Source organism: Actinocrispum wychmicini, assembly GCF_004345645.1.
Classification (GTDB): Bacteria; Actinomycetota; Actinomycetes; order Mycobacteriales; family Pseudonocardiaceae; genus Kibdelosporangium; species Kibdelosporangium wychmicini.
In genome coordinates this window covers 56,520-113,274 of the sequence record NZ_SLWS01000015.1, presented here as the reverse complement: position 1 = coordinate 113,274, position 56,755 = coordinate 56,520, and the positions used below count along the sequence as shown (strand labels likewise).

General features: G+C 68.6%; 53 protein-coding genes (1 of these 53 running past the window's edge). 30 read left to right on the top strand and 23 right to left on the bottom strand.

Annotated features, from left to right (window positions below; all coding sequences use genetic code 11):
* Positions 1–148: 148 nt before the first annotated feature.
* Positions 149–1,024 (bottom strand): NAD(P)-dependent oxidoreductase, encoded by an 876-nt coding sequence (locus tag EV192_RS46820; protein WP_132125241.1) that lies wholly within the window; start codon positions 1,022–1,024, stop codon positions 149–151.
* 78 nt (positions 1,025–1,102) lie between these two features.
* A complete protein-coding gene (locus EV192_RS46815; protein ID WP_243727517.1) occupies positions 1,103–2,074 on the bottom strand; it encodes a magnesium transporter CorA family protein in 972 nt (323 codons plus the stop codon).
* 99 nt (positions 2,075–2,173) lie between these two features.
* Here EV192_RS46815 and EV192_RS46810 point away from each other — a divergent pair, with 99 nt between their 5' ends.
* A complete protein-coding gene (locus EV192_RS46810; RefSeq protein WP_132125240.1) occupies positions 2,174–2,806 on the top strand; it encodes a lipoprotein in 633 nt (210 codons plus the stop codon).
* Here EV192_RS46810 and EV192_RS46805 read toward each other — a convergent pair.
* On the bottom strand, positions 2,803–3,726 hold the full coding sequence (locus EV192_RS46805; RefSeq protein ID WP_132125239.1) for a DUF4037 domain-containing protein: 924 nt from the start codon (positions 3,724–3,726) through the stop codon (positions 2,803–2,805). The genes EV192_RS46810 and EV192_RS46805 overlap by 4 nt on opposite strands.
* 48 nt (positions 3,727–3,774) lie before the next feature.
* On the opposite strand from EV192_RS46805, the gene EV192_RS46800 reads away from it, so the two are divergent.
* The 6 genes from EV192_RS46800 (at position 3,775) to EV192_RS46775 (ending at position 9,604) form a co-directional block, all read left to right on the top strand.
* The gene (locus tag EV192_RS46800; RefSeq protein WP_132125238.1) at positions 3,775–4,797 is read left to right on the top strand and encodes a sensor histidine kinase; all 1,023 of its coding nucleotides are present in this window, start codon (positions 3,775–3,777) and stop codon (positions 4,795–4,797) included.
* Entirely contained in the window at positions 4,794–5,525 is a 732-nt protein-coding gene (locus tag EV192_RS46795) for a LytR/AlgR family response regulator transcription factor (protein ID WP_279495727.1), read from the top strand. The genes EV192_RS46800 and EV192_RS46795 overlap by 4 nt, the downstream gene beginning before the upstream one ends.
* A complete protein-coding gene (locus EV192_RS46790) occupies positions 5,525–5,872 on the top strand; it encodes a hypothetical protein (protein WP_424923442.1) in 348 nt (115 codons plus the stop codon). The genes EV192_RS46795 and EV192_RS46790 overlap by 1 nt, the downstream gene beginning before the upstream one ends.
* A complete protein-coding gene (locus tag EV192_RS46785) occupies positions 5,869–7,608 on the top strand; it encodes a sodium/solute symporter (protein WP_132125237.1) in 1,740 nt (579 codons plus the stop codon). Before EV192_RS46790 ends, EV192_RS46785 begins: the two co-directional genes overlap by 4 nt.
* Before the next feature lie 62 nt (positions 7,609–7,670).
* Entirely contained in the window at positions 7,671–8,015 is a 345-nt protein-coding gene (locus EV192_RS46780) for a DUF485 domain-containing protein (protein ID WP_132125236.1), read from the top strand.
* Positions 8,012–9,604 (top strand): solute symporter family protein, encoded by a 1,593-nt coding sequence (locus EV192_RS46775; protein WP_132125235.1) that lies wholly within the window; start codon positions 8,012–8,014, stop codon positions 9,602–9,604. Before EV192_RS46780 ends, EV192_RS46775 begins: the two co-directional genes overlap by 4 nt.
* A gap of 57 nt (positions 9,605–9,661) precedes the next feature.
* Here the strand turns inward: EV192_RS46775 and EV192_RS46770 are convergent, their stop codons facing one another.
* The gene (locus EV192_RS46770; RefSeq protein ID WP_132125234.1) at positions 9,662–10,510 is read right to left on the bottom strand and encodes a sigma-70 family RNA polymerase sigma factor; all 849 of its coding nucleotides are present in this window, start codon (positions 10,508–10,510) and stop codon (positions 9,662–9,664) included.
* Between the two features lie 84 nt (positions 10,511–10,594).
* On the opposite strand from EV192_RS46770, the gene EV192_RS46765 reads away from it, so the two are divergent.
* The gene (locus EV192_RS46765; RefSeq protein ID WP_132125233.1) at positions 10,595–11,044 is read left to right on the top strand and encodes a carboxymuconolactone decarboxylase family protein; all 450 of its coding nucleotides are present in this window, start codon (positions 10,595–10,597) and stop codon (positions 11,042–11,044) included.
* A 4-nt stretch (positions 11,045–11,048) separates the two neighbouring features.
* Here the strand turns inward: EV192_RS46765 and EV192_RS46760 are convergent, their stop codons facing one another.
* Positions 11,049–11,891 (bottom strand): LysR family transcriptional regulator, encoded by an 843-nt coding sequence (locus EV192_RS46760; protein WP_132125232.1) that lies wholly within the window; start codon positions 11,889–11,891, stop codon positions 11,049–11,051.
* A gap of 70 nt (positions 11,892–11,961) precedes the next feature.
* Here EV192_RS46760 and EV192_RS46755 point away from each other — a divergent pair, with 70 nt between their 5' ends.
* Positions 11,962–12,921, top strand: a complete 960-nt coding sequence (locus tag EV192_RS46755; protein WP_207926813.1) for a nitrilase family protein — start codon at positions 11,962–11,964, stop codon at positions 12,919–12,921.
* A 7-nt stretch (positions 12,922–12,928) separates the two neighbouring features.
* Here EV192_RS46755 and EV192_RS46750 read toward each other — a convergent pair whose 3' ends face one another.
* Complete coding sequence (locus EV192_RS46750; protein ID WP_132125230.1) at positions 12,929–13,648, bottom strand: hypothetical protein; 720 nt, start codon at positions 13,646–13,648, stop codon at positions 12,929–12,931.
* 316 nt (positions 13,649–13,964) lie between these two features.
* Here EV192_RS46750 and EV192_RS46745 point away from each other — a divergent pair, with 316 nt between their 5' ends.
* Positions 13,965–14,642 carry an ABC transporter ATP-binding protein gene (locus EV192_RS46745; protein WP_243727516.1) on the top strand — a complete coding sequence of 226 codons (678 nt, stop codon included), beginning with the start codon at positions 13,965–13,967 and terminating at the stop codon, positions 14,640–14,642.
* Entirely contained in the window at positions 14,639–16,861 is a 2,223-nt protein-coding gene (locus EV192_RS46740) for an FtsX-like permease family protein (protein WP_132125229.1), read from the top strand. Before EV192_RS46745 ends, EV192_RS46740 begins: the two co-directional genes overlap by 4 nt.
* A gap of 142 nt (positions 16,862–17,003) precedes the next feature.
* Here EV192_RS46740 and EV192_RS46735 read toward each other — a convergent pair whose 3' ends face one another.
* Positions 17,004–19,754 carry an AfsR/SARP family transcriptional regulator gene (locus EV192_RS46735; protein ID WP_132125228.1) on the bottom strand — a complete coding sequence of 917 codons (2,751 nt, stop codon included), beginning with the start codon at positions 19,752–19,754 and terminating at the stop codon, positions 17,004–17,006.
* Positions 19,755–19,989: 235 nt separating this feature from the next.
* On the opposite strand from EV192_RS46735, the gene EV192_RS46730 reads away from it, so the two are divergent.
* Both EV192_RS46730 and EV192_RS46725 read left to right on the top strand, forming a co-directional pair.
* On the top strand, positions 19,990–22,938 hold the full coding sequence (locus tag EV192_RS46730; RefSeq protein WP_132125227.1) for a DEAD/DEAH box helicase: 2,949 nt from the start codon (positions 19,990–19,992) through the stop codon (positions 22,936–22,938).
* Positions 22,938–23,720, top strand: coding sequence for an SWIM zinc finger family protein (locus tag EV192_RS46725; RefSeq protein ID WP_132125226.1), 783 nt, complete (start codon positions 22,938–22,940; stop codon positions 23,718–23,720). The genes EV192_RS46730 and EV192_RS46725 overlap by 1 nt, the downstream gene beginning before the upstream one ends.
* 21 nt (positions 23,721–23,741) lie before the next feature.
* Here EV192_RS46725 and EV192_RS46720 read toward each other — a convergent pair whose 3' ends face one another.
* The 3 genes from EV192_RS46720 to EV192_RS46710 all read right to left on the bottom strand — a co-directional run bounded on the left by EV192_RS46720 (position 23,742) and on the right by EV192_RS46710 (position 28,890).
* On the bottom strand, positions 23,742–27,536 hold the full coding sequence (locus EV192_RS46720) for an NACHT domain-containing protein (RefSeq protein ID WP_132125225.1): 3,795 nt from the start codon (positions 27,534–27,536) through the stop codon (positions 23,742–23,744).
* Positions 27,537–27,599: 63 nt separating this feature from the next.
* Positions 27,600–28,433, bottom strand: a complete 834-nt coding sequence (locus tag EV192_RS46715) for an ADP-ribosylglycohydrolase family protein (RefSeq protein ID WP_132125224.1) — start codon at positions 28,431–28,433, stop codon at positions 27,600–27,602.
* The gene (locus EV192_RS46710) at positions 28,423–28,890 is read right to left on the bottom strand and encodes a peroxiredoxin (RefSeq protein WP_132125223.1); all 468 of its coding nucleotides are present in this window, start codon (positions 28,888–28,890) and stop codon (positions 28,423–28,425) included. The genes EV192_RS46715 and EV192_RS46710 overlap by 11 nt, the downstream gene beginning before the upstream one ends.
* A gap of 28 nt (positions 28,891–28,918) precedes the next feature.
* Between EV192_RS46710 and EV192_RS46705 the strand changes: the two genes are divergently transcribed.
* The 5 genes from EV192_RS46705 to EV192_RS46685 all read left to right on the top strand — a co-directional run bounded on the left by EV192_RS46705 (position 28,919) and on the right by EV192_RS46685 (position 35,393).
* The gene (locus EV192_RS46705; protein ID WP_132125222.1) at positions 28,919–29,539 is read left to right on the top strand and encodes a hypothetical protein; all 621 of its coding nucleotides are present in this window, start codon (positions 28,919–28,921) and stop codon (positions 29,537–29,539) included.
* An 80-nt stretch (positions 29,540–29,619) separates the two neighbouring features.
* A complete protein-coding gene (gene icmF / locus EV192_RS46700; RefSeq protein ID WP_132125221.1) occupies positions 29,620–32,841 on the top strand; it encodes a fused isobutyryl-CoA mutase/GTPase IcmF in 3,222 nt (1,073 codons plus the stop codon).
* 9 nt (positions 32,842–32,850) lie between these two features.
* A complete protein-coding gene (locus tag EV192_RS46695; RefSeq protein WP_279495773.1) occupies positions 32,851–33,708 on the top strand; it encodes a 3-hydroxybutyryl-CoA dehydrogenase in 858 nt (285 codons plus the stop codon).
* Between the two features lie 14 nt (positions 33,709–33,722).
* The gene (locus tag EV192_RS46690; RefSeq protein ID WP_132125219.1) at positions 33,723–34,358 is read left to right on the top strand and encodes a TetR/AcrR family transcriptional regulator; all 636 of its coding nucleotides are present in this window, start codon (positions 33,723–33,725) and stop codon (positions 34,356–34,358) included.
* A gap of 63 nt (positions 34,359–34,421) precedes the next feature.
* Complete coding sequence (locus tag EV192_RS46685; RefSeq protein ID WP_243727515.1) at positions 34,422–35,393, top strand: beta-ketoacyl-ACP synthase III; 972 nt, start codon at positions 34,422–34,424, stop codon at positions 35,391–35,393.
* Between the two features lie 8 nt (positions 35,394–35,401).
* Here the strand turns inward: EV192_RS46685 and EV192_RS46680 are convergent, their stop codons facing one another.
* The 4 genes from EV192_RS46680 to EV192_RS46665 form a co-directional block, all read right to left on the bottom strand.
* Positions 35,402–36,013 carry a TetR/AcrR family transcriptional regulator gene (locus tag EV192_RS46680; protein ID WP_132125217.1) on the bottom strand — a complete coding sequence of 204 codons (612 nt, stop codon included), beginning with the start codon at positions 36,011–36,013 and terminating at the stop codon, positions 35,402–35,404.
* 79 nt (positions 36,014–36,092) lie between these two features.
* On the bottom strand, positions 36,093–36,932 hold the full coding sequence (gene ku, locus EV192_RS46675) for a non-homologous end joining protein Ku (RefSeq protein WP_132125216.1): 840 nt from the start codon (positions 36,930–36,932) through the stop codon (positions 36,093–36,095).
* 50 nt (positions 36,933–36,982) lie between these two features.
* A complete protein-coding gene (locus tag EV192_RS46670) occupies positions 36,983–37,747 on the bottom strand; it encodes an RNA polymerase sigma factor SigF (RefSeq protein WP_132125215.1) in 765 nt (254 codons plus the stop codon).
* On the bottom strand, positions 37,744–38,169 hold the full coding sequence (locus EV192_RS46665; protein ID WP_132125214.1) for an ATP-binding protein: 426 nt from the start codon (positions 38,167–38,169) through the stop codon (positions 37,744–37,746). Before EV192_RS46665 ends, EV192_RS46670 begins: the two co-directional genes overlap by 4 nt.
* A 43-nt stretch (positions 38,170–38,212) precedes the next feature.
* Between EV192_RS46665 and EV192_RS46660 the strand changes: the two genes are divergently transcribed.
* On the top strand, positions 38,213–38,908 hold the full coding sequence (locus EV192_RS46660) for a TetR/AcrR family transcriptional regulator (RefSeq protein ID WP_132125213.1): 696 nt from the start codon (positions 38,213–38,215) through the stop codon (positions 38,906–38,908).
* On the opposite strand, the gene EV192_RS46655 is transcribed toward EV192_RS46660, so the two are convergent.
* Positions 38,898–40,127: a serine hydrolase domain-containing protein gene (locus EV192_RS46655; RefSeq protein ID WP_132125212.1), complete on the bottom strand. Its 1,230-nt coding sequence runs from the start codon at positions 40,125–40,127 to the stop codon at positions 38,898–38,900. The genes EV192_RS46660 and EV192_RS46655 overlap by 11 nt on opposite strands.
* Positions 40,128–40,369: 242 nt before the next feature.
* Between EV192_RS46655 and EV192_RS46650 the strand changes: the two genes are divergently transcribed.
* From EV192_RS46650 to EV192_RS46615, 8 genes are read left to right on the top strand one after another with little or no spacing between them, the layout of a single operon-like run.
* Positions 40,370–41,671, top strand: coding sequence for an enolase C-terminal domain-like protein (locus tag EV192_RS46650; protein WP_132125211.1), 1,302 nt, complete (start codon positions 40,370–40,372; stop codon positions 41,669–41,671).
* On the top strand, positions 41,668–42,426 hold the full coding sequence (locus EV192_RS46645) for an SDR family NAD(P)-dependent oxidoreductase (RefSeq protein WP_132125210.1): 759 nt from the start codon (positions 41,668–41,670) through the stop codon (positions 42,424–42,426). Before EV192_RS46650 ends, EV192_RS46645 begins: the two co-directional genes overlap by 4 nt.
* Positions 42,427–42,459: 33 nt before the next feature.
* Positions 42,460–43,503, top strand: a complete 1,044-nt coding sequence (locus tag EV192_RS46640) for a sugar ABC transporter substrate-binding protein (RefSeq protein ID WP_207926811.1) — start codon at positions 42,460–42,462, stop codon at positions 43,501–43,503.
* A complete protein-coding gene (locus EV192_RS46635; RefSeq protein WP_132125355.1) occupies positions 43,503–45,023 on the top strand; it encodes a sugar ABC transporter ATP-binding protein in 1,521 nt (506 codons plus the stop codon). The genes EV192_RS46640 and EV192_RS46635 overlap by 1 nt, the downstream gene beginning before the upstream one ends.
* Positions 45,020–46,045: an ABC transporter permease gene (locus tag EV192_RS46630; protein WP_132125208.1), complete on the top strand. Its 1,026-nt coding sequence runs from the start codon at positions 45,020–45,022 to the stop codon at positions 46,043–46,045. The genes EV192_RS46635 and EV192_RS46630 overlap by 4 nt, the downstream gene beginning before the upstream one ends.
* A 2-nt stretch (positions 46,046–46,047) precedes the next feature.
* Entirely contained in the window at positions 46,048–46,371 is a 324-nt protein-coding gene (locus tag EV192_RS46625) for an L-rhamnose mutarotase (RefSeq protein WP_132125207.1), read from the top strand.
* Positions 46,358–47,320 (top strand): aldo/keto reductase, encoded by a 963-nt coding sequence (locus EV192_RS46620; RefSeq protein ID WP_132125206.1) that lies wholly within the window; start codon positions 46,358–46,360, stop codon positions 47,318–47,320. Before EV192_RS46625 ends, EV192_RS46620 begins: the two co-directional genes overlap by 14 nt.
* Positions 47,310–48,143: an amidohydrolase family protein gene (locus EV192_RS46615; protein WP_132125205.1), complete on the top strand. Its 834-nt coding sequence runs from the start codon at positions 47,310–47,312 to the stop codon at positions 48,141–48,143. Before EV192_RS46620 ends, EV192_RS46615 begins: the two co-directional genes overlap by 11 nt.
* A gap of 6 nt (positions 48,144–48,149) precedes the next feature.
* On the opposite strand, the gene EV192_RS46610 is transcribed toward EV192_RS46615, so the two are convergent.
* Together EV192_RS46610 and EV192_RS46605 are read right to left on the bottom strand one after the other, a co-directional pair.
* Entirely contained in the window at positions 48,150–48,731 is a 582-nt protein-coding gene (locus tag EV192_RS46610) for a DinB family protein (protein ID WP_132125204.1), read from the bottom strand.
* A 53-nt stretch (positions 48,732–48,784) separates the two neighbouring features.
* Positions 48,785–49,243, bottom strand: a complete 459-nt coding sequence (locus tag EV192_RS46605; protein WP_132125203.1) for a MarR family winged helix-turn-helix transcriptional regulator — start codon at positions 49,241–49,243, stop codon at positions 48,785–48,787.
* A gap of 120 nt (positions 49,244–49,363) precedes the next feature.
* Between EV192_RS46605 and EV192_RS46600 the strand changes: the two genes are divergently transcribed.
* Positions 49,364–50,530, top strand: a complete 1,167-nt coding sequence (locus EV192_RS46600) for an MFS transporter (protein WP_132125202.1) — start codon at positions 49,364–49,366, stop codon at positions 50,528–50,530.
* Here EV192_RS46600 and EV192_RS46595 read toward each other — a convergent pair.
* From EV192_RS46595 to EV192_RS46580, 4 genes are all read right to left on the bottom strand, one after another.
* On the bottom strand, positions 50,510–50,932 hold the full coding sequence (locus tag EV192_RS46595; RefSeq protein WP_132125201.1) for a DoxX family protein: 423 nt from the start codon (positions 50,930–50,932) through the stop codon (positions 50,510–50,512). The two genes, EV192_RS46600 and EV192_RS46595, sit on opposite strands and share 21 nt — an antisense overlap.
* Before the next feature lie 64 nt (positions 50,933–50,996).
* Positions 50,997–51,794 (bottom strand): maleylpyruvate isomerase family mycothiol-dependent enzyme, encoded by a 798-nt coding sequence (locus tag EV192_RS46590; protein ID WP_132125200.1) that lies wholly within the window; start codon positions 51,792–51,794, stop codon positions 50,997–50,999.
* On the bottom strand, positions 51,791–52,477 hold the full coding sequence (locus tag EV192_RS46585) for a mycothiol-dependent nitroreductase Rv2466c family protein (RefSeq protein ID WP_243727514.1): 687 nt from the start codon (positions 52,475–52,477) through the stop codon (positions 51,791–51,793). Before EV192_RS46585 ends, EV192_RS46590 begins: the two co-directional genes overlap by 4 nt.
* On the bottom strand, positions 52,474–53,040 hold the full coding sequence (locus tag EV192_RS46580; protein WP_132125199.1) for a TetR/AcrR family transcriptional regulator: 567 nt from the start codon (positions 53,038–53,040) through the stop codon (positions 52,474–52,476). The genes EV192_RS46585 and EV192_RS46580 overlap by 4 nt, the downstream gene beginning before the upstream one ends.
* A gap of 68 nt (positions 53,041–53,108) precedes the next feature.
* Here EV192_RS46580 and EV192_RS46575 point away from each other — a divergent pair, with 68 nt between their 5' ends.
* Together EV192_RS46575 and EV192_RS46570 are read left to right on the top strand one after the other, a co-directional pair.
* On the top strand, positions 53,109–54,173 hold the full coding sequence (locus tag EV192_RS46575; RefSeq protein WP_207926809.1) for a sensor histidine kinase: 1,065 nt from the start codon (positions 53,109–53,111) through the stop codon (positions 54,171–54,173).
* Complete coding sequence (locus tag EV192_RS46570) at positions 54,170–54,829, top strand: response regulator (protein ID WP_132125197.1); 660 nt, start codon at positions 54,170–54,172, stop codon at positions 54,827–54,829. Before EV192_RS46575 ends, EV192_RS46570 begins: the two co-directional genes overlap by 4 nt.
* On the opposite strand, the gene EV192_RS46565 is transcribed toward EV192_RS46570, so the two are convergent.
* Together EV192_RS46565 and EV192_RS46560 are read right to left on the bottom strand one after the other, a co-directional pair.
* A complete protein-coding gene (locus EV192_RS46565; protein WP_132125196.1) occupies positions 54,826–56,523 on the bottom strand; it encodes a formate--tetrahydrofolate ligase in 1,698 nt (565 codons plus the stop codon). The genes EV192_RS46570 and EV192_RS46565 overlap by 4 nt on opposite strands.
* A gap of 91 nt (positions 56,524–56,614) precedes the next feature.
* Positions 56,615–56,755 carry the 3' portion of an RNA-binding S4 domain-containing protein gene (locus tag EV192_RS46560; protein WP_132125195.1) on the bottom strand. 81 nt of this gene lie beyond the right edge of the window, so only the last 141 of its 222 coding nucleotides appear in the window; its start codon lies beyond the right edge, outside the window; the stop codon is at positions 56,615–56,617.

Here is a 56,755-nt window from a genome sequence, read left to right as displayed (position 1 = left end):
GGAATGGAACCACAGAAGGGTAACCAGCGCCGGAACAGGAACCCGAGGCTGGAAGCCGAACTCCAAGGTGACCAAACAACGTTTCGCGCCCAGCATAATCATTCTTTTCGATAGGTCCAAAAAAGAGCGACGCCCAAGTAGAGGGTCCTCAACGAATCCCAGACCGAACCTCAAGAGCCCTGACGACAGCAATCATGTCACCATCGGAGAACCCAAGCTGAAGGGTCTCGGCCAGCAGAGAGTGGCAGACATCCAAAAGAGGAGTGGCGACATCAGCCGACCGGGCAGCCGAAGCGATGAGGTCCGCGTTCATCCAAACGTTCGCGATCGAAGCCTGGACGGCGAAGTCCTCCGCCACAAGCATGGGTGCCTTGACGCGCATGATCGGGCTGGCCATCTGGCCCGCGTTCAGCACCTCGACCACCTTGGTGAGGTCAAGGCCGTGCGCGCGGGCGAAGTTCATTGTCTCCGCGAGGCTTGAGACGATCGTGATCAGGTAGATGTTGACTGACAGCTTCATCAGCAGGCCGTGGGGGACGGGCCCGCACTCGGTCATGTCCCGGCACATGGGCTTCAGCAAGGGGCGGACCTGCGCGACGGCGTCCGGGTCGCCGGCCAGCAGGGCGACCAGTTGGGCTGCTTCGGCGGGTTTTCGGGAGCCGGACACCGGGGCTTCGACGTACTGGCCGCCGGCCGCGATGATGTCCGCTTCAAGGCCTTGGGAGTAGCTCGGGGCTGTCGTTCCCATGTGGACGATCGTGCGGTCCGCGACCTTCTCTTTGAACTTTGGTGTGCCGCGGGTGAGGACTTCGTCCATGGCGTTGCCGTCGGTGAGCATCAGGATGATCACGTCCGAGTCGGCGAACACCGTGGCCGGGTCGGGTGCGATCGTGGCGCCCGCGTCGGCCAGTGGCTTGGTCTTTCCCGGGTCACGGTTCCAGACCAGCAATGGGGTCCCGGCGTTGACGAGGTTCAGCGCCATTGGCTGCCCCATCACGCCGAGCCCGATGAACCCTGCTCGCATTCGGCCAGTCTGGCACCGACACCGGCCCGCCCGGCCCCGCCTGCCCGTTCGCGCACCAATTCCCGACCAATCACGCCGTCACAGCCAGTCCTTGCGCTTGAAGGACCCGTACAGCAGGACCGACACGAGCACCAAGGACACAGTGGACACCCAGGCGCCCCACGGCGTGTTCACGCCGGGCAACGGCAGGTTCTGGCCGTAGAACCCGGTGATCAGGGTCGGCACCGCGATGATCGCGGCCCAGCTGGTGACCTTCTTCATGATCAGGTTCAGCCGGTTGCCCTGCAGGTTGAGCTGGGTGTCCCGGATGGTCGCGATCAGGTCCCGCAACGACTCGATCTGGTCGGCCGCGTACAGCACGTGGTCCAGCGCGTCCTGGTAGTACGGCACCATCCGCTGGTCGTAGACGGTCGTGTCGCGGCGCATCAACGAGTTCAGCACCGGCTCCATCGGCACCACCTTGCGGCGCAGTTGCCCCAGGCTCTTGTGCATCCGCAGCATTCGGCGCTGCATCGTGGTGGACGTCGGCGATTCGGTGAACACCGCCTCCTCAAGCGACTCGGCGTGGTCGTCCAACACCTGCAGCGCGTCCAGGTGCGCGTTCACGACCTCGTCGAGCACGCCGTACAGCAGGAAACCGACGCCGCTGCCGGCCAGTTCGGACTGGTTGTCCCAGCGGTCGGTGAACTGGCCCGGGTCGATCCCGTCGTCCTTGCGGACCGTGATGAGGGCGTGTTCGGTGACGAAGATCGCCAGCTCGTGTGCGTGCAGCACACCGGACTTGGGGTTGACCACGGCGACGTATGTGATCACCAGGGCGTGCCCCTGGTAGTGGTTCAGCCGGGGCCGCTGATGCGCGCGTACGGCGTCCCGGACCGCCAGATCGTGCAGGCCGAGCTTGTCGGCGAGCATCGCCAGGTCGTCCCCGCTCGGCTGGGCCAGGTCCACCCACACCACAGCGTCCGGGTCGTCCAGGTACCGGGCCAGGTCCTCGTCTGGGAAGTCCTCGGCCACCAGCCGACCGTCTCGGTACATCCGTGAACGCGTCATGATCTGGAACCTAACCCGGTACGGAACAACCTGGTGGAGGTCCGTTATGTCGGTATGTCATGCTGACCGCCGATGACACAGGGGCGGAACGGGGAACAAATGCGCAGGTCCTGGGGGCTGGCCGCGGTCGCGTTGACGGCGACGCTGACGGTCGGATGCAGCGGCGGCACCACTGGTGCCAACGATCCGAAGAACAACAAAGTGCCGGTGCCGGACGGCGTCGCCGCCGACAAGGTCGGGCCGGCCGAGGAGGGCGGCACGGTCGGCGGCTCCGGCTCGCCGTGCGCACTGCCGGTCACCTTCGCCCACGCCAAGCAGTGGAAGGTCCAGTCCATTCCGCCGGACGCGGCGAAGTCGTTCACCATCGGCTCGTTCGGCCCGGTGTGCGAACTCGACGGAAAGCCAGCCGGCGTGCTGGGCATGATCCGGGTGTGGCAGGGCGGAAAGCCCGGCGAGAACGTCGAGTCACAGCTGAAGCTCTTCGCCGACGGCGACAAGAGCAAGGACAGCGAGCAACCGAAGCTCACCCCGGTCAAACTGACCGGTGTGGACGCCATGGAGGCCGCCTACCAGCGGTCCCTCGACGGTGTGAAGCACCGTGAGTACGCCATCGCGGTGCAGGCCGGCGGCAAGGTCGTCGTGGTCAAGGTCGGCGGCATCGACCAGGAGACGCTGGACGAGATGATGCCGGCCTACCTCCTGGCCAGGCAGACCCTCGCCGTCGGCCGCTAGGCGCCCGTGAGCGCCTCGGCGAACCGGTCGGCCATCAACACCTGGAACGGACGGTCGTGGTACAGCCGCGTCTTGGTGTCGAGCGGCGCGGTCAGGCCGAGGCCGTTGTGCAGGGCGGCGACGATCTCGTACGCCTGCGTGAGATATCGCTCGCGCGTCTTCCAGTCGGTGGCCGCGAGCACCTCCCGCAACGGCAGGTCGACCGGCAACCGCGCGAACGCGCTGCCCAGCCATTTGCTGTACGGCGGGTACTTCCGGGCCATGAACAGACACAGGCACATGAGGTGACGCACGATCCGGGCCGCGACCACCGCCGACCCGAGTTCGTCGCCCACCTCGCCGCATCGGCCGACGAACGCCTCCTCGTCGGCGATGCCCCGCCATTCCCGCGCGAGGACCTGACGCCACACGTCCGTCGGATACCAGGCCAGCTTCGCGCGGGCGGCTTCAAGTTCGTCAAGGCCGTCGTGGAAGACCTCGCCCGCGGTGACCTCCAGCAACGTCTGAGTGGGGACGTCCAGCCAGTCGATCGGGCCGTCCGGGTCGAACCCGAGGTGCCGGGTGAGCCACTCACGCAGGTCCGCGACCTCCACGCGATGGTGGACCGGGCCATCGGTGTAGGTCATGTAACGCACGCCCTCGTTCTCGGTCGGCGCGAAGTTCGTGGGATAGCCGAGGAACGTCTTGGGCAGCTTGTCGGCGAGCATCGCGGTGATGCCGGCGTGCCGGTCACGGGTGAACAACTTGAACCGGGGACCCCACTCGTGGTCCGCGGATCGCTCGGTGTCGAACCCCAACACCTCCGAGCCGGTGCCGATCAGGGCGGCGGAATGCGGCAGGTCACCGAAATGCTCGCGGAGCAGCGGCGCCACCGCCTCGAAGTAGTAACGGCGGCACAGTTCCAGTCCGGGCGTGACCATAGGTGGTGATCGTAGGATCTGGGCCGGACGTGGCAAGGAGATTTTCTGATGGCGTTGGTTCGGTCCCCCTCGCCGGCGGTCACCCTGGGCACGGCCCGGCGGATCGCCGGCGACCTGGCCGGCGGCCTGTCCGGACCGCGGGTGCGGGCCGCCGCGCGGGGCATCCGGCGGTTGCTGGGCGTGGCCGGGATCGGGCTCGCGGACCTGACCGGGACGGTCGAGTGGGCCGGCAGCCCGCCGTCGGACGTGGACATCGCCGCGTTGGTGGAGGACGTCCTGCACAGGGAGGTCAAGGCCGGCCGGCCGCCGGTGGTGGCCCTGCCGCTGCTTGTCCGCGACGAACTGGCCGGGGTGCTCGTGGTGGCGGGCGCCCACCGGATGTCCGCGGTCCGGGAAGTCGCCGACTGGGTGAGTTCAGCCCTGGAACGGACGAGGTTGGACGCGTTGGCCGACCAGGCCGAGCTGCGGGCGTTGCGGGCCGAGATCTCGCCGCACTTCGTGTACAACGCGTTGACCGTGATCGCCTCGCTGGTGCGGTCCGATCCGGACCGGTCCCGGGAGCTGATGCTGGACTTCGCCGACTACACCCGTTACAGCCTGGCCCGGCACGGCGACTACACGACCGTGGCCGCCGAGTTCCACGCCATCGAGACGTACCTGACGTTGCAACGCGCACTGCTGGGCGAACGGCTGCGCGTGCAGATCCGGGTCGCGCCCGAAGTGCTGGCCGTGGCCATCCCGTACCTGGTGCTGCAGCCGTTGGTGGAGAACGCTGTACGGCACGGGATCGAACCGCGGTCGTCACCCGGCCAGATCCTCGTGCGCGGCGAGGCGGAGGGATCGGACTGCGTGATCAGCATCGAGGACGACGGGAGCGGCATGGACCCGGCCGCGGCCGCGCGGATCCTCGCCGGGCACGGCGCGGCGGACAGCGTCGGACTGACCAATGTGGACCGTCGGCTGCGGAGTGTCTACGGGTCGTGGTTCGGCCTGGTGGTCGAGACGGCGGTGGGTGCGGGGACCCGCGTGGTGGTCCGCGTGCCGATGTTCCAACCGGGGGTGATGCCGTGAGAGTCCTGGCCGTCGACGACGTGCCCGCGGCTCTGGACGAGCTCTGCCGGATGCTGCGGGACGCCCCCGAGGTCACGTCGGTCGTCGGCGCGCAGGACCCGCTGACCGCGCTCCGGATGATCCAGTCCGACCGGTTCGACGTGGTGTTCCTGGACATCTCGATGCCCGCGCTGGACGGGCTGGAGCTGGCCTCGCTGCTGACCAGGCTGTCCGAGCCGCCGGTGATCGTCTTCGTCACCGCGCACGAGGAGCACGCGGTGGCGGCGTTCGGCATCGGCGCGGTCGACTACCTGCTGAAGCCGTTGCGCGCGGAGCGCCTGGCGGACACGTTGGCGCGGGTGAACAAACGGACCGTGTCGCCTGTGGACACCATGGCCGCGTTGCCGGTCGAAGTCGGCGGACGGACCAAGTATGTCCGCAGAAGTGACGTCCAGTTCGTTGAGGCACATGGAGACTACGTGCGACTGCACACCCGGACCGGCGCGTACCTGGTGCGGATGCCGCTGTCCCGACTCCAAGAGTATTGGGAGAACGCAGGATTCGCCCGAGTGCACCGGGGGTTCCTGGTGGCCCTTGGCTCGGTCCGCGAGCTGCGCAGCGACTCGGCCGGTGGCCTGCTCGCGCACACCGACCTGGGGGACGTGCCGGTCTCCCGGCGGCATTCCCGGGAACTGCGGCAAAGGCTGCTGCGGGCGGCGCAGCGCGGCGACCTCGACTGGCGGTCCTGATGCCGCACCGCCGGGTCGCCGTGACCAGTCCGCAGACACGGCTCGCGCACGCCCGCAGGAGGTCTCGGGCGCGATGGCGCGCACCTCGCCTGGACCCCAAGGACGCCGAGCAAGCGCTTGCTCTGTTCCGGATCCAACGGCGCCGCGCGATCGTGGCGGTGGCCTGGCTGTTCGCGCTGGTCCTGCTGCTGCCCTTGGTGTTCGCGGTCTGGCCGGTGTTGGACGCCGTGCGGCTCATCGGAATCCCGCTGTCGTGGGTGCTGGTGGTGGCCGTGCCGTTCCCGGCGATGGTTTTCCTGGCGTTGTGGCAGTTGCGTAGGGCCGAACAGCCCGAGGACCAGTCGTGATCGCCGCCCTGGCCGTCATTCCGGTGGTGATCGTGACGTTGCTGGTCGGGTTGCGCGGGGTCGCGGCCATGCGCAGCACGTCCGACTTCCTGGTCGCGTCCAGACGGATCTCGCCGCTGCTCAACTCCGCGGCCGTGTCCGGGGAGTACCTGTCGGCCGCGTCGTTCCTCGGGGTTTCCGGGCTGGTCGTCAAGGACGGCGTGGGGGCGCTTTGGTATCCGGTCGGGTTCACCGCCGGGTACATCGCGATGCTGGCGCTTGTGGCCGCGCCGATGCGTCGGTCGGGCGCGTTGACCGTGCCGGACTTCGCGGAGGCACGGCTCGCGTCGCCGCCACTAAGACGGTTGGCGGCGGTCACGATCATCGTCATCGGCGTGCTCTACCTGGTGCCGCAGTTCCGGGCGGCCGGGCTCGTCCTGGGTGTCGTGAGCCGGACACCGTACTGGGTCGGGGTCGTCATCGCGGGCGCGGCCGTGAGCATCACGTTGGCACTGGGCGGGATGCGGGCGGCGACCTACGTCCAGGCGTTCCAGTTCTGCCTCAAGCTGGTGCTGTTCATCGTGCCGGCGGTGTGGCTGCTGCTGCGGGTCGGGCCGGAGGTCCGGGACGAGGCCCTGCGCCCGGTCGAGTTCACCCACTTCGCCCACGACACACCGGTGACGTTCCGGTCCCCTGTCACCCTTGAGGTCCGCGAACCGACGGCCGTTCGCGCCGCCGATGGCCAGACGCTCACGTTGCCGGTGGGGGAGTTCGAAGTCCAAGCCGGCCAGTCGTTCGTGTTCCCGGACGGCAGCGCGGTTCCCGGGCTGCGCGGACAGTCCCCGCCCGGCGGTCCGGGGTGGGAAAGACCGTTGCTCGACGTGCAGAACGCAGGCCAGCCGCTGCTCGGCACCTGGGCCGTCCTGCTCGCGACAATGCTTGGCACGATGGGACTTCCACATGTCCTCATGCGATTCCACACCAGCCCGGACGGCCGTGCGGCACGAAGGACGGCGGCCCTCACGGTCGTGCTGCTGAGCGCGTTCTACCTGTTCCCAGGGATTTACGGCGTCCTGGGGCGCGTGCTCGTCCCGCAGCTTTATCTGTCGGGCACCACGGACATCGCGGTCGTGGCGCTTCCGGCCGAGGTCGACCAGGGGCCCTGGGGTGACGCGTTCACCGTGGCCCTCACTGCCGGGGCCATCGCCGCGTTCCTGGCCACATCCCTCGGGTTGCTGCTGGTGGTCTCCGGCGCGATCTCGCACGACCTGCTCGCCGGTGGCCTGCGGCAGCTGCGGGTCACGGTCGTGGTGGCCGCCGCCGCGGTCGTCCTGCTGGCCCTGCCGGCCGCCAGGATGGACACGAACACGTTGGTGACGTGGGGTTTCACCGTGGCCGCGGCGACGTTCTGCCCGTTGCTCGTGCTTGGCATATGGTGGTCGAGGCTGACCGCGCCCGGCGCGATCGCCGGAGTGGCCGTCGGCCTGCTGGCGACCGCCGGCGCGATCGTCGCCACGCTGTGGGGGCCGGAGGTGCACGGGTGGGTGGCGATCCTGGTGGCGCAGCCCGCCCCCTGGGCGGTTCCGCTCGCGTTCGGCACCATGGTGGTGGTCTCGCTGCTCGGCCGGCCGCCGGCGTGGAGCCGGGACGCGATGCTGCGGCTGCATCTGCGGGAAAGTGACGTGGACCACTTGTCCGGCGGCACCGACCGTTCGTCGACCGTTCGTCGCGTGGTTCGGCGGTTCGTCCGCGACTGATTGGAGTTAGTTGATCACGTTACCTAGTGTGTCGCGGAACACACCCGCCACTGGGAGGTTGCGTGAGTACCGTCTCGCCTGAAACCAGGCCACCGGACGCCGAGGACTGGCTCGCCGTCCAGGCCAGTCCCGACTTCGCCGAGCTGCGGCGCAGGCTGCGGCGGTTCGTGTTCCCGATGGCCGGTCTGTTCCTGGTCTGGTACCTGGTGTACGTGCTGCTCGCGGACTACGCGCACGGCTTCATGTCCACCAAGGTGGTCGGCAACATCAACGTCGCCCTGATCTTCGGCCTGCTGCAGTTCGTCTCCACGTTCGTGATCACCGGCCTGTACGTGCGGTACGCCAACCGAAGGATCGACCCGCAGGCCGAGAAGATCCGCGAGCAGATCGAGGGAGCCAGCGAATGACCCTCGCCGAAGGGGTCTCCGGGTCCAACCCCACCCTCAACATCTCGATCTTCGGGGCGTTCGTGGTGATCACGCTTTTCGTGGTCTTCCGGGCGTCCCGCAACCAAAGGACGGCCGCGGACTACTACGCGGCCGGTCGCGCGTTCACCGGCGCGCAGAACGGGATCGCGATCTCGGGCGACTATCTGTCCGCGGCGTCGTTTCTCGGGATCGCCGGCCTGATCGCGTTGAACGGCTACGACGGTTTCCTGTACTCGATCGGGTTCCTGGTGGCCTGGCTGGTGGCGTTGTTGCTGGTCGCGGAGCTGCTGCGGAACACAGGCAAGTACACGATGGGTGATGTGCTGGCGTTCCGGATGCGGCAACGCCCAGTGCGTGCGGCGGCGGCCACTTCCACTTTGGTCGTCAGCCTGTTCTACCTGCTCGCGCAGATGGCCGGCGCCGGCGGCCTGATCTCGTTGCTGCTGGGTATCGACGGCAACGTCGGCCAGGCCGTGGTGATCTCGGTGGTCGGCGTGATCATGATCCTGTACGTGCTCATCGGCGGGATGAAGGGCACCACGTGGGTGCAGATCATCAAGGCGGCGTTGCTGATCGTCGGCGCGGCCGCGATGACGTTGTGGGTGCTCGGCAAGTACGGCCTCAACCTGTCGACACTGCTCGGTGACGCCGCCAAGAACGTCTCGGGCGCGTTGGACCCCGGCAAGCAGTACGGCAAGACCGGGATCACGCAGCTCGACTTCGTGTCCCTGGCGCTCGCCCTGGTCCTGGGCACGGCCGGCCTGCCGCACGTGCTGATGCGGTTCTACACCGTGCCGTCGGCCAAGGAGGCGCGCAAGTCGGTGGTCTGGGCCATCTGGCTGATCGGCATCTTCTACCTGTTCACCCTGGTTCTCGGCTACGGCGCCGGCGCGATCGTCGGTCCGAAGGCGATCAACGCCGCGCCCGGCAAGGGCAACTCGGCCGCGCCGCTGCTGGCCCAGGCGCTGGGCGGTCCGGTGCTGCTGGGGTTGATCGCGGCCGTGGCGTTCGCGACGATCCTCGCGGTCGTCGCCGGCTTGACGATCACCGCGTCCGCCTCCTTCGCACACGACGTCTACGCCAACGTCATCAAGAAAGGCGAGGCGTCCCCGGAGAAGGAGGTCAGGGTCGCCCGGATCACCGCGGTAGTGATCGGTGCCGCGGCGATCGTCGGCGGCATCGTCGCCAACGGCCAGAACGTGGCGTTCCTCGTGGCTTTGGCGTTCGCGATCGCCGCGTCGGCGAACCTGCCGACAATCCTGTACTCGCTGTTCTGGAAGCGGTTCAACACGCAGGGCGCGCTGTGGAGCATCTACGGCGGCCTCGGGGTCTGCCTGGTGCTGATCATCTTCTCGCCCGCGGTGTCCGGGCCGGCCACCGCGATGTTCCCGGGTGGTCACATGGACTGGTTCCCGTTGACCAACCCTGGTCTGGTGTCGATTCCGGTGTCGTTCCTCCTCGGCTGGATCGGGACCATGGTTTCCGGGGAACGCAACGACGCCAAGTACGCCGAGATGGAGGTGCGCGCCCTCACCGGAGCGGGCGCGGAGAAGGCGGTCGTGCACTGACCGAGGGCTGGAGGAAGCAACGGGGCCACTCGACGTTGGGGCGAGTGGCCCCGTTGTCTACTGTGGATCAGGCAGGTCCATCGACCGCAGCTTGGCCGGGTCGGTGACCACCGTGACCCGGACGATCCGGCCGTCGACGACGGTGAACGCGATGATCGACACCGGAGTTCCGTCCGGACGCCAGGAGACGTACCCGGGCAGGCCGTCGACGAGCACGGCCCGGAACTGAACACCCTCGCCGCCGGACATCCGGGCGCCGGTCGCGACCTTCGTGGCGCCGAGGATGACGACCATGCCGTCCGGGGTGTCGACGGTCAGCTTCACGTCCGGGTCGAGCAGGCGCAGCAGTTCCTCGAAATCACCACCGAGCGCGGCCGCGCGGAACGCCTCGATCACCTGCCGCTGCTCCTGCCGGGCGATCGTCAGCCGCTCGGGCGTCCGCACCTTTCGGCGGGCGCGGCTGGCGAGCATCTTGGCGGCGTCGGTGGACCTGCCGACGATCCGGCCGATCTCGTCGAACGGCACCAGGAACAGGTCGTGCAGCACGAACGCCAGCCGCTCGCTCGGCTGCAGCGACCTGAGGATGGCGGCGAGCGCGAGGCCCACCGAGTCGGCGAGCGCCACTTGGTCGTCCGGCGTGGGGCCGTCGTCGACCGTCACGACGAGATCGTCGTAAGGCGCCTCGGGATGGGTGTGGCGGGACCGCAGGACGTCGAGGCAGATCCGGCCGACCACTGTGGTCAGCCAGCCGGGCAGGTTGTCGATGGTCGCGGTGTCCTGGCGGGCGAGCCGCAGCCACGCCTCCTGGACCACGTCCTCGGCGTCGGCGTGCGAACCGAGCATGCGGTGGCCGATCGCGAGCAGCCGGTCGCGCTGGGCCTCGAACGTCTCGGCCACCTGATCCATGGTTGTTACCTTCCTCGGAGTCGCTTCGTCATGGGTGATGACGGTCCCGGAGGGACACAGGTAACCGATGAAGGAGCTTGATCCATGGAAGCACGCCTGAAGAGCACGGTGAGCCCGGACGTGATGAACGCGGTCCAGTTGCTCCACAAGACGGTTCAGGCCGGTGGCGTCGACCCGCTCCTGCTCGAACTGGTCCACTTGCGAGCGAGTCAGATCAACGGGTGCAGCCCGTGTGCGTTCGCTGGGGTCGCGTCGGCCAAGAAGCAGGGCGAGACGGAGGAGCGGCTGCACAGCGTCGTCACGTGGCGCGAGACGCCGTTCTTCACCGAGCCGGAGCGGGCGGCCCTCGCGCTGGCCGAGGCCGCCACCCGGATCCAGGACGGGTCGACCGGGGTGACCGACGAGATCTGGGACGCGGCCGCCGCGCACTTCGACGAGAAGCAGCTGTCCGCGATCGTCCTCCACATCGCGATGACCAACTTCTTCAACCGGATCAACCACGCGATCCGGGAGCAGGCCGGCCGGACTTGGTGAGCCGTCACCGCACGTGCGCCAGGAAGGTGTCGACCAGCGCGGTGTGCTGAGTCGGATGCCACGCTACGCCCACGTCCCACGCGGCGGCGGGGTCGTCTATCGGGGTCAACGTGACGGCTGCCGGGGCGATGCCCGCCGCCGTGGCGGGAACGAGCGCCGGGCCGGTGCCGGCGGCCACGAGGGCCAGCACGGTTTGCAGGTCGTGTGTCTCGTGCAGGGTGCCCGGCTGGATCTGCCATGCCGCGCACAGCTGGTCGATTTGCGCGGTCAGCCCGGGGCCTTTCGTCCGGGCCAGCCGCACCAGTCGCTGGTCGCCGAGCCAGCCGGCGACGTCGGCCGGCACCGGACCGGTGTTGGCCACCACGAGCCGGTCGCGGCGGAGCACACGCTGATTGAGATCACCCGCGGGCAGGCGCACGAACCCGACGTGCAGCTGCCCGGCACGGATCCGTTCGACCTGCACGGCTGACGGCAGGTCCTCCAGGCTGATCTCGACGTCCGGACGGACCCGCCGAAACGCCGCGACCGCCCGAGGCGCGATGTCGATCGTCGACAACCCGAAGCCGAGCGTGAGCCGACCGGCTTCACCTCGTGCCAGCCGGTGGGCCCGGCGCGTGAACTCGTCGGCGTCCGCGACGAGCTCACGCGCCTGAGGCACCAGGACGGTGCCGAACTCGGTGAGCTCGGCGCCGTGACGGCCACGGGTGAACAACGTCCCGCCGAGTTCCCGTTCCAGCGCCTGGATCTGTTTGGTCAGCGCGGGTTGGGTGATCGCCAGGCGCTGCGCGGCCCGGCCGAAGCCGTGCAGATCTGCCACGGCGACGAAAGCACGCAACCGAGTATCCATTCCTTCAGATTATGATATGCGCACAAAGATTCATTGGACGCATGGAACGCCGGCAGGCTGGGATGGACAGGTGCTGAAGATCGCAACTGTGCAGTTCGAACACCGCGCCGACGACAAGCCGTACAACCTGGGCCGGGTGGCGCATTTCGCTGATGCGGCCGCGGCTGCCGGCGCTCGGCTCGTGGTGTGCCCGGAGATGTGCCTGACCGGCTACTGGCACGTGCGTCGGCGGAGCGTCGACGAGTTGCACGCGCTGGCGGAACCGGCGGACGGGCCGTCGGTGAACGCGGTCCGTGCGCTCGCCGAACGGCACGGTATCGGCGTGGGCGCCGGGTTCCTGGAGGCCGCCGACGGACGGCTGTTCAACTCCTACGCCGTATGCCTGCCGGACGGGACCGTGCACGTCCACAGGAAGCTGCACGCCTTCGAACACGAGGCGATCAGCAGCGGCGACGGCTACACGGTGTTCGACACCCCGTGGGGTGTTCGGATGGCGGTCCTGATCTGCTGGGACAACAATCTGGTCGAGAACGTCCGCGCGTGCGCCCTGGCCGGCGCGACCGTGCTGATCGCGCCCCACCAGACCGGCGGGACGGCTTCGCGCAGCCCGCACGGCATGCGGCCGATCCCGATGGCGTTGTGGGAGAACCGGCATGCCGACCCGGCGGCGATCGAGCGTGAGTTCCGTGGGCCGAACGGCCGCGAGTGGCTGATGCGCTGGCTGCCGGCGCGCGCCCACGACAACGGCATGTTCTTGGTGTTCAGCAACGGCGTCGGGCGCGACGACGACGAAGTGCGTACGGGCAACGCGATGGTTCTTGACCCGTACGGCCGGATCCTGGCCGAGACCTGGGCCGCGACGGACGAGATGGTTGTCGCCGAGATGGACCTCGGGCTGGTGCCGATGTCCACCGGCCGGCGCTGGCTGGCCGGTCGTCGGCCGGAGCTGTACGGGATCCTGACACAGTCGTCGGGCACCGAGCGCGACCCGCGCACAGCCCGGTTCTCCACCGAGCCCGTGGACTCCTGACCGCCGGTCACGGCGGCGGGGGCATCCGCGCCCGGAGTTCACCGGGGCCCGCGTTGGTGACGACCACCAGGAAGGCGGCGTCGAAGTAGTTCAGCCGCAGCTCGCGGTGCGACTCGCCCAGACGGTCGCGCAGCCGCTGCAGATCGTCGATGAGTTGTTGCAGCTCAGCGCTGGTGGGTGCGGGGAACTCCCGGAGCCCTTCGCCCAGCCACTGCAGGGTGGCCACCATCGCCGGCAGGTGGGTGCCCGGATCGGCTTCGGTCAGGCCACGCATGATCTCCGTCGACTCCAGGAACTTCGGCATCGCGTTGCCGGGGCGGCCGAGCTCGATCTGGGTGATCGCGTAGATCCCCAGGCTCAGCGCGTACCCCTCAAGGTGCCGGTCCGGGTCGGCCTCGGCCAGCTCCCGGCGGACCAGGAACGACTCCTCGGCCAGCGGCTCCGCCTGGTCCACCTGGCCGTTCATGATCATGAAGTGGGCGACGTTGTAGGCGGCCATCGCCAGGCCCGCGCGCGCCCGCCAGTCGGCGGCCGGCCCGGCCCGGACGACGGCCCGGAAGAGGTTGTGGGCTTCCAGGAGGGCGGCTCCGCCGTCGGCCGGCTCCCGGGCGTGCATCAGCGCCGACCCGAGGTTGACGAGTGCGCCGGCGAGTTCGACCGTGTACGTGTCCGGGTCGTCGGCGGCGTGCCGGCGGAGCCGGTTCACCAACGACTGGAGCTCTGCCACCCTGTTCTCCACAATTGGACTCCTCGGTCGCCGGGCTGTCCGCCGACCCTATCCGACGGGCGCCGCCAGCTGGACGTTCAGCCGCCGGTCGACACCTTCTTGCGCTGATCGGCCGGCCTGAGGCCGTTGCCCACCCGCACCGGACCCCGCACGCCAGCAGACTGTCCACAGTGGAAAGATCGCCGGCCCCCGATGGCCGAGTGGCCGATGCGGCCTCGGTCATCCGGCCGATGCGGGACCGGCCTGCCGGCCGAAGCGTCCACATAGGCGTAACCGGCAGTCTCCTCTCCGGCATCAAACACCGGAGGAGGAACAGGTGACAGAGCCGATTCTGGCCGGTCGCGGCGTGGTGAAGCGTTACGGCGAAGTGGTCGCGCTGGCCGGGGTGGACATCTCGATCAGGCCGGGCGAGGTGATCGCCATCGTGGGGCCGTCGGGTTCGGGGAAGTCCACGTTGCTGCACGTGTTGGCCGGCATCCTGCCGGCCGACGACGGCGAGGTCTTTCTCGGTACGCAGGCGATCACGCGGCTGACCGAGACCGAGCGCAGCAAACTGCGCCGTACGGCGTTCGGCTTCGTGTTCCAGTCCGGGATGTTGGTGGCCGAGCTGACCGCGGAGGAGAACGTGGCACTGCCGTTGCTGCTGGCAGGCGCCCCACGGGAGAAGGGCATCGCGGCGGCGAGGGAGTGGCTCGTCCGGCTGGGTCTCGGGGGTCTGGCCGGCCGACGCCCCGGTGAGGTGTCGGGCGGCCAGTTGCAGCGGATGGCGATCGCACGGGCGCTGGCTCACCGCCCGCGGGTGATCTTCGCCGACGAGCCGACTGGCGCGCTCGACACCCGTACCGGTGAGGAGACGATCACCGCGCTGCTGACCGTGGCCCAGGAGACGAACGCGGCCGTGGTCATCGTGACGCACGACGAGTCCGTCGCGCGCCGCGCGCAGCGCGTGATCGAAATGCGGGATGGCCGGATTGCCGTGCGGGCGGCGGTATGAACCCCGTCCAGCTCGCGTGGCGGGTGTTGCGGGGCGACGCCCGCAGCCGGGTGTCCGCGCTGTTCACAGCCATCGGTGTCGCGGTCGGGGTGACACTGGTGCTGTGGCTGGCCGCGGTCCCCGGCGCCCTGCAGCAGCGCGCCGACCGGCAAGGCTGGCAGGAGGGCAACTTCGTCCAGGAGGAGGGCAGCGGGGCCGTACTGGTCAACATGACCAGGGACAACGTCGGCGCGCAACGGATCGAACGGTTCGACGTGGCCGCGCTGCGGCCGGACGTGCCGCTGGCGGCGGGCATCCCCAAGGTGCCGGGTCCGGGTGAGGTGATCCTGTCGCCCGCGCTGGCCAAGCTGGCCGCGAGCCTGCCGGCCGACCAGCTCGCGGACCGGTTCAAGGGCACGGTCGTCGCCCAGTTCGGCGACGCCGCGCTGACGTACCCGGACGAGCTGGTCGCGATGGTCGGCCACGACAAGGCCGAGCTGCCGAACGGCATGGAATGGAGCGGCTTCACCGGCGCCGGCCGCGGGTACATCAACAAGCTGCTGGTGATCCTCAGCCAGATCGGCCTGGTCGTGCTGATCGCGCCCTGCCTGGTCCTGGTGGCCTCGGCGGCCCGGCTCACGGCCGCGCGCCGGGAACGCCGGCTGGCCGCGCTGCGGCTGGCGGGCGCCACACCGCAGCAGGTGGTGTCGATGACCGCGGCCGAGACGGCGATCGCGTCCGTGGTCGGCGCCGTGCTCGGGGTGGGGCTGAGCTTCCCGCTGCGGTGGCTGGTCGCGAAGATCCCGTGGGACGGCGGCACGTGGTTCCCGTCGGACTGGACACCCACCCCGCTGATGATCGTGGCCGTGCTCGTCGTGGCGCCCCTGCTGGTGGTCGGGGCCGCCGTGCTGGGGCTGCGGCGCGCGGTCCGCACGCCGCTGGGCGCGGCGCAGCAGCAGACCAGGCGGCAACCCAACACCGCTCGGCTGCTGTGGCTGGGCGGCGCGGCGGTGGCGTTCATCATCGCGATCCAGCTCGCCAGGGACAGCCGTGGCGACAGCGGGATGACGTTCGTCCTGCTCGGCCTCGGCGCGGTCGCGGTGTCGCTCATCTTCGTGGGGCCGCTGGTCACGTCGTTGCTCGGCAAGGTGTTCGTGACCAGGTGGCGGTCGCCGTCCACGCTGCTGGCCGGGCGCCGGCTGCGCGACGACCCGAAGGCGGCGTTCCGCGCGTCGGCCGGCGTGGTGCTCGCGGTGTTCGCCGGGTCCTTGGCGTTGGCGATGTTCCCCAGCGTCGAGAGCCAGATCGGGCACAGCACCGGGCAGTGGCGCGACGGCGTGTACGTGGCGTCGAGCAGCGCGACCACCGAACAGCAGCTCGCTGACCTGCGCTCGGACCTGCAACGCCGGAACATCCAGGCGCCGGTCGTGCCGATCGTCGACGGCGCGGTCGGCACAGGTGACAAGAACAGGCAGTCCGCCATGGTGATCAGCTGCACGGACGCCGCCAAGGTGCTCGGCGGGAAGTTCCCGGCGTGCCGTCCTGGACCGGCGATCTACGTGCCGCGGTCCACCGCGCTCGACCCGACCAGGCTGAAGTTCTCCGCGAACCAGCGGCACGCCACGGACGTCCCGCTGCCCCCGGGGATCTCGGTCCGTGAGTACGAACCGTCCGGCCGCTCGTACGGCGTGTTGATCGACCCGGGCGTGTTGCCGCAGGTCACAGGCGCTACGACAGTCGCGGTGGTCGCCACGCCGAAGGACCAGGAGGTGGTGCACACGCTGCTGGTCCGCAACCTGCCGGGTGTTTCCCTCTACAGCAACGAACGGTATGACGCGCGCGCGGACACGTTGTCCGGCGACCTGCGCCGGGCGACGCTGATCGGCCTGAGCATCGCGACGGTTCTCGGCGGGGTGAGCGCGGGCGTCGCGGCCGCCGGGTCCGTGGTGGACAGGCGACGTACGTTCGGCGCGCTGATCGCGGCCGGCACACCGGTGAAGGTGCTGACCAAGGCTCTGCGGCGGGAAGCGATGCTGCCCGCGCTGATCGCCACGGTCGGCGCCGGCGTGGCCGGGGTGCTCGTCGGGTCCGGGCTGCTCACCCTGGTCGCCGGACGGCTACAGCTCAGCGTGTGGATCGTCACACCGATCGTGCTGGGCCTGGTGGTCGCGTTGATCGCCGCCGCGGCCTGCGGGCCGGTGCTGCGCAAGGTCACCGCCCGGGACTACTCGGACGAGTAGCGGCAACGCGTGGGCCGGCGGCACCCCTAGTAACAAGCCGCCGGACCACGCGGTGCGACGCCACTACGCGAGCCGGACACGGTTCGGCTCGCGTGACAAAGCAAGGTTATGAAACGTTTGTATAGCGCCGCGTACATCGGATCTACAGCCGGGCCGACAGCAGCTCCTCCAGCACCGGGTCACGCCGGGTCGACGGGGCTTTGAGCAGCTCGTACGCCCGTTGCCGGTCGACCGCCGCCCGCCAGGTGTCGCCCAACGCGGACCGGGCCCGCGCGAGTTGCCGGGCCGCGGCCGCCTGGCCGTAGTCCTCGCTCAGCTCCGCGGCCAGTTCGTCGGCACGCTCCGCGTCGGCCAGCGCGGCCTGTGCGTTGCCCTGCCGCAGCCAGATCTCCGAGCGGCTCAGCAGCGCCTCCCACTCGTCGTCCCGGTTGCCCACCTCACGGCAGCAGTACAACGCCTCGTCGAGCGTGCGCAGGGCCTCCGCGCGGGCGTCGAGCAGGCAGTACGCGCGGCCGAGCGCGACGAGGGTGATGCTCTCGCCGAGCGTGTCGCGCACCCGGCGGCGGTCGGCCAGGCATTCCTGGAAACACACCACGGCCTCGGTGTGCTTGCCCTGGCGCAGCAGAACCTCGCCGAGGTTGTGCCGGGCCGACTTGATGTGCGGCGAACCCAGCTTGCCGAGCAGCTGCAGGCTCTCGGTGAGGTAGTCGTGGGCGACCGACAGGTCGTTGGTCCACATGTGCAGCCAGCCGAGATTGTGCCGGGCGAGCCCCTCGCCCTCCTCGTCGCCGAGCTGACGCCACAGGTGCAGGGCGCGCAGCATGCCCGCGCGGGCGGAGTCGATCCGGCCGGCCCGCCAGTCGATCGTCCCGGACACCGCCAGGATCCGGGCCTCGCCGCGGATGTCGTGGTCGCGGCGGGCCACCGTGAGCGCGAGCCGGGCCAGGTCACCCAGTTCACGCCAGTGCCCGCGTTTGGCGGCCAGGGACCGGATGATCTGCACGAGGTCGATGACGAACCGCGCGATCGCCGGCTCCCGCGCGGCGGCCTGCCCGGCGACGGCGACCAGGCACGGCAGCTCGGTGTCGAACTCCGTGCCGTCGCCCTTGCGGCACATGTCGAGATACCAGTCCAGGGCCCGCTGCAACGCCCCGACCCGCTCGGTGATCGGGTCGGCCGCGGCGGCCAGTTCGGCCGCGTACAGCCGGAGCAGGTCGTGGGTGCGGAACCGACCGGCGCCGACCGGGTCGAGCAGGCGGACCTCCACCAGGCGGTCCATCGCGTACTCCGCGTTCACCTCGTCGACGTCCAGCAGCACCGAGACCAGCTCGATCCCGACCTCCGGCACCCCGAGCACACCCAGCAGCCGGAACGCCCGCATCGCCACCGTGTCCGTGCCCAGCGACTCGTAGCCGATCGCGAAGCACGCGCGGATCCCCAGGTCGGCGACGCGCAGTTCGTCCAGCCTGCGCCGACTGTCCCGCAGCCGCGCGCCGAACAGCGACAACGTCCAGTCCGGCCGGCCGGCGAGCCGCGCGCCCGCGATCCGCAGCGCGAGCGGGTGGTGGCCGCACCACCGGCTGATCTCGGTGGCCGCGTCCGCCTCCTGGGCCACCCGGTCGTCCCCGGCGAGCAACGCCAGCAGCCGCACCGAGTCCGGCTCGGTGAACACGTCAACCCGGACGTGCCGGGCGTCCACAGTGGTCAGTGCGATCCGGCTGGTGATCAGGACCGCGCAGCCCCGGTTGGCCGGCACCAGCGGGATCACCTGGCTGGCGTCGGCCGCGTTGTCCAGTACCAGCAACACCTTCCGGTCGGCGAGCAGCGACTGGTACCGCGCGGCCGCCTCGGCGTGGTCCACGTCCAGGTCCTCCGGCCGCACACCCAACGCCCGCAGGAACCGTCCGACCACCTCGGCCGGGTCGAGCGGCCGCAGCCCGGGACTGGATCCCTGCAGGTCCACGTACAGCTGGCCGTCCGGGTACCGGTCGGCCACGGCGTGCGCGACCTTGAGCGCGAGCGTCGACTTGCCGACCCCACCCGGCCCGTGGAACGCCACCACACCACCGGCGCCGGCGATCGCCAGCTCCTCGGCGCGGCCGACGAACACCCCTGGCTCGGGCGGCAGCTGCCGGGGTTTGGGCGCCGCGGCCGGCAACCGACCCATCAGCAGCGGGTCGCGGCGCAGGATCTGCTGGTGCAGCCGGCTCAGCTCAGGCCCAGGATCGATGCCCAGCTCGTTGGCGAGCGTGTCGCGCGCCTCGGTGAACGCGGTCAGCGCACCCGGCACGTCACCCGACCGGTACAACGCCAGCATCAACTGTCCGTGCAGCCGTTCCCGCAACGGATACCGCGTGATCCAGCGGCGCAGGTCCGCGCTGACCTCCGCGTGCCGTCCGCTGGCCAGCTCCACCTCCACGTGGTCCACGATGGTGCCCAGGTGCAGCTCGGTCAGCCGGGCCACGGCCGCCCGCAGCGTCGGCCCGGTCGGGACGTCCTCGGCGGCCGTGCCCCGCCACAGCGCCAGCGCCGCCCGCAAGGCCGCGCTGGCCGACTCCATGTCCGACTGGGCCAGTGCGAACCGGCCCTCGGCCACCAGCCCCTCGAAGATCGACAGGTCCAGGTCGTCCTCGGCGATGTGCAGCGAGTACCCGGCCCGGGTGGTGGCCAGCCGGCAGTCCGGCGGCAGCAGGCGCCGCAGCTGCATGACGTAACTGCGCAGGTTCGGGGCGGCCGAGCGGGGCGGGTCGTCGCCCCACACCTCCTGGATCAGGGCGCTCACCGGGACGACGTGGCCGGCGTGCACGAGCAGCATCGCCAGGACCGTCCGCTGCTTGTCCGCGGCGATCCCGGCGTGCAGAACCTCGAGCGGTCCCAGCAGCCGGAACCTCACGAACCCGCCTTTGACCAGCCGAACGTGCGCACTCGCGAAGTCTGTCGACGCGACGACAGCGGGTCAAGCCACGGCCAACGAATGTGTCCCGTGGCTGCCGGGCAGGAGCACCACCTCCTCGCCGCCGAACCTGCCCACCGAGTCGTGCGTGCGGACTCCGGCGCGGATCGCGTCTGCCGGGGAGGTGGCTGGCGTGGTTGGCGGAACTGTCGGTGGGGGTGGATATGGTCTTCGCATGCTCGTCGTGCACTCTGTCTGGTCATCCGACGGGCGGGTGCGCGTGTGGGCGGAGGACGCCACGCTGCCCGCCACGGTCGGCGGTTCCGGGCGTCCGCCCAAGCGGCCCCGGCCGCACCCGTTCAGCGCGTCAACGGTGACGCTGCGGAAGATCGTCAGCGCGGGCGCGGAGGGCGAACTGGGGCTGCTGCTGCCGTCGAGTGCTCGCGGGCCGTTCGCGGCGCCCGAACTTGTGCGGCCTGAGGCGGGCAAGGTCACCGCGCCACGGCTGCTGCCGTGGACGGTGTCCACTATGGACTTGACGCCGGCGGAGGCGGTCCCGGCGTTGGCGGACGGGGTGGCCGAGACTGTCGGTGGGTCGTGGCGGTGGTTGGCGGCGGTGGCGCGGTTCGGCACGTCTCTGGTGGACCGCGGGCAGGTCCTGCCGGGGCTGGTCGGGGCCGAAGCGCGGTGGATGCCGCAGGTCGTGGGAGCGGACGCGGACCATTCGGCGGCGTTGCTCAGGGCGATGCCCGCGGTGGTCCGCGCGGAGTTGCCGGAGGGGCGCGCCAAAGCCGAGGTATACGACGAGGTGCTGCTGGCGTTGACGGACGCGGTCGCGCGCGGACGGGTCGGGCCGTACGATGGCGGTGGGTGGTTGCGGGCGCTCACCGTTGAGGACGCGCACGTCGATGGGGATCTCACGGCTCTGGAAGGCGCGTTGCGGGCGTGGCACGAGTCGGCGGCGCCACCCGTTGGTCCACTTAGGACGTGTTTCCGGCTGGTGCTGCCCGAGGACGAGGACCCGGACTGGCGCGTCGAGTTCTCGTTGCAGGCCACCGAGGACCCGAGCCTGGCCGTGTCCGCGGGTGACGTCTGGCGGGGGAGCGGTTCGGCGAAACTACTGGCGAGACACGCGGAACATCCAGCGGAGGTGCTGCTCGCCGGGCTGGGGCGGGCCAGCCGGGTGTACCCGGAGCTGGACGCGGCGCTGCGGGTGACGGCGCCGGACTCGTTGCGCACGGATCCCGAAGGGGCGTACCGGTTTCTGCGGCAGTCGGCGAACGCGTTGACGTTGGCCGGGTTCGGTGTCCAGCTGCCGGCGGCGTTGCAGCGCGGCACGTCGTTGGGGCTCAAGCTCAAGGCCGGTTCGGCGACCGAACCGGGCGCGGGCGCGGTGGTCAGCGGCGGCATGGGCCTCGACCAGATCCTCAGCTACCGCTGGGAGCTGGCGGTCGGGGACAGTGAGCTGACGGCCGACGAGATCAAGGAACTGGCCGCGGCGAAGGCCCCGCTCGTGCGGCTGCGCGGCCAGTGGGTCGAGTTGGACAACGCGCGGCTGCGTCGGGCCCTGGAGTTCCTCGAACAGAACGGCGAAGGGGAGATGACCGCGCGGGACGTCCTGCAGGCGGACTCCGCGCTGGCCGCGATCGGCCTGGACATCCCGGTGACCGACGTGGTCGCCGACGGCTGGCTCGGCGACGTGCTCACCGGGAAGATGGCCGAACGGCTCACTCCGGTGTCCACACCGGACGGTTTCGGCGCCACCCTGCGGCCCTACCAGGAGCGAGGGCTGGCGTGGCTGAGCTTCCTGTCCAGGCTGGGGCTGGGCGCGTGCCTGGCCGACGACATGGGCCTGGGCAAGACGGTCCAGCTGCTCGCGTTGATCGCGGCCGAGGGTTCGCGGCCGAACCTGCTGGTGTGCCCGATGTCCGTGGTCGGCAACTGGCAGCGTGAGGCGGCCCGGTTCACGCCGTCGCTGCGGGTGTACGTGCATCACGGCGCCGGCCGGGTCGCGGGGGAGGAGCTCGCCGACGCCGTGTCCGAGGCGGACCTGGTGATCACGACGTACGGCGTGGTCGCCCGGGAGCCGGCCGCACTGGCCGACCTGGGCTGGCACCGGGTGGTCCTGGACGAGGCACAGAACATCAAGAACTCGGCGTCCAAGCAGGCCAGGGCGGTCCGGTCGGTGCCGGCCGCGCACCGGGTCGCACTGACCGGGACGCCGGTGGAGAACCGGCTGGCCGAGCTGTGGTCGGTGATGGAGTTCGCCAACCCGGGCCTGCTCGGCCCGGCGAGCGCGTTCCGGACGAAGTTCGCCGTCCCGATCGAGCGCGACAAGGACCCGGCGGTCACCGCGGCGCTGCGCCGGCGCACCCAGCCGTTCGTGCTGCGCCGGGTGAAGACCGACAAGGCCATCATCTCGGACCTGCCGGACAAGATCGAGATGAAGGAGGTCTGCCAGCTGACCGCCGAGCAGGGCTCGCTGTACCAGGCGGTGGTCACCGACATGATGGACCGGATCGCCGCCAGCGAGGGGATGGAGCGCCGCGGCCTCGTGCTGGCCACGTTGTCCAGACTGAAGCAGGTCTGCAACCACCCGGCCCACCTGCTGAAAGACGGTTCCCGGATGCCGGGCCGGTCCGGCAAGCTGGCCCGCCTTGAGGAGATCCTGGAGGTCGCGCTGTCCGAAGGGGACAGAGCGCTGTGCTTCACCCAGTTCGCCGAGTTCGGCGAGATGCTCCGCGCCCACCTCACCGCCCGGTTCGAACGGCCGGTGCTGTTCCTGCACGGCGGCGTGACCAAGTCGCAGCGGGACGCGATGGTGGAACGCTTCCAGTCCGACGACGGGCCACCCATCTTCGTGCTGTCCCTGAAAGCCGGCGGTGTGGGCCTGAACCTCACGGCCGCGAGCCACGTCGTACACGTGGACCGCTGGTGGAACCCGGCAGTGGAAGACCAGGCAACGGACCGCGCGTTCCGCATCGGCCAACGCCGTAACGTGCAGGTGCGCAAGTTCGTCTGCGCGGGCACGGTCGAGGACCGGATCGACGAGATGATCGAACGCAAGAAGGCATTGGCCGAGCTGGTGGTCGGCACGGGCGAGGACTGGCTGACCGAGCTGTCCACGGACGCGCTGCGCGAGATGTTCGAGCTGTCCCCGAACGCGGTGGGGGAGGCGGCCTGATGCCCTGGTGGGAGGACTATCCGTCGTCCGGGCCGATCAAGGTCGAAGGCGGCATCAAAGCCCGCAGCACCCGCGGCCGGATCGCGAACAAGTGGTGGTCCCAGCGTTTCATCGCGGTGCTGGAGCAACTGCAGCTCGGCGGCCGGATGACCCGCGGCAAGAACTACGCCCGCTCCGGCCAGGTGCTGTCCCTGGACATCTCAGCCGGAAAAGTGATCGCCCAGGTCCAGGGCTCCCGCCCCAAAACCTACGCGGTAAAGCTGATCTGCCGCCCCCTCACCGACAACCAGTGGGACCAGGTCACCGACCAACTCGCCAGCCAGGCCCTCTACGCGGCCAAGCTCCTGTCGGGCGAGATGCCCCCGGAAATCGAGGAGATCTTCGCCGCCCTGGACATCCCCCTCTTCCCAGCGGCAGCCCGAGACCTCCCCATGCACTGCAGCTGCCCAGACTGGGCAGTGCCGTGCAAACACGTGGCAGCCGTCTGCTTCCTGCTGGCCGAACGCTTCGACGAAGACCCCTTCCTGATCTTCGAATGGCGCGGCCGATCAAAGAAAGACATCCTGACCAAGCTCCGCGGCACCCGAGCCGAAGCCCCCACCGGCCCCCGCCTCGAAGACGACCTGGACACCTACTTCACCGCCGGCCCCCTCCCATCCGACCCCGAACCAGACGAAACCGAGTCAGTACTCCTGCGCGTGGCCGCACCCAACATCCAGGTCGGCGGAAAACCCCTGCTGGAGGTGCTGACCCCGCTGTATCACCAGTTCCAGGCAGGGTGACCGGTCGCGGCAGCGACTTTGTCAGTCCGTTCTCTCCCGTAGGACCTGCAGGCTTTTCATCGCGGACACCGACAGTTCGTCCCCGAAGGCGGAAGCCAGTTCCTCAGCACGTTTCTTCATCTCGGAGACCGGGGCTTCGATGTGATTCAACCATTCGGTCGGTGATGTCGCCACAAGTCTGACGTACTCCTCGACCGCGGGCCGAAACTCAGATGGGCTGGCTTCGCCGACGGCCCACGACGCCAGCCCCCGCAGACTGATCGGTTCATTGTCATGGGCTGTCCGCGCTGTCCATGCGGCGGGATGACAGAGTATCGTCAGGATGGTCGCTGAACCGAAGGCTCGCATCAATCGGATACCCTCCTTGAGGGCAAATGTTTCGACCGTGGCTCTGATCCAGTCGACGAGATCGCGCTGTGTGGACAGCTCGAGCAAAGTCAGGATTGTCGAACGTGGACGGCGGCCGATCGCCCATACGTCCGCTAAGCGTCCCAGCAGGGTGGTCATGTCGTCGATCTCGTATCCAGACGCGATGAGTTCGTAGCGCACGTCTGTTGGAATCGTTGACTTCTCATCATCGGTAAGCCTCTGGATCAAGGTGATCAAGAGGTTGGCGAATTGCGGCCGCTCCCCGCTGCTATTGGAACCCGGCCGTCGCAGGTGCTGCTCCCGGTCTCGGGCTGTCATGTTCGCGGTCAGAATTGGACGAGCCATCAACATGTGCTTGAGAAGTTCGAAATCCCTGTCCCAAGTGACTCTGACGGAAACCGCGTCACTATTCCAAATTCGCTCAGCAAGTTCTGCATTTGTGTGTGCAAGGAAGTTGAGTTCCAAGGCGCTTGTGTGGTCCGGCCGCCGTTGATGGGGTGACCTCATAGTGGTCAACAAGTCGCTGCTCGCTGTTGGCCCGAGCGTGCTGGCCCACGAAGGCCACAGACGGGGTTGTCCGTGCTCGGCTATGTCTCTGAGTAGCGCACGAGCTCGGATCTCGTGTCGGAATTTTGTTCCGTGGATACTCGGAAGAGCAGCAAGGTCCTGGAGCGACGGCGATGACATTGGATCGACGTCCTGAAGGGCCCAACCGCTCAACGCGGTCAATTGATCATCACCGATCGCCTTGCCTAGTGCGTACAGGCCGCCCAGATAGCTTGTGTTCGACACCGTGAACGTGTCACACGCCGCCAGTCGGACACCGTCGTCATTCACGTGCGCAATCAGGATAGTGGCTACGCCCGCCAGCCAGTCACGCCCGAGGCCCGCGCGCCACAGATCCAGGAGGTTGGTCCACGGCTTGGGAAACGCCTCTGACCGTAGGCGGTCGATGTCCACCTGGAACGGTCCGCCGATCACGCACCGGAGCAACACGAGGTTCAGGGTGTACGTGGCCAGGTTGGTCAACGCGGCAGCACGTGGGAATGGGGTGTCGCCGGCCAGGAGCATCGTCGGCAGTTCAGCGTCCGACAGAATCCGTTTGAGTTGGCTGTACAGCAGCACTTCCAGGGCTGCCGTGAAGTTCGGCACCGAGTCGAGCAGCCGGTGCGCGCTCCACTCTCGCAACATGTGCAGCACGACTGGGCGGCTGAACAACGGTGTCACCATCAAGGTGGCGAACCATGTGTTTGGCAGGCCGTCCCGGCTGTTCAGCAGCTGGTGCAACGCGCCCGCGAGAGCTGGTTCCTTCTGCATGAGCGCGATCGGCTCTGTTTGGTCCAGCGCTGTGGCGATCAGCCACTCCGCCGTCAGGAACTCGCCGAACGTGTTGTGCAGGAACTCGTATGCCGCCGGGGTGTTGGCCGTCTCGCTCCGCAGTTGGGAGCGCGACTCGTGGACGAAGAAGAAGCTGCCCAGCAACAGTTCCGCTTGACTGAGCGGGACGCCCACAACGGGCTTGGACTCTTGCGGCGCGCCGAAGTACTCGATGTCCCGTTGGAGATCGTCCTTGGCGATGTGCAGGGCGCGTCGGTTGAACATGCCGATCGCCGCGACGCTCAGCCGTTTGAGATCGTCAAGCACGCACGATTCCTGGTCCTTTGTGGACAGAACGCGGAACTCCTCGTCCTTCATTCGTTCGCGCGTGATGAACCGGATCAACAGGTTGTGGTACAGGACTGTCTGTTTGAGGTTCCGGTCTTCGGACAGTTTGTTCTTGTCGGAGTCGTAGAGCGCGAGCATGAGCAACAGCAGGGGCTGACCCACCAGGTGCTGTATCTCGCCGTCTTGGGGAAGCGTGAACGGCCTGACACCGTTTGCTTGGAAGTACGGCTGGTTCGCGTCGTTCCAGATGCGGACCCACTTCTCCTGCCTTTCGGCGTCGAAGTCCGCCAGCCGGACGATCGTCGTCCCGACCGGAACGTCGGCCTTGTCGATCAGGGTCACCCGGCTGGTGACGATCACCCGGACCGGTCGTCCCTGGATCTGCTCGCGGCGCTGGAACCCGGCCACCTGCCTCAGATAGTTGCCGAACACCTTGCCGCTGGCCTGCAACAGCTCGTCGTATCCGTCCAGGAGTACAAGCGGCGGACGGTCACAGCGGGCGGACAACTCGGCCCAGTTGACGTCGCGGCCGGTGGCGTCGCGGATCTGCTCTTCGATCTGGTCCTGGATGTCCGAGTCGGGATTGATGTCCCGCAGCTTCACTCGCACCGGGTGGTACTCGGCGGACGCCAGCCGCGCGGCCAGGATCTCGGTCAGCAACGACTTTCCCGAGCCTGGCTGACCCAGGACGATCAGGGGCAGGTCGAGGCTGTACGGACTGGCCAGGTAGGACAACAGGTACGCGCCGATGTCGTGCCGGGTCGGCACGCTCTCCCACAGGCTCTCGTCTTCCAGTTGCTGGCCTTTGTGGTAGCTCAGGGCGCGGAACGCCTGGGGGACGAATATCTCGGACTTCTTCGGATACCGCAGGTCAACGCCGTCGTTGCTGGTGTAGGAGTCGTCGATGACCGGCTGGTCGATTTCCGCGCGGTAGTACCGACCAAGTCCGTTTAGCACTTCGTCCAAGCTGTCCTGGGTCACTCGGGTAAGGGCGGCTCCCAGCGAGGCGAGACCGATGTCCACGTTCTCGTTGTCCTGCTGCGCGGACAGCAACTCCAACACGACGCGCACATCCGCCGCCACCTGATCGACCTTCTGGTGGGTGACACCGTGACCGCGCTGGTTCGCCCAGGCCTGGAACTCGGGAAACGTCACGGACAAGGCCAGATACTGTCCCTTGAACAGCTTCTTGGCCAACTCGGGCAGCTCCTTGGTACTTGCCACCAGATGGTCACGACGAACGTCATCACCCTCTTCCCACACCGACAACTGGCTGATGAGGCTCGCCAGCCGTACGGCCATTTCGACGTAGATCGGTGCCAACTGATCCGCGGTCTCCTCGACCGAGACGTTGGCGCGCGGTAGATCGATCTGTTGCTGGAGGAGCGTAGGGGTGCCGTCTGGTCGCAGAGTGCTGCCCGCGATGAGCACCCGATCGCTTGGTTCGAGGCTTTTCAGGATGTCGGGCATGGCACGAGCAGCAGCCTCGAAGAACGCGGTGTAACAACTGAGGCAGTACACCGCGAGCACAAGGTCATGTCGGGTCAGCTTGTCGTCCGGTGTCCGGCCGGACACCTTGCGGACCAGGAACCTCCCGGCTTTCACCAGCTCGTTCTTCACGCCGAACAACCCGAACACCGATGCGGCAGGAATGCCGAGCGCTGCGGGACCGAGCACCATCAGTGCGCCGGACATCGCGTCGAGCGCGCTCAGCACCTCGCCGTCCGACTCGCCTGTCTTGAGCATCTTGCACAGCTCGTCGAACGTCAGATTCGTCTTCAAGCGAAACAGCTTTCTCGTCGATGCCGCTCTGGTTCAAGGGCATCGACGACAATTCGTATTTCGTTACGGCGTGATTCGCTTTTCCAGTTCGAGCAGGTAGTCGCGGCCGTAGGGGCCGTTCTCCAGGTCGTTGTCCAGCACGGCGGGCAGGTCCTGGGTGATCTCCGCGGACTGGGACGCGGCTGCCAGGGCGATGGTGGCGACCGTGTCCACGTCACCCGTGAACGCCACAGAAGTCCGCAGGATCTCACTGAGCGAAGTGCTCGACGCCAACGCGGTCAACGCCGCCCGCACGCTCATCCAGCCCTTCGACCCCACCTTTCCGTGCCACGGCGAGGCCCAGCGGGACGTGCCCAGTTGCCGGTCCACCCACGCGCCGACCTCAGCCACCGGTCCTTCGGCGAAACGGCAGTAATGGACGGCCAGCGCGGCGGCCTGCGCGGCCTCAATGCCGTCCGGGGTGTTGTGGGTGACTCGGGCTTGGACGTCCGCGTAGTGCAGTACGTCGGCCACGGTGGGCAGCACGCCGAGGGGGCCGGCGCGCATGGCGGAGCCGCTCTTGTCGCTGTCCGGGCGGATCCGGTGCAGGAACTCCTCGCCACTGCTGACATCGCACAGGAACAGGTAGAACGCGCTGGCGTACCCCTGCCGTCGGTCCCGCTGGAAGACCTCCACGAACTTGTCCGCCAACGCCGCCGCAGTCCATGGCGTGCCGGCCGCGAGGAGTTCCGCGATGGCGAGCGTCATCTGGGTGTCGTCGGTGTACGCGCCCGGAGCGATGTTGTGCGTCGGGTGCTGGACGTAGCCAGTCAGCGCGTTGTGGGCGGCGACGAAGTCGGCGGGGGCGTACTCGAAGCCGGCACCGTAGGCGTCGCCGATCGCTAACTCAACCAGCATCAGCTGCCTTGTGGTTCCGCACGGCTTCGAGGGCCTTGTCCGCGTGGACGTCCATCCGGAGTTCGCTCTTGATGGTCTCGATGACCTTCCGGTCCGTGCCGATCACGAAGGTCTTGCGCTTGGTCAGCAGCGGGCCGAACTTGCGGCGCACGTCGAACTGCTTGGCCACTTCGCCGTCGGCGTCCGACAGCAGCGGGAACCCGAGGCTGTAGGTGGACGAGAACTCCTGCTGCTTGTCCACCTTGTCCGGGCTGATACCGACCCGGACCGCGCCCGCGTCGGTGAACTCTTTGGCCAGGTCACGGAAGTGGCAGCTCTCCGCGGTGCAGCCCTTGGTCATCGCGGCCGGGTAGAAGAACAGCACCACCGGGCCGTCCGCCAGGAAGTCGGAGAGCTTTCGGAGGGTGCCGGTCTCGTCCGGCAGTTCGAAGTCCGGGGCGGTGTCACCGATCTCCATCGTGATCTCCTCAAGGATAATTTCCGCCGTGACCGCTGACGTAAATAGTGCCCCTACCGCCCCCGGAGCGGGACACCGGCTGGCCAAGGTCGTCACCGAGGTGTTGTCACCAGCGGTGATCGTGGTGCTGCTGCCGTTCGCGGTCGCATGGAACGCCACCGGGCACGCGCTGGTCAGGACCGTCGTGTGGGCGTTGGTGGTGGCTGTGTTCTACAGCGTGCTGCCGATGGTGTTCATCGTGCGGGGCGCGCGGCGCGGCCAGTGGGACGGGCATTGGGTGCGTGAACGTGAGCGCCGGTTCGTGCCGTTGATGATGTGCCTGTTGTCGGCCCTGGTCGGTCTGGTGATCCTGCTCGCGTGGGACGCGCCGCGTGATGTCGTCGCGCTCGCGTGGTCCATGGTGACCGTGCTCGTCGCGTGTGTCGTCATCACGCGGTGGTGGAAGGTGTCGCTGCACGCGACGGTCGCGGGCGGCGCCGTCGCGACCGTCATCCTGATCTACGGCTGGATCATGGCTGTGCTGATTCCGCTCGTCGCGCTGGTCGCCTGGGCCCGGGTGAAGGTCCGGGACCACACCGCCGGGCAGGTCGTTGTTGGTGCTTTCCTGGGGCCGGTGGTGGGTGGCGTCGTGTTCGTCCTGCTGCGCTGATCAGCAGGTAGGGGCCGGTTTCGAGGAGACCGTGGCCACACTGGGTTGCCTTGGAGATAGTAGGACGTCAAACTATTTTCATGACTACCCAGGCGCCTCTGCACCGGCCGGCGAACCCGGTCCGTTTCGTCACGGCGGCCAGCCTGTTCGACGGCCACGACGCCGCGATCAACATCATGCGGCGGATCCTGCAGGCCCAGGGCGCCGAGGTGATCCATCTCGGCCACAACCGCTCGGTCCGTGAGGTGGTCGCCGCGGCCATCCAGGAGGACGTGCAGGGGGTGGCGATCAGCGCCTACCAGGGCGGGCACGTCGAGTACTTCTCGTACCTGGTGGAGCTGCTGGCCGAGCGGGGCGCCGGGCACATCAAGGTGTACGGCGGCGGAGGCGGCGTGATCGTGCCCGCCGAGATCGAGCTGCTGCACTCCCGGGGGGTCGCGCACATCTTCTCGCCGGCCGACGGCCAGCGGATGGGCCTGGCCAGCATGATCAACTCGATGGTCGAGTCCTGTGACTACAGCCTGGCCGGGCACCCGCCGGCGAACTGGGACGGGTTGGCTGCGGGCAGTCAGGACGCGCTGGCCAGGGCGATCACGCAGATCGAGGCCGGCGTGTTCACCCAGGAGCTGAAGCCGACCCGGCAGGTCCCGGTGCTCGGCATCACCGGCACCGGCGGCTCGGGCAAGTCGTCGCTGACCGACGAGCTTGTCCGCAGGTTCCGGCAGGACCAGCAGGACAAGATCCGGGTCGCGGTCCTTGCCATCGACCCGACCCGGCGTCGCGGTGGCGGCGCGCTGCTTGGCGACCGGATCCGGATGAACAGCGTTGACGGGGACACGGTGTTCTTCCGTTCGCTCGCCACGCGCAGCGCCACTTCGGAGATCCCCGAGGGCCTGGCCGACATCATCAGCGCGTGCAAGGTCGCCGGATACGACCTGGTCATCGTCGAGACGCCCGGGATCGGCCAGGGCGACGCCGCGATCGTGCCGTTCGTCGACCGCTCGCTGTACGTGATGACGCCGGAGTTCGGCGCCGCGTCCCAGCTGGAGAAGATCGACATGCTGGACTTCGCGGACGTGGTGGCGATCAACAAGTTCGAGCGCCGCGGCGCCGAGGACGCCCGCCGGGACGTCGGCCGGCAGATGGTGCGCAACCGGGAGGCGTTCGGCAAGTCCTGGGAGGACATGCCGGTCTACGGCACGAGCGCCGCGACCTTCAACGACGACGGCGTCACCGCCCTCTACCAGCACCTGCGCGACTCGCTCGTGGAGAAGGGCCTGGTGGTCGGCGAAGGCACCCTGCCGCTGGTCGGCCACAAGACGTCCACATCGGCCGCCACGGTCGTGCCGACGTCGCGTGCCCGCTACCTCGCCGACATCGCCGACACCGTTCGCGGCTACCACACCAGGACGGCGGAGCAGGTCGCCGCGGTTCGCGAGCTGCGTCAGTTCGAGGCCACCCAGCGGGCGCTGGCGTCCGCCGATCTGTCCACAAAGGACGTCGACGGCCTGGTCGACACCGCTTCGTCCAAAGTGGACAAGAGGAGCGCGGAGCTGCTCGCGGACTGGCCGAGGACCAAGGACGACTACACCGGCGACGAGCTGGTCGTCCGCGTCCGGGACAAGGAGACACACACTCCGCTCGTCCGGGAGACGTTGTCCGGCAGCAAGATCCCGCGCGTGTCGCTGCCGAAGTATGACGACGACGGCGAAATCCTGCGTTTCCTGCGCAAGGAGAACCTGCCCGGCCGGTTCCCGTTCACCGCCGGCGTGTTCCCGTTCAAACGCGACGGCGAGGATCCGGCGCGGATGTTCGCCGGCGAAGGCGACGCGTTCCGCACCAACCGCCGCTTCAAGTACCTGTCCAGTGGCTCCGAGGCCACCCGCCTGTCGACCGCGTTCGACTCGGTGACCCTCTACGGCCGCGACCCGGACACCCCGCCGGACGTGTACGGCAAGATCGGCACGTCCGGGGTGTCCATCGCGACCCTGGACGACATGAAGGCGCTGTACGACGGCTTCGACCTGACGTCCCCGACCACCTCGGTGTCGATGACGATCAACGGTCCGGCGCCGACGATCCTCGCGTACTTCCTGAACACCGCCATCGACCAGCGGGTCGACGCGTTCCGCGCGGAGCACGGCCGCGAGCCCAATGAGGACGAACGAGCCGAGCTGGCCGCATGGGCGTTGGCGAACGTGCGCGGGACCGTCCAGGCCGACATCCTCAAAGAGGACCAGGGCCAGAACACGTGCATCTTCTCCACCGAGTTCTCGCTGCGGATGATGGCGGACGTCCAGGAGTGGTTCATCCAGCACAAGGTCCGCAACTTCTACTCGGTGTCGATCTCCGGCTACCACATCGCCGAGGCCGGCGCGAACCCGATCAGCCAGCTCGCCTTCACGCTGGCCAACGGCTTCACGTACGTGGAGTCCTACCTGGCGCGGGGCATGCGGATCGACGACTTCGCCCCGAACCTGTCGTTCTTCTTCTCCAACGGCATGGACGCCGAGTACAGCGTGATCGGCCGGGTCGCCCGCCGGATCTGGGCCGTGGCGATGCGCGAACGGTACGGCGCCAACGAACGGTCCCAGAAGTTCAAGTACCACGTGCAGACCTCCGGCCGGTCGTTGCACGCCCAGGAGATGAGCTTCAACGACATCCGCACTACCCTGCAGGCCCTGTGCGCGTTGTACGACAACTGCAACTCCTTGCACACCAACGCTTATGACGAGGCCGTCACCACACCGACCGAGGCGTCGGTGCGCCGGGCGATGGCCATCCAGCTGATCGTCAACAAGGAGTGGGGCCTGTCGAAGAACGAGAACCCGTTGCAGGGCTCGTTCGTCATCGACGAGCTGACCGACCTGGTCGAGGATGCGGTACTTCGCGAGTTCGACCGGCTGTCCGACCGCGGCGGCGTGCTCGGCGCCATGGAGACCGGCTACCAACGGGGCCGCATCCAGGACGAGTCGATGCTGTACGAGACCCGCAAGCACGACGGGTCGCTGCCGCTGATCGGCGTGAACACGTTCCTGCCGGACAAGCCGGAGGACGAGAACTTCGAGATCGAACTGGCCCGGGCCACCGAGGAGGAGAAGCGTTCCCAGGTCGAGCGGACCCGGGACTTCCAGGCCAAGCACCGCGACGACGCCCAGGAGGCGCTGAAGCGGCTGCGCGCAGCGGCTTCGTCCGGGGAGAACGTGTTCGCCGAGCTGATGGCGGCGGCCCGGGTGTGCACGCTGGGGCAGGTAACCGAGGCGTTCTTCGAAGTCGGCGGCCAGTACCGACGTAATGTATGAGGTATGACTGTGAGCGAGATCCGCCGGGTTGGCGTTGTCGGCTGTGGGCTGATGGGGTCGGGCATCGCCGAGGTGTGTGCCCGGGCCGGGCTGGACGTGAAGGTGACCGAGGCGTCGGCGGAGGCGTTGGCGGCGGGTCGTGGCCGGATCGAGAAATCACTCGATCGGGGGGTTCGCAGCGGCAAGCTGACCGCGGCGGAGCGGGATGCCGCGATCGGCCGGATCACGTTCGTGACCGACATCGGCGAGTTCGCCGACCGGCAGGTCACCGTGGAGGCGGTCGCGGAGAACGAGCAGATCAAGACCGACGTGTTCACCTCGTTGGACAAGGTGGTCACGGACCCGTCGGCGATCTTCGCGTCCAACACGTCGTCGATTCCGATCATGAAGCTCGGCATGGCCACCGGCCGGCCCGAGCAGGTCATCGGGGTGCACTTCTTCAACCCGGTGCCGGTGCTCAAGCTGGTCGAGCTGGTGCCGTCGCTGTTGACCGGTGCGGAGACCCAGACCCGGGCGGACGCGTTCGTCACCGGTGTGTTGGGCAAGCAGGTGATCCGCTCGCAGGACCGGGCCGGGTTCGTGGTGAACGCGCTGCTGGTGCCGTACCTGCTGTCGGCGATCCGGATGCTGGAGTCCGGGTTCGCGTCCGCCGAGGACATCGACAACGGCATGGTTCTCGGCTGTGCGCACCCGATGGGCCCGTTGCGGCTGACCGACCTGATCGGCCTGGACACCACCAAGGCGATCGCGGAGTCGATGTACGCGGAGTTCAAGGAGCCGTTGTACTCGCCACCGCCGCTGTTGCTGCGCATGGTGGACGCGGGCCTGCTGGGCAAGAAGTCCGGCCGCGGCTTCCACCAGTACTGACCTACAGTTTGCGGATGGAGACGGACACGCTGCTCGGCCTGGTGCTTTCCGAGGGCCAGGCCGGCGACCCGGTCAGCGAGTCGATTCTGGACGCCGCGCTGCGCGAGTTCATGGACTACGGCCTGCGGCGGACCAACGTGGATGTCGTCGCGCGGCAGGCAGGGGTGTCCAGAGCCACGCTGTACCGCCGGTTCGAGAACAAGGACGTCCTTGTTCAGGCAGTTCTGGTCCGGGAGTGCCGACGGTTCTTCGGCAGTATCGCCGCGGCGGTGGACGGCCTGCCCACCGCGCGCGAACGTCTTGTCGAAGGTTTCGTGGTCGGAGTCCGGTACGCGCGCGAGGATCGGTTGCTGTCACGGCTGCTGTCCAGCGACCCGGAGGCGTTGTTGCCGTATCTGACCGTCGACGGCGGGCTTGTCGTGGCGGTCGCCAGGGATTTCCTGGTCGGCAACGCGGAAGGGCTGCCCGGCGGTGACAAGCCGGTTGACGGACGGGAGCCGGCGGGTGTCGCGGAGCTATTCGTAAGACTCGCCATCTCGTTCACGCTGACACCCGATAGTTGCATTCCACTTGACACTGACGAGGACGTCCGCGCATTCGCGAGAAGTTACCTGGCGGTATTGATGGGACCGGTCGCGACACCCCACTAAACGTCACCATCCTACTCAGGGGTATGCGTCAAGATGTGTCCCATGGGTGGAGTTTCCGCAGGGGTGAAGGTTTCTCGTCTTCGGCTGGCGCCGCCGGTCGCGGGCGCGCGCATGATCGGGTTCGGCGCCTATCAGCCGTCCACTGTGGTGACCAGCGAGGAGACCGCCCGGCGGTTCGGGCGGACCGGCGAGTGGGTGCGGGGGCGCACCGGGATCGTGTCGCGGCGGATGGCGGGCGCGCGCGAGACCGTGCACGAGATGGCAGTCGCCGCCAGCCGGCAGGCGTTGTCGAACTGTGGCATGGACGCCGCCGAGATCGGCCTGGTGATCGTCGCCAGCTGCAGCGCGGACCGGCCGATGCCGGACGTGGCGTCCGGGGTGGCCAGGGCGGTGGGCGCGACCACGGCGGGCGCGTTCGACCTGAACGCGGCGTGCGCCGGATTCTGCTACGCCCTGACGGTCGCCGCCGACGTGGTGCGCACAGGGTCGGCCAAGTACGTGCTGGTCGTGGGCACCGAACGGATGACCGCGTGGGTCGACCCGGCGGACCTGGGGACGTCGATCATCTTCGGCGACGGCGCCGGAGCGGCGATCGTCGGCCCGGCGGCGAAGCCCGGCATCGGGCCGGTGGTGTGGGGGAGCGACGGCCAGGGCGCCGACCTGATCCGCATCCCGGACTTCAGCCACGGCATGCACATGGAGGGCCAGGCGGTGTTCCGCTGGGCCACGACCGAGCTGCACCCGGTCGCGCTGGCCGCGTGCGACCGCGCCGGGGTGACACCGGGCGACCTGGCCGCGATCGTGCCGCACCAGGCGAACCTGCGGATCATCCACGCCATGGCCAAGAAGATCGGCGCGCCCGGCGCGCTCGTCGCCCAGGACGTGGTGCGGTCCGGGAACACCTCGGCCGCGTCCATTCCCTTGGCGCTGCAACGACTTGCCGAGGCCAAGGCGCTCGAACCGGACTCGTTGGCCCTGCTGATCGGGTTCGGCGCCGGCCTGTCCTACGCCGCCCAGGTGGTCACCCTCCCTTGAGGTCTGATTCACGAAGTGACTTTGGGGAACGTGTCCCGGACGAGGGTCAGCAGCGTGCTGGTGAGCAGCACGTGGACCTGGTCGCGGTTGAGGTGGTCGCCGAGCAGCCACTCACGGCCGGCGGCCTTCACCATCCCGCCGTACGCGCGGATCATCGCCCGCAGCTGCTCGCGGTGGTCCCGCACGTCCGCGAGGCCGACGAACTCCAGGACCCGGTCGGCCGCGAGCTCGTCCGCCTCGGCCAGGATCCGTTCGACATCCGCGTCGTGGCCGACGCCACCCACCGCCACCAGCCATGTCTTGCTGTGCCGCAGCACGCGGTCGAGGAACCAGCTCACGCTGCGGTCGATCCGGTCCTCCAGCGAGCCCGGCGACATTACCTGCGGCGACGGGCCCGGAATGGTCACCATTCGACGGACCACTTCCAGATAGAGATCGCGCTTCGTGCCGAAATAGTGGTTGATCAAGCCGCGGGCGACGCCGGCCGCGCGGGCGATGTCAGTTGTCGACACAGCTGGGTAGGGCCGATCACCGAATAAGCGGATAGCGCAGACGAGGATCTGTTCCCTTCGAGCGTCTGGTTCGAGCCGCCGCCAGCGCGGTTCGGGTGCGGAACTCATGCTGTAAAGCTTTGCATGCCCGCCGCGCGCGCGGGTAATGACCGGTTAGCTCGATCGGGTCAGCGGTTGTTCGGTAATGTCAGGCGGTTCGCTTACTTGACTTGCTCTTGGCGGTCGTCTTCTTCTTCGCCGGCGTGTCCTCTTGTTGCTTAGCGCGGGTCTGTTCGACACTGCGCTCCAACGCCGTCATCAGGTCGATCACGTCGCCCTGTTCTTCTTCCTCCGGACGTTCCGGCAGGTCGGCGCCATCGGCCTTGGCCGCGACCAGTTCGGCCATGGCGTCCCGGTAATCGTCGGTGAACACCTCCGGCTTGAACGAACCGGCCATGTTGTCGATCAGTGACGTGGCCATCTTCAACTCCTGCGAGCGCACCTCGAGGTTCTGCTCAAGGAAGCTGAAATCGGGTTTTCTGATCTCGTCCGGCCAGAAGATCGTGTGCAGGACGAGAACGTCCTCACGGGCCCGCAAGATCGCCAGCGACTCGCGCTGACGGATCGTGATCCGCACGACCGCGAGCCGGTCGGTGTCCTCCAGCGCCTGCCGCAGCAGCACATATGGCCGACCTGCGGTTTTGTCCGGTTCGAGGTAGTACGTCTTCTGGAAATAGATCGGGTCGACCTCGTCGGCCGGCACGAACTCCAACACCTCGATGTTCTTGTCGGTGGACACCGGCAGCTTCGCGAAATCCTCGTCGGTGAGGATCACGACCCGGCCGTCCTCCAGTTCGTACCCCTTGGCGATGTCGCGGTAGTCGATCTCGTTGCCGCAGACCTCGCAGACGCGCTTGTACCGGATCCGACCCCCGTCCTCGGGGTGGACCTGGTGGAACCGGAAGTCGTGTTCCTCGGTCGAGCCGAACATCCGGACGGCGATCGTCACGAGTCCGAACGAGATGGCTCCTCGCCACACGGGTCGCATAGGGTCAGCGAACCTATTGGCGGCCGGTTTGGCAAGCCCAAAATGCCAGGTCAGCCCTCTTCGAGGGCCGCACGCAGCTGATCGAGGCTCTTGGCGAGCAGCCGGGACACGTGCATCTGGCTGATGCCGAGGGCCTCGGCGATCTGGGTCTGCGTGAGATTGCCGAAGAACCGCAGCGTGATGATCTTCTGCTGGCGTTCCGGCAGCCGCTTGATCAGCGGGTAGAGCGCCTCACGGGCGTCCACCACACTCAGTTCTGGATCGTCCGAGCCCAGCGTGTCGGCCAGCGACGCGGAGTCCGGGTCGTCGGTCAGCAGGTAGTCCAGGGACAGCGAGTGGTGCGCGTTGGTGGCCTCCAGGCCCTCGAACACGTCCTCCCGGGAGACCCCGAGGTGCTCGGCGATCTGGCTGGGTGTCGGCGCCCGGCCGAGCCGCTGGGACAGCTCGGTGACGGCCCCGCTGAGGGCCATCCGCATCTCCTTCAGCCGCCGCGGCACGTGCACGGCCCAGCTGGTGTCCCGGATGTGCCTGCGGACCTCGCCCATGATCGTGGGCACGGCGAAGGACATGAAGTCGGCGCCGTGTTCCGGGTCGAACCGGTCGACCGCGTTGATCAGGCCGATCTTGGCGACCTGGGACAGGTCCTCCAGCGGCGCGCCCTGGTGGGCGAACCGGCGCGCGATGTGCTCGGCGACCGGCATGTGTTCGGTGACCAGTCGTTCGCGCAGCTCACGGCGCTCGGCACTGTCCTGGGGCAGAGCGGCCAGCTCCACGAACAGCGGCGCCAGATGGTCGTAGCCGCCGCGCGGGTTCACCCGGCGACCGTCCCGTTCCGTTTGGCCAGCTCGATCCTGAGCGTGAAGCCACCTGGGTCGGCCGCGGCCGGGGCGACCCCCGCGTCCACCTCGTCGGCCAGGGTGGACAGCACGTGCCAGCCGAACGAGCCGGTGTCCGGCCATTCGTCGGTGTCGGACAACGCCGTGGCCAGCACCCGGATGCCGGCCGCGCTGGGCCGGAACCGGCACGACAGGACCGATCCCTTGGCGGCGTTGACCAGGAGCATCGAGCACGCTTCGTCCACCGCCATCTTCAGGTCGGCGATGCTGTCGAGGTCGAAGTCCTGGCGCATCGCGACCACCGACGCGACCGCGCGCAGCACGGGCAGCTGCGCCGGGTCGGCACCGACCCTGACCTCGATCTCGTCCTCGACACGCGCGGACTCCTCGGACGTCGTCACACCGTCAGCCTAGTCGGTGCCCACCGTTTGCAAGAATGACGCCATGACGGTCCGCCGCCAGCCGCCCGACTCGTCGACCGGCCCACCCGAGCTGGTCGGCGGGACCGCCGACGACGGCTCGACCCGCAAGCCCAGCAAGGGCGACCTCACCGCGCAGGCCATTTTGGACACAGCGGAACACCTGCTGGCCAACCGTTCGCTGGGCGAGATCGGCATCGACGAGCTGGCCGCGGGCGCGGGCGTGTCGCGGTCGACGTTCTACTTCCACTTCGAGTCCCGCGACGACGTGCTCTACACGCTGTCCGACCGGCTGATCGGCGAGATCTACGCGGAGGGCCTGGTGTGGTTCCGCCGCGGCGACGAGGAGCCGGTCGCCGCGGTGCGGCGAGCCCTGACCCGGATGGTGGAGCTGTGGCGCGCGCACGGGCCCGTTCTGCGGGCGTCGGTCCGTGGCCGGGAGACCGACCCGCGGCTGGCCGAGCTGTGGTCGGAGATCGCCCGCCGGTTCATGCGGTCCACGGCCGTGCAGATCGAAAGCGAACGCAACGCCGGGCTGGCCCTGCCCGGCCCGCCGTCGGCCCGTGGGCTGGCCAGGGCGTTGGTCATCATGAACGAGGCCACGTGCTACCAGCAGACGCTGATGAAGAAGTCCGCGGCGTGGGACGAGGAGCTGGTGGAGTCGCTGACCGCGATCTGGGTGCGGTCGATCTACGGCGACGCGGTGAAGCTCACCCCCTGAACCAGGTGCCGCCCTCGTGGGTCTGGTGGTAGCCAAGGGCACGGTACACGGCGTCCACAAGGGACTGTCCGCGTTCGTTCACGCCGATGCCGGGGCCCTGCTGGTTCATCGAGTACCCGAACGACAGCTTGGCCTTGGGGTCGGCGAAGCCGAGCGCGCCGCCCATGCCGCTGTGGCCGAACGCCTCCTCGGCGAGCAGGACGCCTTCCTTGTCGTTGGCGGGCAGATGGCTGTTGTCGCCGGTCTTGAGGAAGCCGCTGGCGAACCGGGTGGGCACGAGCACCGCCGCGTCCACCGAGCAGGCCGACGTGACCTGGCCCATCACCGCGACCTGCCGCGGGCTCACCAAGCGGACGTCGGCGAACGAGCCGCCCAGGGCCAGCGGCCGGTACATGCCGGCCAGGCCGCGGGCGTTGGTGATGGCGCCCACCGCGCCGATGGTGGCGGCGTGCGCGGCGCGCGAGTTGAAGCTGTCCGGGACCATGTAGCCGCCGGTGTTGATCACCATCAGGCCGGGGATGGACGTGGGGTCGGCCATGGCCGTGGTGAACAGGCTCGGCGGCAGCACGCCGGGTGCGGTCAGGTCGGCCGGGATGGTGGGCGCCACCCGGCGCTCCTGCGCCGCCGGCAGGCTCAGCCAGAACTCCAGGTCCAGCGGGCCGGCGACCTCGTCGGCGAAGAACTCGGCGAGGGGCCTTCCGGACACCCGCCGGACCACCTCGCCGACCAGGAAGCCGAAGAGCAGGCCGTGGTAGCCGTGCCGGGTGCCGGGCTGCCAGAGCGGCTCGGCGCGTTCCAGGATGCCGACCATCCGCTCCCAGTCGAAGAACGCGCCCGGCGGTACCTGTTCCCGGACACCGGCGAGCCCGGCCTGGTGGTCGAGCAACTGGTGGACGAGGATCGCGTCCTTGCCGTTCTGGCCGAACTCCGGCCAGTACCGGGCCACCGGACTGTGCAGGTCGAGTTCGCCGCGGTCGGCGAGGATGTGCGCGCACAACGCCGTGGCGCCCTTGGTGCAGGACCAGACGTCGACCAGGGTCTGCTCGGTCCACTCGGCGCCGGTCGACGGGTCGGCGGTGCCGCCCCACAGGTCGACGACCGTCCGGCCGTCGACGGTGACGGTCACCGACGCGCCGACCTCGCCGCGTTCGGCGAAGTTCCGCTCGAACTCGGCCAGTACCTCGACGAACTCCGGCTCGTGCGTTCCCTGGATCGCCATTGACCCTCGTCTCCAGTGTCTTGGCTGGCGGGCTTTGCGTCATCCCATCATTCACGACCGAGGCGAGCCCAGTCATCGGACATATCACCTCTCGATGGAGTCTCTTTCGGTCAGATGACTGGACGAGAGGCCGTCTGAGGCGATATACATCCGATGTATTGCCATGGCGGAGGGAAACGACATGCAGTTGGCGGTTGACGGGCCCGGTCGGCAGCGGCAAGTCGTCGGGCAGGCGTGATCGCATGCCTGTCATCACCGGTATGGACGTGTTGGACGTCCGGTTCCCCACGTCCCGGGAGCTGGACGGCTCGGACGCGATGAACCCCGACCCGGACTACTCGGCGGCCTACGTCGTGCTGCACGCCGACGAAGGCCCGGACGGCTACGGGTTCGCGTTCACCATCGGGCGCGGCAACGACGTGCAGGCCGCCGCGATCCGGGCGTTGGAGTTCCACGTGGTCGGCCGCTCGGTGCCGGCGACCGCCGCGGAGTTGGCGGCGCTGTCGCGGGATCTCGTCGGCGACTCGCAGCTGCGCTGGCTCGGCCCGGAGAAGGGCGTCGCGCACATGGCCATCGGCGCGGTGGTCAACGCCGCGTGGGATCTGGCCGCGCGGCGGGCGGACAAGCCGGTGTGGCGGTTCCTCGCCGACATGACCCCCGAGGAGATCGTCGGCCTGATCGACTTCCGCTACCTGAGCGACGCGATCACACCGGACGAGGCGTACCAGATCCTCGCGAACGCCCAGGACGGCAAAGCGCGGCGGATGGAAACCGTGCTGGCGGACGGATACCGCGCGTACACCACGTCACCGGGCTGGCTGGGGTACTCCGACGACAAGCTGGTGCGACTGTCCAAACAGGCCGTCGCGGACGGCTTCGACATGATCAAGCTCAAGGTCGGCGGGAACCTGGACGACGACATCCGGCGGCTGCGGCTGGCCAGGGCGGCGGTCGGCGACGAGGTCCGGATCGCGGTGGACGCCAACCAACGCTGGGACACCGCGACCGCGGTCGAATGGATGCGGGCGCTGGCGCCGTTCGGTCCCTACTGGATCGAGGAGCCGACTTCGCCGGACGACGTCCTGGCGCACCAGGCGATCGCGCGGCAGATCGCGCCGATCAAGGTGGCGACCGGTGAGCACGTGCAGAACCGGGTGGTGTTCAAGCAGCTGCTGCAGGCCGAGGCGATCTCGGTGCTGCAGATCGACGCCTGCCGGGTCGGCGGCGTGAACGAGAACGTGGCGATCCTGTTGCTGGCGGCCAAGTTCGGTGTGCCGGTGTGCCCGCACGCCGGTGGTGTCGGCCTGTGCGAGCTGGTCCGGCACCTGTCGATGTTCGACTACGTCTCGGTGTCCGGCACCCAGACCGACCGTGCCATCGAGTGGGTGGACCACCTGCACGAGCACTTCGCGGATCCAGCGATCGTCCGTGGCGGCCGCTATCTCGCGCCGACCAGGCCCGGGTTCTCGGCCCGGATGTACGACGCGACCCTGCGGCGCTACCGTTTTCCGGATGGTCCAGAGTGGACAGGAGCCGGCTCGTGACCGATTTTGACGGCCTCGTCGCCATCGTCACCGGTGGGGCGTCCGGCATCGGGCTCGCGACCGCCGACCTACTTGCCGCGCGTGGGGCGACGGTGGCCGCGCTCGACCTCAAGCCCGACGGATTGCCCGACCAGATCGCCGGTTTCGCGTGTGACGTCACCGACGACACCCAGGTGAAGTCCGCTGTGGACAGTGTGGTCGACCGGTTCGGCCGGCTGGACGTGGTGGTCAACAACGCCGGGATCGGTGCCGTCGGTGACGTCGCGGCGAACTCCGACGACGAGTGGCATCGCGTGTTGGACGTGAACGTGCTCGGGATGGCCCGCGTCGCCCGGCATGCCCTGCCGTACCTGCGTAAGTCGCCCAAGGCGGCGATCGTCAACACGTGTTCGATCGCCGCGTGGGCCGGCCTGCCGCAACGGGCGCTGTACTCGGCCAGCAAGGGCGCGGTGTACGCGTTGACGCTGGCGATGGCCGCCGACCATGTCCGGGAAGGCATCCGGGTCAACGCTGTGGCGCCCGGTACCGCGGACACACCGTGGGTCGGCCGGCTGTTGGACCAGGCCGCCGATCCGGCGGCCGAGCGCGCCGCGCTCGAAGCACGGCAACCCACCGGCCGGCTGGTGTCGGCGGCCGAGGTGGCCAACGCGATCGCCTACCTGGCCAGCCCGCTTTCCGGGGCCACGGTGGGAACGGTGCTTGCCGTGGATGGCGGCATGTACGGCCTGCGGTTGCGACCGCCGGCCCAGCAGTAATTCTCTCAGCCACCCTGTCAAGGAGGACCAGTGGTGCCCGTTCGTACGGTGGCCGCCGCCGCCCTGGTTGTACTGTCCCTCACGGCCTGTAGTCAGTCCACGAACACCGGTTCTCCCAACGGGTCGGCGGCCGGCGCGAACGCCCCGGTCGGCGTGGACTTCCCGCGGGCCGACTCGGACTTCTGGAACTCGTACATCAAGTACGTTCCGCAGTTCGCCAAGGACCTCGGCGTGAACATGATGCAGCCGACCAACTCGCAGAACAAGGTCGAGAGCCTGGTCGCCAACGTGCAGACCCTGCAGAGCCAGGGCGCCAAGGCGATCGTGATGGCGCCACAGGACACCGGCGCCATCGCCACCACGCTGCAACGCCTTGAGCAGCAGAAGATCCCTGTGGTCACTGTGGACACCCGGCCGGACCAGGGCAAGGTGTACATGGTCGTCCGCGCCGACAACAAGGCGTACGGCGAGAAGGCCTGCAAGTTCCTGGGCGACAAGCTCGGCGGCAAGGGCAAGGTCGTCGAGTTCCAGGGCGCGCTGTCGAGCATCAACGGCCGGGACCGGTCCGAGGCGTTCAAGGCGTGCATGACGCAGAACTACCCGGGCATCACGGTGTTCGAGGAGCCGACCGACTGGGAGGGGGCGAAGGCCAGCGCGGCGTTGCAGACCCGGCTGACCCAGAACCCGGACATCAAGGGCATCTACATGCAGGCTGGCGGCGTGTTCCTGGCGCCGACCCTGCAGGTGCTCAAGTCCACCAGCCACCTGCTCCCGGCGAGCGACCCGAACCACGTGTTCGTGGTGTCCAACGACGGCATCCCGCAGGAGTACGCCTCGATCCGCAAGGGCGAGATCGACGCGACCGTCTCGCAGCCCGCGGACCTGTACGCCAAGTGGGCGCTGTTCTACGCGAAGGCGGCGTTGGAGGGCAAGACGTTCCAGCCGGGGAGGACTGACCACGACTCGACCATTGTGGACGTGGGCAACGGCAACCTGGAGGACCAGCTCGCCGCGCCCCTGGTGACCAAGGACAACGTCGATGACAAGGCGTTGTGGGGCAACCAGATCGGGCAATGATGAGGGTTTCCGAGCGGACGGCGGCGGGCGCCGGGCTCGCCGCCGCGGCGTATCATGTGACCAAGCGGTTCGGCCGGACCGTGGCCCTCGACGACGTCGGCATCGAGATCCACGACGGCCAGTCGCACGCGCTGGTCGGCCGCAACGGCGCCGGAAAGTCCACTTTGGTCTCGATACTGACCGGACTGCAGGCGCCGGACAGCGGCAAGGTCGTGTTCGGCGGCCGTCCCGCGCCCTCGTTGGGCGACCGGGACGGGTGGCGGCGCAACGTCGCCTGCGTGTACCAGCGGTCCACGATCATGCCCGAGTTGTCGGTGGCCGAGAACCTGTTCGTCAACCGGCAGGGGCGCACGCTGATCAGCTGGTCGAAGCTGCGCAGGCAGGCCACGGAGATCCTGGAGTCGTTCGACGTCAAGGTGGACGTGACCACGCCGGCGTCGGACCTGAGCGTGGAGCAGCGCCAACTGGTGGAGATCGCGCGAGCGCTGTCAGGTGGCGCGCGGTTCATCATCCTGGACGAGCCCACCGCGCAGCTGGACGGTCCGGCGATCGGGCGGCTGTTCGAGAAGATGCGGACGTTGCAGGCCAACGGCGTCACGTTCCTGTTCATCTCGCATCACCTCCAGGAGATCTACGAGGTGTGCCAGGAGGTCACGGTCTACCGCGACGCCCGGCACATCATCACCGCCCCGGTGAGCGAGCTCGGCCGGGCGGAGCTGATCGACGCGATGACGGGGGAACCAGGCGGCCTGTCCGTGCCCGGTGCGACGGACCGTGACCTGGTCGACCCGGCCGGAGCGGTCGCGCTCGACGTGCGGAACCTGTCCGGGGACTCGTTCACGGACGTCACGTTCCAGGTGCGCGCGGGCGAGGTGATCGGGCTGGCCGGCAGTGCGTCCAGCGGCAAGCACCAGGTCGCGGAGACCGTCTACGGCCTGCGCAGGTCCACGTCCGGAGCGATCGAGGCAGCCGGCCGGAAGGTCAAACCGGGCTCGGTGCCGGCCGCCCTGAGGCACGGAATCGGTTGCGTGCCAAGGGATCGGCACCATCAGGGCCTGGTGCTCGACCTCACTGTGGCGGAGAACGCGGCGATGACCGTGATGAACAAGCTCGGCCCCGGCGGGTTCGTGCCGCCCGGTCGGATGACCGCGGTGGGCGCCAGGGCCATCGGGTCGTACGACATCGTGACCAGCGGCCCGGACCAGCCGGTGGCCGACCTGTCCGGCGGCAACCAGCAGAAGGTGGTGATGGCGCGGGCGCTGGCCGGTGACCCCCAGGTGCTCGTGCTGATCAACCCGACTGCCGGGGTGGACGTGAAGTCGAAGGAGTCCCTGCTCGGCGTGGTCGACCGGGCCGCGCGGGCCGGTGCCGCGGCCATCGTGGTGTCCGACGAACTGGACGACCTCAAGGTGTGCGACCGGGTGCTGGTGATGTTCCACGGCCGGGTGGTGGCCGAGTTCGGGCGTGACTGGACCGAACACGACCTGGTCGCGGCCATTGAAGGAGTGTCCGAACGATGACCAAGATGTTGACCCCGGACGCGGCCACGGCTCCCGCCGCCAGCCGTCGGCCGATGATCCGGTTCGCCCGTCTCAAGGACCTGGCGCTGGTGCCGGCGATCCTGGTGTTGGTGCTGGTTGGCATTCTGATCGACGCCAACACGTTCCTCACGCCGGGCTATCTGCTCGGCGCGGTGCTGCAGCCGCAGACCGCGCTGAGCCTGCTGGTGCTGGCCGAGGCGCTGATCCTGATCACCGGCAAGTTCGACCTGTCCCTCGAATCCACCATGGGCCTGGCCCCGGTGGTGGCGGCCGTGCTGGTGCAGCCCACGGCGTTGCACGGGCTGGGCACCGAGTGGCCCGCCTGGACGCTGATCCCGGTCAGCCTGGTGGTGGGCGCGCTGGTCGGCGCGTTCAACGGCCTGCTGATCCTGAAGTTCCAGCTGTCCGCGTTCATCGTCACGCTGGGCATGCTGATCACCCTGCGTGGCCTGGACAACGGCATCTCCGGCGGCAACAGCCTGTTCAACCTGCCGCCGTCGTTCCTGTCGCTGGGGTTCGAGTCGTGGCTCGGGATCCCGATCGCGGTGTGGATCGCGGGTGTCCTGTTCGTCGTCGGCATGGTGGTCCTCGGCTACTTCCGGCAGGGGCGTGCGCTGTACGCGGTCGGCGGCAACGTGGACGCGGCCAAGGCGGCGGGGATCCGGACCAACCGGGTGACCTGGATCGTGTTCGTGATCGGCGGCATGCTCGCCGCGCTGGCCGGCATCCTGGAGACCGGCCACCTCGGCGCGATCGGCGCGAACATGGGCGAGGGGGACATCTTCAAGGTGTTCGCCGCGGCCGTGATCGGCGGGATCAGCCTGAACGGCGGCAAGGGCACGATCTTCGGCGCGCTGTGCGGTGTCCTCATGCTCGGCCTGATCGAGAGCAACCTGACCCTGTTGCATGTGGACGGTCACTGGTTCAAGGCGATCGACGGCGTGATCATTCTGCTGGCGCTGGTGCTGTCCCGACTCACCACAGGCAAGGCACAGGACTGACGATGGAAACAGTGGCCCTCCACACGCGACTGAAGCCGGGCCGGGAAGCCGACTACGACCGGATCCACGCGGTGATCCCGGCCGAGCTCGACGTGGCGTTGCGCGAGGCTGGGGTGCGCTCTTGGCGGATCTGGCGCAGCGGCCGGGACCTGTTCCACGTCGTGGAGGTGGAGGACTACGCACGGATGCGTGCGCGGTTGCGGGATCACCCGGCGAACATCCCGTGGCAGGCGCGGATGGCGGAGCTGCTGGAGGTCGAGGACGACTACTCCGGCTCGGACCCGGACGTCAAACAGGTGTGGGAGCTGCCGCATGAAACTGGGTGACACCGCCGTCGACGTGACCACGTTCGGCTTCGGCGCGGCCGGGATCGGCAACCTCTACACGACGGTGTCCGACGCTGACGCCGAGGCCACGTTGCAGGCCGCGTGGGACGCCGGGGTCCGGTACTTCGACACCGCGCCGCACTACGGACTCGGCCTGTCCGAACGACGGCTGGGCAAGTTCCTCGCCGGGCTGCCGCGTGCGTCCTTTGTGGTGTCCACAAAGGTCGGTCGGTTGCTTGAACCGATCGTCGCGGACGGCCTGGACCTGGCCAACGGGTTCGCCGTGCCGCGCAGCCACCGGCGGGTGTGGGACTTCAGCGCGGACGGGATCAAGCGCTCGGTCGAGTCCTCTTTGGAGCGTCTAGGCCTTGACCGGGTGGACGTGTTGCTGCTGCACGACCCAGACGACCACTGGGAAACCGCGGCGGGGGAGGGGTTTTCGACGTTGGCCTCGTTGCGGTCCCAGGGTGTGGTCGGCGCGGTCGGCGTGGGGATGAACCAGTGGCAGATGCCGGCCCGGTTCATCCGGGAGACGTCCATCGACGTGGTCATGCTCGCCGGGCGGTACACCCTGCTGGAACAGACCGCGGCAACGGAGTTCCTGCCGTTGTGCGCGGAGCGGGGCGTGTCGGTCCTGGCGGCCGGTGTGTTCAACTCGGGCCTGCTCGCCCGCGCCCAGATCCAGGACAACGCGAAGTACAACTACGTGGAAGCGCCTCGGGAACTGGTCGACCGGGCCCAACGGATCGCCTCGGTGTGCGCACAGTACGACGTCACCTTGCCGCAGGCCGCCGTCCAGTTCGTGCTGCGCGACCCGAGCGTGGCGTCGGTCGTGCTGGGTGTGAAGTCGGCCGCGCAGGTGGAACGCAACGCCCGGCTGTTCACCGAGCCGGTGCCTGGCCAACTGTGGGACGACCTGTGCGCGGAAGGGCTGCTGGATGCGCGTTGACGCCCATCACCACCTGTGGGACTTGTCCGTCCGTGACCAGGACTGGATCGACCCGGTCTCGATGTCGGCGATCCGCCGTGACTTCGGCGAAACCGACCTGGTCACGGCGGCCGCGGACATGGACAGGACGGTGCTCGTCCAAACCGTCACCGTCCTCGACGAGACCCCGGAACTCCTGGCGATCGCCGAACAGTCGTCCTTGATCGGCGCGGTCACCGGCTGGGTGGACCTCACGCGGCCGGTGTCCGAGGTGCTGGCCAAGCTGGCCGCGGGTGTGGGCGGCAAATGGCTGCGCGGCATCCGTCACCAGGTCCAGGGCGAACCGGACCCCCGCTGGCTGTGCCGTGACGACGTACGACACGGCCTCCAAGCGGTGTTCGACGCCGGCCTGCTGTACGAACTCCTGGTGCTGCCCCACCAACTCCCAGCGGCCGTGGAGACCGTGGCGGCGTTCCCGGACAGCCCGTTCGTGCTCGACCACTGCGCGAAACCGCCGATCGCATCCGGCTCGATGGAGCCCTGGGCGTCCGCCATCCGTTCCCTGGCCGGCTTCGAGAACGTGACGTGCAAGCTCTCCGGCCTGGTCACCGAAGCCGACTGGACACAGTGGACAGTTCGGGACCTGCGCCGGTACGTGGACGTGGTGCTGGAGAGCTTCGGCCCGGCCCGGCTGATGTTCGGCTCGGACTGGCCGGTGTGCCTGCTGGCGGCCTCGTATCCCGAAGTGCTCGGCGCGGTCGAGGAACTCACCGCCGACCTGACCGTCGATGAGCGGGCACGCGTCTTCGGCGACACCGCCGCCGAGGTCTATCGACTCACGTAACCGCGTTCACTGGCCCAGCCGGCCATCGATCCGCTCGCGCAGCAGGTCGACATGACCCATGTGCCGGGCGTACTCCTCGATCATTCCGACCAGCACCTCACGCAGTGACATGGCCCCGCCGCCGCTGCCGTGCTGGTTCAACGGATCGTCGCTGGTGATGTCCAGACTGGGCGCCTCGGCCACGAACCGGGTGGCGAAGTCCACCTCCGCGTGCCACGCGTCCCACGCCTGCGCGACCACCTGGGGGTCGGGGACGGCACCGTTGAAATCACCGTCGCGGTCGGCTTCGGAGGTGAACAGCCGGGGCGCGTCCTGGCCCGCCATCATCCCCCGGAACGTCGAACGCTCGATCTCGGCCAGGTGCCGCACCAGCCCCAGCAGTGACATCGTCGACGGTTCGACCGACCGCTGCGCCATCGCCTCCGCGTCAAGACCTGAGCATTTCAGCTCCAAGGTGAGGCGTTGGCCGCGCAGGGACTCCACCAGCGTGGTGCGCTCGTCGCCCAACCTTGGCCGGTTCTCCCGCGGGTCGTCGTCCGAGGGCTTGCCGTCCGCGGTGAACATGTCGGCTCGTCTGGTCGTGGCCATGGCCGCCATCATCGGCAACGCGCACGGCGGCCGACAAACGATTAACGACCGCGTCAGGTCTGGGCCGGGCTGATCGGCAGCCTGGCCAGTGCGTCGACGAGTGGGGCGAGTTCGGGGAGCTTCTGGGCGTCCCGCAACGCTTCCGCGAGCGTGCCGTCGTGCAGGGGGCGGGCTTTCGTCAGCAGTTCGTGGCCGGCTGGAGTCACCTCGGTGTAGATGCCCCGGCGGTCGTCCGGGCAGAGGTAGCGGCTCAGCAGCCCCCGGTTCTCCAGCCTGGTGACGAGACGCGTCGTCGCCGACTGGGAGAGGACCACGGCCCGGGAGAGTTGGTTCATCCGCATGTGCCAGCCGTCCTGCCGGGCGAGGACGTCCAGGACGCTGTACTCGCTGACGGACAGGTTGTGTGCCCGTTGCAGCGAGCGTTCGAGGGCGTCTTCGAGGGACGCGTGCAGGGCCGCGAGGGTGCGCCAGCCTTGAGCGCGTGCTTCGGCCGCGTCGTCGTCCAGTGACACGGTTCACCTCCGCTTGCGTCGCGTTGTTGCACGGAGCATTATCAGGCTCATGCAATAACCCGCGTCTGCAACTATCTCGGACGCCTGCTACTTGGACCAACTCTACCTGGGGTGACATCTATGCCCACCGCCCTGCTCGCGTTGGCCGTCGGCGCGTTCGGCATCGGCACCACCGAGTTCATCATCATGGGCCTGCTGCCGGAGGTCGCGACTACGTTCGGGGTGTCCATCCCCACCGCCGGCCTGCTGATCTCCGGATACGCGCTCGGGGTGACCGTCGGCGCGCCGATCATGACCGCCGCCGGGTCCCGGTTCTCCCGCAAGAAGCTCCTGCTCGGCCTGCTGGTGCTCTTCATCGCCGGCAACGTGCTCTCGGCGGTCGCGCCGAGCTACGGCATGATGCTCGCCGGCCGGATCGTCGCGTCGCTGTGCCACGGGGCGTTCTTCGGTGTCGGCGCCGTCGTGGCGGCCAGCCTCGTCGCGCCCGCCAAGCAGGCCAGCGCGATCGCGATCATGTTCACCGGCCTGACCGTCGCCAACGTCCTCGGCGTGCCGATAGGGACCGCGCTGGGCCACGCGTTCGGGTGGCGTTCGTCGTTCTGGGCCGTGGCCGCGCTCGGCGTGGTCGCGTTCGTGGCCGTGTCCACGCTCGTGCCGGACCTCCCGCCGGACAAGAACAGCAACCTGCGGCGCGAACTGAGCGTGTTCCGCCGGCCGCAGGTATGGCTGGCGCTGTTGATGACCGCGCTCGGGTGGGCCGGGATCTTCGCCAGCTTCACGTACATCACGCCGATGATGACCGGTGTCGCCGGGTTCTCCACCGGCATGGTCACGTGGCTGCTCGTCCTGTTCGGAGTCGGGCTCGTGGTCGGCAACCTGATCGGCGGCAAGGCGGCCGACCGCAGGCTGATGCCCGCGTTGTACGGATCGTTGGCCGCGTTGTCCGTGGTTCTCCTGGTGTTCGTGGCGACCGCGCACGCCCAGGTTCCCGCCGCGATCACGATCGTCCTGTTCGGCGCGGCCGGATTCGCCACCGCGGCCCCATTGCAGGCCAGGGTGCTGTCGAAAGCCGAAGGCGCCCCGGCTTTGGCGTCCGCCGCGAACATCGGCGCGTTCAACGCGGGCAACGCCGCCGGAGCGTGGATCGGCGGCGTCGCGATCGACGGCGGCCTCGGGTACACGGCCCCGAACTGGATCGGGGCGATCCTGGCCGCCGCCAGCCTCGGCGTCGCGCTGCTCTCCGGTGCGCTCGACCGCAGGAAAGCGTCAGTGCTCAGTCCTGCGTGAGCGTTGGATGACGATTCCCGGCCGCAGCAGGTCGCGCCAGTCGGCGGGCCAGTTCGCGAGCGCCACGACTATCATGATCAGCAGGTGCAGGGGTGCGGAGACGCTCTCGTACAGCGCGTTGTGGTTGACGATGTGCGTGGTGACCGCGCCCGTGAGCACCAGTACCAAGGTCGCGGCGGCGATGAACCTGGAGCGTCGGCTGGGGATGGCCACCAACACCGCGCACCCGAGTTCGATCGTGCCGACCACGAACCGGAACCAGGACGGATACCCCCAGTCGGCGAACTTCACCGAGTACGCCGTGCCGAAGAAGGTGGGGCCGCTCCAGAACTTGGTGATCGCCCCGACGGTGAACTCGAACGCCAGAAACCAGTAAAGGACGGTGCGCACTCGTGCGGACATGACATGTTCCTTCCCAACGACAGGTGGTTCACCTCCCTGACGTGTCGCGAGGAACAAATGTGACTCAAATTGTGAACGGCAACGCGTGGGCGACTCGTTCGCCCAGTTCACGGTCACCGTCGAAGTGGATCTCCGCGACCCGCTCGCCCACCGGGGTCCGCCCGCCGCACAGCCGGGCGAACAGGCTCGACGTCAGCACCAGCGTCACGGTCGCGGGTCCGGGCAACGAGTCGACCACCTTCGCCCGGCCGTCCACCAGCACGTGCAATGCCCGCTCGACCGGGCCGGTCAGGTGGAACGTCACCGAGGCGCCGGCCGGCGCGGCGGCGCGCTTGCCCACGATGTACCCGAGCGCGGCGGTGATCTCGTCCAGGGAGATCTCCGCGCTCGGCCCGGACTCGTTTCCCTGATGGCCCACGGCTTCCCGGATGTCCTGTTCGTGCATCCAGCAGTCGAACAGTCGGATCCGCATGAACCGGCCGTACGTTCCCTGGCCGGCTGGTGTCCATGATGGAGCGTCGAAGTCCTCCGATGTCATGTCCTGCAACACTTGTGCGCGCTGCGTGGTCGCGGAACGGAACCGGGCGTGCACCTCGTCCGGTGACTCCGCGCGCAGCCAGTCCACCCAGTACTCGTTGATCGTGCCGATGTCGTTACGTACGTGGGCGAACGACTTCTTGGTGACCGGCGGTTGTTGCCCGGCCAGGCCGAGTTCGCCGCCGACGATGTGCGAGACCACGTCCTGGACCGACCAGCCGGGCAGGGCCGTGGGTTTCGCCCAGTCCGCCGGCGGCAACGCGGTGAGCAGGCCGTCGATCGCCGTCCACTCGTCGACAAGCGCTTTGACCAGGGTGTCCTTCACGACTTTCCTCCGTTGAAGTCGATGACCTCGCCGCGGTTCACGCTGACCCAGTCGCGGCCGTCCAGATAGGGCTGGAGCCGCTCGGCGATCAAGGCGAGATCGCGCGGCCCCTTGGGGCGTTGCAGTTCGTACACGTGCGGGAACGACTGCATCCCCGTGACCACGTCCCACAGCCGCAGCGCGTCGTCGCCGGCCGGCGGGTCGACCAGGACCGGCCCGAACAGACACTGCCCGTCCGGGAAGAACAGGGTCGGCACGCCGAAACCACCCGCGTCCACCACCCGCTGGTGGTCGGCCCTGACCTCGTCATGGGTCGTCGGATCGGCCAGTGCTTCGTCCAAAAGGGACGCTGGATGGCCGAGGCCGACAAGCATTTCCCGCGCGACAGCGGGATCGTGCGGCTTCTCGCCGCGCATGTGCAACGCCGTGCCGACCGCCAGGTACCAGTCGTCCAGCGCGGCCATGCTCCGGCGACGCAGCACGGCGCCGATCCGCATCAGTGACCAGCCGTAGGACCACGGCCGTTCCCACGGGTGCTTCTTGCCCTCGAACCGGTTGACCTCTTCGAGGCTGAAGAACCGCCAGCCGACCGTGATACCCAGCTGGGCCCGGACGTCCCTGATCCACAGCGACGTCTGGTACGCGAACGGGCACATCGGGTCGAAGTGGAAGTCCACGTTCACGCTGTCGCTCCCTTGATCAGTGCCCGCAGGCCCGCGGTGATCTCGGCGGCCGGCCGGGCCTGCACCTTGGCCAGCAGGATCAGGCCCTGGATCTGGGCGAGGATCATCCGGGCCAGCTCGTCCGGGTCGACCCCGGGTCGCAGCCGCGCCCGGTGGCACGCCTTGAGCAGCCGCTCCTCCCAACGCGTGAACACGTCGGCCACGTAGCGGCGCAGCTCGTCGTCGGTGGTGGCCAGTTCGGCGGCCAGGTTGCCGAACGGGCAGCCGACGATCCGCCCGAACCGTTCCTCGAACTTGCTCTGCACCTGCGCGACGGTGACCGCGATCGCGTACAGCTCGGCGCCGGCCTCCTCGGCTTCGGTGAAGCGCCGCTCGAACTCGGCCGCGTGCAGGTCGACCACGGCCTTGGCCAGGTCCGCCTTGGACGGGAAGAAGTGGTAGAAGCTGCCTTTGCGCACGTCGGCGGCCGCGCACAGGTCGGCGATGCCGACCGCGTGGTAGCTCCGGGTGAGGAACAGCTTCGCCGCCGACCGGACGATCCTGTCCCTCGTCGTCGCCTCCATGGCCCAGCACGGTAGCCGCCTCTTGACTGACCGGTCAACTACTAGCGGTGGGGTGCGACACTCGTGCGGTGAGACGCGATGCCGTGGTTGGTGCCGCAGTGGCGCTGGCGGTTCTGGGGAGCACCCTGATCCAGGACGACGTGGACGGCGGACGGCAGCTGACCGTGGTCGGGGCGGCGCTGATCCTGCTGTCCGGCGGCGTGCTGGCGCTCGGCGGCCGGTACCCGGTCCTGGTCGCCGCGGTCACGCTCGCCTGCTCGGCGATCTACTACCCGTTCGTCGGCACCGGCGGACCGATGCTGGTCACGTTCATCATCGCGCTGTACTACGTGTCGGCATCGGGGCGTGTGGTAGTGGCCGCCGCGTTCGCCGCCGTGTGTGTGGTCGCGATCGCCGTCGGCGAGAAGTTCAGTCCCGTTCGGCACTTGGACAACATCGCGCAGTTCATGCTCGCCGGCTGGATGGTCGCCATGATCGCCCTCGGGGTCGCACGCAACACTCGACGCGCGTACGCCGAGGAAGCGTCCAAACGGGCCACGACCGAGGAGCGCCTACGCATCGCGCGCGAGTTGCACGACGTTCTGGCGCACAACATCTCGTTGATCAACGTCCAGGCCAGCGCTGCTTTACACCGTAAAAATCACACTGCGGGGCTCTGGGAGGCGCTGGAAGCCATCAAGCAGGCCAGCAAGGAGGCGCTCCGCGAGGTCCGGGCCACCCTGGGGGTGCTGCGCGCGGTGGACGAGTCCGCGCCGACCGGACCACCCGGCCTGCACCAGTTGCCGGAGTTGGTGCGGCGGACCCGGCAGACCGGCGTCGAGGTCACTGTGGACGGGGAACCCCGCGCCCTGCCGCCCGAGATCGACCTGGCGGCGTACCGGATAATCCAGGAAGCACTGACCAACGTCACCCGGCACGCGTCCGCACGCTCGGTGCACGTCCGGATCACTTACGGCGACAAGGACATGAGCGTGCAGGTCGACGACGACGGCCGCGGCGGGAGCCTGGTGCCGGGCAACGGGATCCGCGGCATGACCGAGCGCGCCCAAGCTCTTGGCGGCTCGCTGACCGTGCGCGGCGACGACCACGGGGTCCAGGTGGCGGCGTCACTGCCGCTGGGGGCAGCGGAATGATCAACGTCCTGCTCGCCGACGACCAGCGTCTCGTCCGCGCCGGCTTCAAGTCCATTTTGGACGGTGAGGACGACATCGCGGTGGTCGCCGAGGCCGCCGACGGCGAGGAGGCGGTCCGGATGGCGCGGTCGGTCCGGCCGGACGTGGTCCTGATGGACGTGCGGATGCCCGTGCTGGACGGCCTGGCCGCCACCCGCCGCATCCTGGCCGAGGTGCCGGGCGCGAAGGTCGTCATTCTCACCACGTTCGACCTGGACGACTACGTCTACGGCGCCCTGCGCGCGGGCGCGAGCGGCTTCCTGGTCAAGGACACCGAGCCGATGGAACTCATCCACGGCGTCCGGGTGGTGGCCCGCGGCGACGCGCTGATCGCCCCGGCCGTCACCCGCAGGCTGATCGCCGAGTTCGCCGGTCGCGTCGACCGGCCCGCGCCCAGTCCCCGACTGAACTCGTTGACCGAACGGGAACGCGAGGTCATGGTCCTCGTGGCCAACGGCCTGTCCAACGACGAGATCGCCGAGAAGCTGGTGCTCAGCCCGGCGACGGCGAAAACCCACGTCAGCCGGATCATGACCAAGCTGTCGGTCCGCGACCGTGCCCAACTCGTAGTCCTGGCCTACGAGTCGGGCATGGTCAAACCGGGCTGGCTCACCTAGGACAACCCGACGATCTCGCCGTCCGGGCCGATGTCGATGCGGGTGGCGGCGGGGTTGGTGCCGAGGCCGGGCATGGTGCGCATGTCGCCGCAGATGGGGTAGACGAACCCGGCGCCGACCGAGGCGCGGACCTCGCGCACCGGCAGGGTCCACCCGGTCGGCGCGCCCTTCAGCTTGGGGTCCGAGGAGATCGACAGGTGGGTCTTGGCGATACAAACCGGAAGCTTGCCGAAGCCCGCCCGCTCATAGGTGTCCAACTGCCGGGTCGCCTGCGGGGAGTACTCCACGTCGGCGGCGCCGTAGATCTTGGTGGCGACGGTCTCGATCTTCTCCTTGAGGCTGGCCTCGGCCGGGTAGAGGAACCGGAAGTCGGTCGGCTCCGCCGCGGCTTCGGTGATCACCTCGGCGAGCAGCGCGGCCCCCTTGCCGCCGTCGGCGACGTTGGTGCAGACCGCGACGCGCGCGCCCATCTCCTCGGCGACCTGCCGGATGGCGTCGTGCTCGGAGGCGAAGTCGCCCGGGAAGGCGTTGATCGCGACCACCGGCGAGACCCCGTGCAGCCGGACGTTCTCGATCTGCTTGCGCAGGTTGGCCGCGCCGACGGCGACGTCGTCGGGGTTCTCGGCGAGCATTTCGGCGGGCAGCGACTTGCCCGCCACCACGCGGTACTTGCCGGAGTGCGCCTTGAGCGCACGCACCGTCGCCACGATCACGGCGGCGTCCGGGGTCAGTCCGGAGGTGCGGCACTTGATGTTGAAGAACCGCTCGGCGCCCATGTCGGCGCCGAAACCCGCCTCGGTGACCAGGAAGTCGCCGCAGTGGATGCCGATCCGGTCGGCGACGACCGAGGAGTTGCCGGTGGCGATGTTGCCGAACGGGCCGGTGTGCACGAGCACCGGCGTGTTCTCCAGCGTCTGCAACAGGTTGGGCTTGATCGCCTCGCGGAGCATCACCGCCATCGAGCCGGCGACCTGCAGCTGCTCGGCGGTGACCGGCTGCCCGTCGGCGTCGTAGCCGACGACGATCCGGCCGAGCCGCTCGCGCATGTCGGTCATTGACGTGGTCAGCGCCAGCAGGGCCATCACCTCGGACGCCGCGGTGATGTCGAACCCGGTCTGCCTGGGCACCCCGTCCGCCTTGCCGCCCAGGCCGACGACGAGGTTGCGCAGCGCCCGGTCGTTCACGTCCATCACCCGTCGCCAGGTGATGTTGTGCTGGTCCAGGGCGAGCTGGTTGCCTTGGTAGAGGTGGTTGTCAATCATCGCGGCCAACAGGTTGTGCGCCGCCGTGACCGCGTGCATGTCGCCGGTGAGGTGCAGGTTCAGCGTCTCCATCGGCACGACCTGGCTGTACCCGCCGCCGGCCGCACCGCCCTTGATGCCGAAGGTCGGGCCCATCGACGGCTGCCTGATGGCCACCGTCGCCCGCTTGCCGATGTGCTTGAATCCCTGCCCGATCCCGACCGTCGTGGTCGTCTTGCCTTCTCCTAACGGGGTCGGCGTGATGGCGCTGACCACCACGTACTTGGCTCGGGGGGCGTCGGCGAGTTCGTCGATCGCGCCCAGGTCGATCTTCATGACGTTGCGGCCGTACGGCTCGAGGTGATGGGCGGGCAGACCCATCTCGGCCGCGATGTCATCCAGTGGTTTGAGCGAAGCACCCCGGGCAATCTCAAGATCGGACGGGAGGGCCATACGTGTGCCTCTTTCTCGTGGGGTCGCCAGGAGGTGGCAACCTGCTGATGGGGACACGCTACGACCTCACGCCGTGGGTATCAGCCACCCATTAGTCGGCGGTTGTGAGCCTGGCTTTCTCGCCACCCACGGCGACCACGTCACCGACACGCAGTTGCCGGCCGCGCCGGACTTCGGTGCGGCCGTTGACCGTCACGTCCCCGGCCTCGATCAGGTCCTTGGCGTGGCCGCC

Coding starts and splice junctions, on each gene's coding strand:
- EV192_RS46820 (WP_132125241.1), bottom strand. CDS start 1,024: ATGCGAGCAGGGTTCATCGGGCTCGGCGTGATGGGGCAGCCAATGGCG.
- EV192_RS46815 (WP_243727517.1), bottom strand. CDS start 2,074: ATGACGCGTTCACGGATGTACCGAGACGGTCGGCTGGTGGCCGAGGAC.
- EV192_RS46810 (WP_132125240.1), top strand. CDS start 2,174: ATGCGCAGGTCCTGGGGGCTGGCCGCGGTCGCGTTGACGGCGACGCTG.
- EV192_RS46805 (WP_132125239.1), bottom strand. CDS start 3,726: ATGGTCACGCCCGGACTGGAACTGTGCCGCCGTTACTACTTCGAGGCG.
- EV192_RS46800 (WP_132125238.1), top strand. CDS start 3,775: ATGGCGTTGGTTCGGTCCCCCTCGCCGGCGGTCACCCTGGGCACGGCC.
- EV192_RS46790 (WP_424923442.1), top strand. CDS start 5,525: ATGCCGCACCGCCGGGTCGCCGTGACCAGTCCGCAGACACGGCTCGCG.
- EV192_RS46775 (WP_132125235.1), top strand. CDS start 8,012: ATGACCCTCGCCGAAGGGGTCTCCGGGTCCAACCCCACCCTCAACATC.
- EV192_RS46770 (WP_132125234.1), bottom strand. CDS start 10,510: ATGGATCAGGTGGCCGAGACGTTCGAGGCCCAGCGCGACCGGCTGCTC.
- EV192_RS46765 (WP_132125233.1), top strand. CDS start 10,595: ATGGAAGCACGCCTGAAGAGCACGGTGAGCCCGGACGTGATGAACGCG.
- EV192_RS46760 (WP_132125232.1), bottom strand. CDS start 11,891: ATGGATACTCGGTTGCGTGCTTTCGTCGCCGTGGCAGATCTGCACGGC.
- EV192_RS46740 (WP_132125229.1), top strand. CDS start 14,639: ATGAACCCCGTCCAGCTCGCGTGGCGGGTGTTGCGGGGCGACGCCCGC.
- EV192_RS46730 (WP_132125227.1), top strand. CDS start 19,990: ATGCTCGTCGTGCACTCTGTCTGGTCATCCGACGGGCGGGTGCGCGTG.
- EV192_RS46725 (WP_132125226.1), top strand. CDS start 22,938: ATGCCCTGGTGGGAGGACTATCCGTCGTCCGGGCCGATCAAGGTCGAA.
- EV192_RS46715 (WP_132125224.1), bottom strand. CDS start 28,433: ATGCTGGTTGAGTTAGCGATCGGCGACGCCTACGGTGCCGGCTTCGAG.
- EV192_RS46710 (WP_132125223.1), bottom strand. CDS start 28,890: ATGGAGATCGGTGACACCGCCCCGGACTTCGAACTGCCGGACGAGACC.
- icmF (WP_132125221.1), top strand. CDS start 29,620: ATGACTACCCAGGCGCCTCTGCACCGGCCGGCGAACCCGGTCCGTTTC.
- EV192_RS46690 (WP_132125219.1), top strand. CDS start 33,723: ATGGAGACGGACACGCTGCTCGGCCTGGTGCTTTCCGAGGGCCAGGCC.
- EV192_RS46680 (WP_132125217.1), bottom strand. CDS start 36,013: ATGAGTTCCGCACCCGAACCGCGCTGGCGGCGGCTCGAACCAGACGCT.
- ku (WP_132125216.1), bottom strand. CDS start 36,932: ATGCGACCCGTGTGGCGAGGAGCCATCTCGTTCGGACTCGTGACGATC.
- EV192_RS46660 (WP_132125213.1), top strand. CDS start 38,213: ATGACGGTCCGCCGCCAGCCGCCCGACTCGTCGACCGGCCCACCCGAG.
- EV192_RS46655 (WP_132125212.1), bottom strand. CDS start 40,127: ATGGCGATCCAGGGAACGCACGAGCCGGAGTTCGTCGAGGTACTGGCC.
- EV192_RS46650 (WP_132125211.1), top strand. CDS start 40,370: ATGCCTGTCATCACCGGTATGGACGTGTTGGACGTCCGGTTCCCCACG.
- EV192_RS46635 (WP_132125355.1), top strand. CDS start 43,503: ATGAGGGTTTCCGAGCGGACGGCGGCGGGCGCCGGGCTCGCCGCCGCG.
- EV192_RS46630 (WP_132125208.1), top strand. CDS start 45,020: ATGACCAAGATGTTGACCCCGGACGCGGCCACGGCTCCCGCCGCCAGC.
- EV192_RS46625 (WP_132125207.1), top strand. CDS start 46,048: ATGGAAACAGTGGCCCTCCACACGCGACTGAAGCCGGGCCGGGAAGCC.
- EV192_RS46620 (WP_132125206.1), top strand. CDS start 46,358: ATGAAACTGGGTGACACCGCCGTCGACGTGACCACGTTCGGCTTCGGC.
- EV192_RS46615 (WP_132125205.1), top strand. CDS start 47,310: ATGCGCGTTGACGCCCATCACCACCTGTGGGACTTGTCCGTCCGTGAC.
- EV192_RS46610 (WP_132125204.1), bottom strand. CDS start 48,731: ATGGCCACGACCAGACGAGCCGACATGTTCACCGCGGACGGCAAGCCC.
- EV192_RS46600 (WP_132125202.1), top strand. CDS start 49,364: ATGCCCACCGCCCTGCTCGCGTTGGCCGTCGGCGCGTTCGGCATCGGC.
- EV192_RS46595 (WP_132125201.1), bottom strand. CDS start 50,932: ATGTCCGCACGAGTGCGCACCGTCCTTTACTGGTTTCTGGCGTTCGAG.
- EV192_RS46580 (WP_132125199.1), bottom strand. CDS start 53,040: ATGGAGGCGACGACGAGGGACAGGATCGTCCGGTCGGCGGCGAAGCTG.
- EV192_RS46570 (WP_132125197.1), top strand. CDS start 54,170: ATGATCAACGTCCTGCTCGCCGACGACCAGCGTCTCGTCCGCGCCGGC.
- EV192_RS46565 (WP_132125196.1), bottom strand. CDS start 56,523: ATGGCCCTCCCGTCCGATCTTGAGATTGCCCGGGGTGCTTCGCTCAAA.